Annotated in this window: 54 protein-coding genes, 1 pseudogene and 1 riboswitch (2 of these 56 only partly in view); of the genes and pseudogenes, 30 read left to right on the forward strand and 25 right to left on the reverse strand. The window is 66.0% G+C overall.

What is annotated here, in order from left to right:
- The 4 genes from lipB to AC51GR_RS06580 all read right to left on the reverse strand — a co-directional run.
- Nucleotides 1-116, reverse strand: partial view of a lipoyl(octanoyl) transferase LipB gene (gene lipB / locus AC51GR_RS06565; RefSeq protein WP_496323789.1) — the beginning only. Its footprint begins 634 nt before the window's first position; 116 of the gene's 750 nt are visible here — the first part of the coding sequence; it begins with the start codon at nucleotides 114-116; its stop codon lies beyond the left edge, outside the window.
- Nucleotides 116-1,015 carry a TIGR01777 family oxidoreductase gene (locus AC51GR_RS06570; RefSeq protein ID WP_496323790.1) on the reverse strand — a complete coding sequence of 300 codons (900 nt, stop codon included), beginning with the start codon at nucleotides 1,013-1,015 and terminating at the stop codon, nucleotides 116-118. The genes lipB and AC51GR_RS06570 overlap by 1 nt, the downstream gene beginning before the upstream one ends.
- 7 nt (nucleotides 1,016-1,022) lie before the next feature.
- Complete coding sequence (gene sucB, locus AC51GR_RS06575; RefSeq protein ID WP_496324105.1) at nucleotides 1,023-2,768, reverse strand: 2-oxoglutarate dehydrogenase, E2 component, dihydrolipoamide succinyltransferase; 1,746 nt, start codon at nucleotides 2,766-2,768, stop codon at nucleotides 1,023-1,025.
- 134 nt (nucleotides 2,769-2,902) lie between these two features.
- The gene (locus tag AC51GR_RS06580; RefSeq protein ID WP_496323791.1) at nucleotides 2,903-4,417 is read right to left on the reverse strand and encodes a leucyl aminopeptidase; all 1,515 of its coding nucleotides are present in this window, start codon (nucleotides 4,415-4,417) and stop codon (nucleotides 2,903-2,905) included.
- 91 nt (nucleotides 4,418-4,508) lie between these two features.
- Between AC51GR_RS06580 and gcvT the strand changes: the two genes are divergently transcribed.
- Entirely contained in the window at nucleotides 4,509-5,627 is a 1,119-nt protein-coding gene (gene gcvT / locus AC51GR_RS06585) for a glycine cleavage system aminomethyltransferase GcvT (protein ID WP_496323792.1), read from the forward strand.
- 112 nt (nucleotides 5,628-5,739) lie between these two features.
- Nucleotides 5,740-6,840 carry a branched-chain amino acid aminotransferase gene (locus tag AC51GR_RS06590; protein WP_496323793.1) on the forward strand — a complete coding sequence of 367 codons (1,101 nt, stop codon included), beginning with the start codon at nucleotides 5,740-5,742 and terminating at the stop codon, nucleotides 6,838-6,840.
- 69 nt (nucleotides 6,841-6,909) lie between these two features.
- On the opposite strand, the gene AC51GR_RS06595 is transcribed toward AC51GR_RS06590, so the two are convergent.
- From AC51GR_RS06595 to AC51GR_RS06605, 3 genes are read right to left on the reverse strand one after another with little or no spacing between them, the layout of a single operon-like run.
- Nucleotides 6,910-7,674: an adenosylcobinamide-GDP ribazoletransferase gene (locus AC51GR_RS06595; protein ID WP_496323794.1), complete on the reverse strand. Its 765-nt coding sequence runs from the start codon at nucleotides 7,672-7,674 to the stop codon at nucleotides 6,910-6,912.
- A 6-nt stretch (nucleotides 7,675-7,680) separates the two neighbouring features.
- Nucleotides 7,681-9,417: a nicotinate-nucleotide--dimethylbenzimidazole phosphoribosyltransferase gene (gene cobT, locus AC51GR_RS06600; RefSeq protein ID WP_496323795.1), complete on the reverse strand. Its 1,737-nt coding sequence runs from the start codon at nucleotides 9,415-9,417 to the stop codon at nucleotides 7,681-7,683.
- A 6-nt stretch (nucleotides 9,418-9,423) separates the two neighbouring features.
- Nucleotides 9,424-10,098: a DUF3043 domain-containing protein gene (locus tag AC51GR_RS06605; RefSeq protein ID WP_496323796.1), complete on the reverse strand. Its 675-nt coding sequence runs from the start codon at nucleotides 10,096-10,098 to the stop codon at nucleotides 9,424-9,426.
- A 135-nt stretch (nucleotides 10,099-10,233) separates the two neighbouring features.
- Between AC51GR_RS06605 and AC51GR_RS06610 the strand changes: the two genes are divergently transcribed.
- The 3 genes from AC51GR_RS06610 (at nucleotide 10,234) to AC51GR_RS06620 (ending at nucleotide 12,941) form a co-directional block, all read left to right on the forward strand.
- Nucleotides 10,234-11,289: a glycerate kinase family protein gene (locus tag AC51GR_RS06610; RefSeq protein ID WP_496323797.1), complete on the forward strand. Its 1,056-nt coding sequence runs from the start codon at nucleotides 10,234-10,236 to the stop codon at nucleotides 11,287-11,289.
- 136 nt (nucleotides 11,290-11,425) lie between these two features.
- The gene (locus AC51GR_RS06615; RefSeq protein ID WP_496323798.1) at nucleotides 11,426-11,800 is read left to right on the forward strand and encodes a HesB/IscA family protein; all 375 of its coding nucleotides are present in this window, start codon (nucleotides 11,426-11,428) and stop codon (nucleotides 11,798-11,800) included.
- Between the two features lie 163 nt (nucleotides 11,801-11,963).
- Nucleotides 11,964-12,941, forward strand: coding sequence for a carbohydrate kinase family protein (locus tag AC51GR_RS06620; protein WP_496323799.1), 978 nt, complete (start codon nucleotides 11,964-11,966; stop codon nucleotides 12,939-12,941).
- A gap of 85 nt (nucleotides 12,942-13,026) precedes the next feature.
- Here AC51GR_RS06620 and asnB read toward each other — a convergent pair whose 3' ends face one another.
- On the reverse strand, nucleotides 13,027-14,952 hold the full coding sequence (gene asnB, locus AC51GR_RS06625) for an asparagine synthase (glutamine-hydrolyzing) (RefSeq protein ID WP_496323800.1): 1,926 nt from the start codon (nucleotides 14,950-14,952) through the stop codon (nucleotides 13,027-13,029).
- 239 nt (nucleotides 14,953-15,191) lie between these two features.
- On the opposite strand from asnB, the gene ctaC reads away from it, so the two are divergent.
- Genes ctaC through AC51GR_RS06640 form a run of 3 tightly spaced genes read left to right on the forward strand, consistent with a single transcriptional unit; the run spans nucleotide 15,192 to nucleotide 17,246 of the window.
- Nucleotides 15,192-16,262, forward strand: a complete 1,071-nt coding sequence (ctaC, locus tag AC51GR_RS06630) for an aa3-type cytochrome oxidase subunit II (RefSeq protein ID WP_496324106.1) — start codon at nucleotides 15,192-15,194, stop codon at nucleotides 16,260-16,262.
- Between the two features lie 19 nt (nucleotides 16,263-16,281).
- Complete coding sequence (locus tag AC51GR_RS06635; protein WP_496323801.1) at nucleotides 16,282-16,698, forward strand: cytochrome c oxidase subunit 4; 417 nt, start codon at nucleotides 16,282-16,284, stop codon at nucleotides 16,696-16,698.
- A complete protein-coding gene (locus AC51GR_RS06640; protein ID WP_496323802.1) occupies nucleotides 16,653-17,246 on the forward strand; it encodes a GNAT family N-acetyltransferase in 594 nt (197 codons plus the stop codon). The genes AC51GR_RS06635 and AC51GR_RS06640 overlap by 46 nt, the downstream gene beginning before the upstream one ends.
- Nucleotides 17,247-17,668: 422 nt before the next feature.
- Here AC51GR_RS06640 and qcrB read toward each other — a convergent pair whose 3' ends face one another.
- Genes qcrB through ctaE form a run of 4 tightly spaced genes read right to left on the reverse strand, consistent with a single transcriptional unit; the run spans nucleotide 17,669 to nucleotide 22,043 of the window.
- On the reverse strand, nucleotides 17,669-19,285 hold the full coding sequence (gene qcrB, locus AC51GR_RS06645; protein ID WP_496323803.1) for a cytochrome bc1 complex cytochrome b subunit: 1,617 nt from the start codon (nucleotides 19,283-19,285) through the stop codon (nucleotides 17,669-17,671).
- Nucleotides 19,282-20,454 (reverse strand): cytochrome bc1 complex Rieske iron-sulfur subunit, encoded by a 1,173-nt coding sequence (gene qcrA, locus AC51GR_RS06650; RefSeq protein WP_496323804.1) that lies wholly within the window; start codon nucleotides 20,452-20,454, stop codon nucleotides 19,282-19,284. The genes qcrB and qcrA overlap by 4 nt, the downstream gene beginning before the upstream one ends.
- Nucleotides 20,451-21,374, reverse strand: coding sequence for a cytochrome bc1 complex diheme cytochrome c subunit (gene qcrC / locus AC51GR_RS06655; protein WP_496323805.1), 924 nt, complete (start codon nucleotides 21,372-21,374; stop codon nucleotides 20,451-20,453). The genes qcrA and qcrC overlap by 4 nt, the downstream gene beginning before the upstream one ends.
- Before the next feature lie 57 nt (nucleotides 21,375-21,431).
- Entirely contained in the window at nucleotides 21,432-22,043 is a 612-nt protein-coding gene (ctaE, locus tag AC51GR_RS06660) for an aa3-type cytochrome oxidase subunit III (protein ID WP_496323806.1), read from the reverse strand.
- Between the two features lie 148 nt (nucleotides 22,044-22,191).
- Here ctaE and AC51GR_RS06665 point away from each other — a divergent pair, with 148 nt between their 5' ends.
- Nucleotides 22,192-22,650: a hypothetical protein gene (locus AC51GR_RS06665; protein ID WP_496323807.1), complete on the forward strand. Its 459-nt coding sequence runs from the start codon at nucleotides 22,192-22,194 to the stop codon at nucleotides 22,648-22,650.
- Nucleotides 22,651-22,801: 151 nt separating this feature from the next.
- Nucleotides 22,802-23,851, forward strand: coding sequence for an anthranilate phosphoribosyltransferase (gene trpD, locus AC51GR_RS06670; RefSeq protein WP_496323808.1), 1,050 nt, complete (start codon nucleotides 22,802-22,804; stop codon nucleotides 23,849-23,851).
- 19 nt (nucleotides 23,852-23,870) lie between these two features.
- Here trpD and AC51GR_RS06675 read toward each other — a convergent pair whose 3' ends face one another.
- Together AC51GR_RS06675 and AC51GR_RS06680 are read right to left on the reverse strand one after the other, a co-directional pair.
- Nucleotides 23,871-24,146, reverse strand: a complete 276-nt coding sequence (locus AC51GR_RS06675) for an Lrp/AsnC family transcriptional regulator (RefSeq protein ID WP_482142033.1) — start codon at nucleotides 24,144-24,146, stop codon at nucleotides 23,871-23,873.
- 20 nt (nucleotides 24,147-24,166) lie between these two features.
- Nucleotides 24,167-25,885: a DEDD exonuclease domain-containing protein gene (locus AC51GR_RS06680; protein WP_496324107.1), complete on the reverse strand. Its 1,719-nt coding sequence runs from the start codon at nucleotides 25,883-25,885 to the stop codon at nucleotides 24,167-24,169.
- 643 nt (nucleotides 25,886-26,528) lie between these two features.
- Nucleotides 26,529-26,712: riboswitch (cyclic di-AMP (ydaO/yuaA leader) on the forward strand.
- Nucleotides 26,713-26,727: 15 nt separating this feature from the next.
- Here AC51GR_RS06680 and AC51GR_RS06685 point away from each other — a divergent pair.
- From AC51GR_RS06685 to AC51GR_RS06740, 12 genes and pseudogenes are all read left to right on the forward strand, one after another.
- The gene (locus AC51GR_RS06685; RefSeq protein ID WP_496323809.1) at nucleotides 26,728-27,312 is read left to right on the forward strand and encodes a C40 family peptidase; all 585 of its coding nucleotides are present in this window, start codon (nucleotides 26,728-26,730) and stop codon (nucleotides 27,310-27,312) included.
- 252 nt (nucleotides 27,313-27,564) lie between these two features.
- On the forward strand, nucleotides 27,565-28,581 hold the full coding sequence (locus AC51GR_RS06690) for a C40 family peptidase (protein ID WP_496324108.1): 1,017 nt from the start codon (nucleotides 27,565-27,567) through the stop codon (nucleotides 28,579-28,581).
- A gap of 8 nt (nucleotides 28,582-28,589) precedes the next feature.
- On the forward strand, nucleotides 28,590-29,993 hold the full coding sequence (locus AC51GR_RS06695) for a hypothetical protein (RefSeq protein ID WP_496323810.1): 1,404 nt from the start codon (nucleotides 28,590-28,592) through the stop codon (nucleotides 29,991-29,993).
- A 4-nt stretch (nucleotides 29,994-29,997) separates the two neighbouring features.
- Complete coding sequence (locus AC51GR_RS06700) at nucleotides 29,998-31,122, forward strand: glycosyltransferase family 4 protein (RefSeq protein ID WP_496323811.1); 1,125 nt, start codon at nucleotides 29,998-30,000, stop codon at nucleotides 31,120-31,122.
- 76 nt (nucleotides 31,123-31,198) lie between these two features.
- Nucleotides 31,199-31,594: pseudogene (locus tag AC51GR_RS06705) on the forward strand (hypothetical protein); the annotation flags it as partial.
- 113 nt (nucleotides 31,595-31,707) lie between these two features.
- On the forward strand, nucleotides 31,708-32,145 hold the full coding sequence (locus AC51GR_RS06710; RefSeq protein ID WP_496323812.1) for an SRPBCC family protein: 438 nt from the start codon (nucleotides 31,708-31,710) through the stop codon (nucleotides 32,143-32,145).
- 26 nt (nucleotides 32,146-32,171) lie between these two features.
- Complete coding sequence (locus tag AC51GR_RS06715; protein WP_496324109.1) at nucleotides 32,172-33,389, forward strand: ArsA family ATPase; 1,218 nt, start codon at nucleotides 32,172-32,174, stop codon at nucleotides 33,387-33,389.
- A 70-nt stretch (nucleotides 33,390-33,459) separates the two neighbouring features.
- Nucleotides 33,460-33,891 (forward strand): hypothetical protein, encoded by a 432-nt coding sequence (locus AC51GR_RS06720; protein ID WP_496323813.1) that lies wholly within the window; start codon nucleotides 33,460-33,462, stop codon nucleotides 33,889-33,891.
- A complete protein-coding gene (locus tag AC51GR_RS06725; protein WP_496323814.1) occupies nucleotides 33,888-34,907 on the forward strand; it encodes an ROK family protein in 1,020 nt (339 codons plus the stop codon). Before AC51GR_RS06720 ends, AC51GR_RS06725 begins: the two co-directional genes overlap by 4 nt.
- A gap of 140 nt (nucleotides 34,908-35,047) precedes the next feature.
- Nucleotides 35,048-35,755, forward strand: a complete 708-nt coding sequence (locus tag AC51GR_RS06730) for a lysophospholipid acyltransferase family protein (protein ID WP_496323815.1) — start codon at nucleotides 35,048-35,050, stop codon at nucleotides 35,753-35,755.
- A gap of 8 nt (nucleotides 35,756-35,763) precedes the next feature.
- The gene (locus AC51GR_RS06735; RefSeq protein WP_496323816.1) at nucleotides 35,764-36,258 is read left to right on the forward strand and encodes a polyadenylate-specific 3'-exoribonuclease AS; all 495 of its coding nucleotides are present in this window, start codon (nucleotides 35,764-35,766) and stop codon (nucleotides 36,256-36,258) included.
- A 43-nt stretch (nucleotides 36,259-36,301) separates the two neighbouring features.
- Nucleotides 36,302-37,702: a class II 3-deoxy-7-phosphoheptulonate synthase gene (locus AC51GR_RS06740; protein WP_496323817.1), complete on the forward strand. Its 1,401-nt coding sequence runs from the start codon at nucleotides 36,302-36,304 to the stop codon at nucleotides 37,700-37,702.
- A gap of 34 nt (nucleotides 37,703-37,736) precedes the next feature.
- Here AC51GR_RS06740 and pknB read toward each other — a convergent pair whose 3' ends face one another.
- Complete coding sequence (gene pknB, locus AC51GR_RS06745; protein WP_496323818.1) at nucleotides 37,737-39,950, reverse strand: Stk1 family PASTA domain-containing Ser/Thr kinase; 2,214 nt, start codon at nucleotides 39,948-39,950, stop codon at nucleotides 37,737-37,739.
- A gap of 160 nt (nucleotides 39,951-40,110) precedes the next feature.
- On the opposite strand from pknB, the gene AC51GR_RS06750 reads away from it, so the two are divergent.
- Entirely contained in the window at nucleotides 40,111-40,476 is a 366-nt protein-coding gene (locus AC51GR_RS06750; protein WP_496323819.1) for an Rv2175c family DNA-binding protein, read from the forward strand.
- Nucleotides 40,477-40,525: 49 nt separating this feature from the next.
- Here the strand turns inward: AC51GR_RS06750 and AC51GR_RS06755 are convergent, their stop codons facing one another.
- The 6 genes from AC51GR_RS06755 to AC51GR_RS06780 form a co-directional block, all read right to left on the reverse strand.
- Nucleotides 40,526-41,449 carry an alpha/beta hydrolase gene (locus tag AC51GR_RS06755; protein WP_496323820.1) on the reverse strand — a complete coding sequence of 308 codons (924 nt, stop codon included), beginning with the start codon at nucleotides 41,447-41,449 and terminating at the stop codon, nucleotides 40,526-40,528.
- Nucleotides 41,450-41,483: 34 nt separating this feature from the next.
- The gene (locus AC51GR_RS06760) at nucleotides 41,484-42,089 is read right to left on the reverse strand and encodes a class I SAM-dependent DNA methyltransferase (RefSeq protein ID WP_496323821.1); all 606 of its coding nucleotides are present in this window, start codon (nucleotides 42,087-42,089) and stop codon (nucleotides 41,484-41,486) included.
- Nucleotides 42,090-42,402: 313 nt separating this feature from the next.
- Nucleotides 42,403-42,897 (reverse strand): GNAT family N-acetyltransferase, encoded by a 495-nt coding sequence (locus AC51GR_RS06765; RefSeq protein ID WP_496323822.1) that lies wholly within the window; start codon nucleotides 42,895-42,897, stop codon nucleotides 42,403-42,405.
- Nucleotides 42,898-43,147: 250 nt separating this feature from the next.
- Complete coding sequence (locus tag AC51GR_RS06770; RefSeq protein ID WP_496323823.1) at nucleotides 43,148-44,038, reverse strand: phytoene/squalene synthase family protein; 891 nt, start codon at nucleotides 44,036-44,038, stop codon at nucleotides 43,148-43,150.
- The gene (locus tag AC51GR_RS06775; protein WP_496323824.1) at nucleotides 44,035-45,621 is read right to left on the reverse strand and encodes an alpha-(1->6)-mannopyranosyltransferase A; all 1,587 of its coding nucleotides are present in this window, start codon (nucleotides 45,619-45,621) and stop codon (nucleotides 44,035-44,037) included. The genes AC51GR_RS06770 and AC51GR_RS06775 overlap by 4 nt, the downstream gene beginning before the upstream one ends.
- Nucleotides 45,622-45,663: 42 nt before the next feature.
- Complete coding sequence (locus AC51GR_RS06780; protein WP_496323825.1) at nucleotides 45,664-46,749, reverse strand: polyprenyl synthetase family protein; 1,086 nt, start codon at nucleotides 46,747-46,749, stop codon at nucleotides 45,664-45,666.
- Between the two features lie 78 nt (nucleotides 46,750-46,827).
- Between AC51GR_RS06780 and AC51GR_RS06785 the strand changes: the two genes are divergently transcribed.
- On the forward strand, nucleotides 46,828-47,751 hold the full coding sequence (locus AC51GR_RS06785) for a methylenetetrahydrofolate reductase (RefSeq protein ID WP_496324110.1): 924 nt from the start codon (nucleotides 46,828-46,830) through the stop codon (nucleotides 47,749-47,751).
- Between the two features lie 133 nt (nucleotides 47,752-47,884).
- On the opposite strand, the gene AC51GR_RS06790 is transcribed toward AC51GR_RS06785, so the two are convergent.
- The 4 genes from AC51GR_RS06790 to AC51GR_RS06805 form a co-directional block, all read right to left on the reverse strand.
- Nucleotides 47,885-48,682, reverse strand: coding sequence for an LppM family (lipo)protein (locus AC51GR_RS06790; RefSeq protein ID WP_496323826.1), 798 nt, complete (start codon nucleotides 48,680-48,682; stop codon nucleotides 47,885-47,887).
- Nucleotides 48,683-48,763: 81 nt separating this feature from the next.
- Nucleotides 48,764-49,561: a carotenoid biosynthesis protein gene (locus AC51GR_RS06795; RefSeq protein WP_496323827.1), complete on the reverse strand. Its 798-nt coding sequence runs from the start codon at nucleotides 49,559-49,561 to the stop codon at nucleotides 48,764-48,766.
- Complete coding sequence (locus tag AC51GR_RS06800) at nucleotides 49,558-51,153, reverse strand: phytoene desaturase family protein (protein WP_496323828.1); 1,596 nt, start codon at nucleotides 51,151-51,153, stop codon at nucleotides 49,558-49,560. Before AC51GR_RS06800 ends, AC51GR_RS06795 begins: the two co-directional genes overlap by 4 nt.
- A 6-nt stretch (nucleotides 51,154-51,159) precedes the next feature.
- Nucleotides 51,160-51,735, reverse strand: a complete 576-nt coding sequence (locus AC51GR_RS06805; protein WP_496323829.1) for a GNAT family N-acetyltransferase — start codon at nucleotides 51,733-51,735, stop codon at nucleotides 51,160-51,162.
- Between the two features lie 230 nt (nucleotides 51,736-51,965).
- On the opposite strand from AC51GR_RS06805, the gene AC51GR_RS06810 reads away from it, so the two are divergent.
- From AC51GR_RS06810 to AC51GR_RS06835, 6 genes are all read left to right on the forward strand, one after another.
- Nucleotides 51,966-52,457, forward strand: a complete 492-nt coding sequence (locus tag AC51GR_RS06810; protein WP_496323830.1) for an SAV_6107 family HEPN domain-containing protein — start codon at nucleotides 51,966-51,968, stop codon at nucleotides 52,455-52,457.
- 174 nt (nucleotides 52,458-52,631) lie between these two features.
- A complete protein-coding gene (locus AC51GR_RS06815) occupies nucleotides 52,632-53,039 on the forward strand; it encodes an SCO2097 family morphological protein (protein ID WP_496323831.1) in 408 nt (135 codons plus the stop codon).
- A gap of 386 nt (nucleotides 53,040-53,425) precedes the next feature.
- A complete protein-coding gene (gene mraZ, locus AC51GR_RS06820; protein WP_495516068.1) occupies nucleotides 53,426-53,854 on the forward strand; it encodes a division/cell wall cluster transcriptional repressor MraZ in 429 nt (142 codons plus the stop codon).
- Nucleotides 53,855-54,053: 199 nt separating this feature from the next.
- Entirely contained in the window at nucleotides 54,054-55,037 is a 984-nt protein-coding gene (gene rsmH / locus AC51GR_RS06825) for a 16S rRNA (cytosine(1402)-N(4))-methyltransferase RsmH (protein ID WP_496323832.1), read from the forward strand.
- Nucleotides 55,034-55,861: a cell division protein FtsL gene (ftsL, locus tag AC51GR_RS06830; RefSeq protein WP_496323833.1), complete on the forward strand. Its 828-nt coding sequence runs from the start codon at nucleotides 55,034-55,036 to the stop codon at nucleotides 55,859-55,861. The genes rsmH and ftsL overlap by 4 nt, the downstream gene beginning before the upstream one ends.
- An 86-nt stretch (nucleotides 55,862-55,947) precedes the next feature.
- Nucleotides 55,948-57,671 carry the 5' portion of a peptidoglycan D,D-transpeptidase FtsI family protein gene (locus AC51GR_RS06835; protein ID WP_496324111.1) on the forward strand. 289 nt of this gene lie beyond the right edge of the window, so 1,724 of the gene's 2,013 nt are visible here — the first part of the coding sequence; its start codon is at nucleotides 55,948-55,950; the stop codon falls past the right edge of the window.

The raw sequence follows: 57,671 nt of genomic DNA on the forward strand, positions 1-57,671 counted from the left end.
ATCCCGTCGGCACGTTCGTTCGCGAGCCGATGTTGCAGGTCGAAGGTCTCCTGGTAGTCGACGCGGCCGAGCCAGCGGACCTCGAGAGGTGCGTTGGACGCACGAGCACCGGGCATCAGGCGCCCTTGCCCACCGCGTAGGCGAGGGCGGAATCGATGGTGGGATGACGGAATTCGAAGCCGTTGTCGGTCAGCACCTTCGGTACAACGTTCTGACCATGCAACAACATTTCCTCGGCCATCTCACCTGCTGTTTTGGACAACACGAACGCCGGCACCGCAAAGGGGGTCGGACGACGCAACGCGTGACCGAGGGCCTTGGTGAACTCGGCGTTCGTGACCGACCGGGGTGCGCACATGTTGACCGGACCGGCGATCGGCCGGGTCAGCAGGAACTCCAGCACCCGCACGGTGTCGACCAGACTGATCCAGGGCAGGTATTGCTCACCGCTACCCAACCGGCCACCCAGACCCAGACCGAACAAGCGCCGCAGTTTGCCGAGCATGCCGCCGGACGGGGACATCACCGGCGCCGTGCGGACCACTGTCACCCGGGTCGATGCCCCCGCCGACCGTGCCGAGAGAGCGGCGGCTTCCCAGTCGGTCGTCAGTTCGGCCAGGAACCCGGTACCGGCAGGATCGTCCTCGGTGACCGCCCGGGCCCCGGTGTTCCCGTAATAACCGGTTGCGCTCGAACTCACGAAGATGGGCACGCCGGCAATCCGGACTGCTTCGGCGAGCACCTGTGTCGGGATGATCCGACTGTCCCGGAGTTGCTGCTTGACGTGTCCGGACCATCGGCCGTCGGCGATACCGCGACCGCAGAGATTGACCACCGCATCGACGCCCGCCAAGGCGCCGGGATCGATGCCGAACGAATCAGGCTCCCAGTGAATCTGATCCGCGGCAGTGGCGGGACGCCGAACCAGGCGGACGACCTGGTGGCCGGCCCCGGTGAGACTGTCCACCAGGGCCGAGCCGATCAGGCCGGAAGATCCCGCTATGGCGATCCGCATCGACTTCTTACAGTCCCAGCTCCGCCTCGAACGCAGCCTCTTCGAGGCGATGCTTCACGGTGCTCAGGAAGCGGCCGGCGTCGGCGCCGTCGATGAGGCGGTGATCGTAGGTGAGCGGCAGGAACGACATCGACCGCACCGCGATCGATTCCGAGCCGTCGGCACCGGTCATGACCACCGGGCGCTTGACGATGGCACCGGTACCGAGCATGGCCGCCTGCGGCGGAACCAGGATCGGGGTGTCGAAGAGCGCACCCTGGCTACCGATGTTGGTGATGGTGAACGTGCCACCGGTCAGATCGTCGAGCTTGAGGTTGTTGCTCCGTGCCCGCGCAGCGATGTCGGCGATGGCCCGCGCCAGACCGGCGATCGACAGATCGTCGGCGTTGTGGATGACGGGGGAGAGCAGGCCCTGCTCGGTGTCGACCGCGATGCCGAGGTGGACCTTGGAGTGGTACGTGATCTCCTTGGCCTCTTCGTTGATCGAGGCGTTGACGTTCGGATGCGCCTTGAGCGCCTCCACGACGGCCTTGGCGATGAACGGCAGGTAGGTCAGGTTGACACCCTCGCTGGCCTTGAAGCCGGCCTTCGCCGCTGCCCGCAGGGTGGCGATCTTCGTCATGTCGACCTCGAAGACCTGGGTGAGCTGTGCGCTCTCCTGCAGGGATTCGCGGGTCTTCTTGGCGGTGATCTGACGGATCCGGTTGATCTTCTGCGTGGTGCCGACCAGTTTGGCCAATTCCGGGCGCGGTGCTGCCGGTGCCGACTTTTCGGGTGCCGGCTTCGCCTGTGCAGCAGCCGGTTCCGGAGCGGCAGGGGCTGCCGGTGCCTTCGCGGCCTCGGCGGCGGCCAAGACGTCCTGCTTGCGGATGCGGCCACCGACGCCGGTGCCCTTGATGGCGCTCAGGTCGACGTTGTTCTCCGCCGCGAGCTTGCGGACGAGCGGGGTGACGTACGGGGTCGACTCCTGCTCGGCGGCGGGCTTGGCATCTTCCTTCGGTTCGGGCTTCTTCTCCGCAACCGGCTCTGCCTTGGGCTCCTCCTTCGGCTCCGCCTTGGGCTCTTCCTCGGGCTCGGGCTCGGGTGCGGCCTCGGGCTCCGGTTCGGGCTCGGACGGTGCGACGGTGGGCTTGGAGTCGGCAGAACCGACCACGGCCAGACGTCCGCCGACCTCGACGACATCGTCCTCGGAGGCGATGATCTCGAGCAACGTGCCGGCGACGGGAGACGGGATCTCGGTGTCGACCTTGTCGGTGGAGACCTCCAGCAGCGGTTCGTCGGCCGCGACGGAGTCACCGACTTCTTTGAGCCAGCGGGTGACGGTGCCCTCGGTCACGGACTCGCCCAATTCGGGCATCGTGACGTCGGTGCCGTCGGCGGATCCGGATCCGGATGCCGGTGCCGATGCGGCCGGGGTCGCCGGTTCCTCGGGTTCGGGCTGCGCCTCGGGCTCAGGCTCGGCTTCGGGCTCCGGTGCGGACTCCTGCGCGGGGGCGCTGTCACCGGCGGATTCGCCGGCGTCGCCGATCTGGGCGAGCTCGCCACCGACCTCGACGACGTCATCTTCTTGCGCGACGATCTTGATCAGGACGCCGGATGTCGGTGCGGGGATCTCGGTGTCGACCTTGTCGGTCGACACCTCCAGCAACGGTTCGTCGGCCTCGACCGTGTCACCCTCCTGCTTGAGCCACCTGGTGACGGTGCCTTCGGTGACGCTTTCACCCAGGGCTGGCATTTGGACGGAGAAGGCCATCGTTGTCGACTCCTTGATTTCGAGAACCGGTGTGCGGTCTACGGTCTGGGCCAAACCACCAGTATTGGTGGCAGGCATGGAGGTGGTGATCAACCGGATGAGGCGAACCACCGTTCTAAACCCTACCTTTTGCCTCATCCTTCGGCAGCGATGTCCTCCAGTACGGCGAAGATGGTCCGCACTGGTACGCCGGTTCCGCCCTTACCGGTGTAACCCCACGGGCCGCCGGTGTTGAAGGCCGGTCCGGCGATGTCGATGTGGACCCACTGCACGTCCTTCGCCACGAACTCCCGCAGATAGATGCCCGCCGAGAGCATGCCGCCCCACCGATGGTTGGTGACGTTGGCCAGATCGGCCACCCGGGAATCGAGATCCGGACGAAGCTCTTCTGGAAACGGCATCGGCCAACCGGACTCGCCTTCGGCCTGCGAGATCGATGCGACGCGGTCGCGGAACTCGTCGGTGCCCATGACCCCGGGGGTCCGGGTGCCCAGGGCGACCATCTGTGCGCCGGTCAGGGTGGCGGTGTCGATCAGGTAATCGGGCTCGTCCTCGCAGGCGCGGACGATGGCGTCGGCCAGGATCAACCGGCCCTCGGCGTCGGTGTTGATGACTTCCACGGTCTTGCCGCCGTACTGGGTCAGGACGTCACCGGGACGCTGTGCGGTGCTCGACGGCATGTTCTCGGCCATCGGGACCGTGGCGATGACGTTGACGCCGACATTGAGGTCGGCCGCCAGGATCATGGTCGCGATCACCGCTGCGGCGCCGCCCATGTCGGAGGTCATGTTCTCCATGCCCGCGGCGGGCTTGATCGAGATGCCGCCGGTGTCGAAGGTGATGCCCTTGCCGACAAGGGCCACGGTCTTGGCCTTCTTGCCGGCGCTGTGGCTCAGGCGGACCAGGCGCGGCGGGCGGGAGCTGCCCTTGCCGACGCCGATGATGCCGCCGTAACCGGCCTTGTCCAGCGCGGACTCGTCGAGGATCTCGACCTTGAGGCCGGCGGCCGAACCGAGGGCCTTGGCGCGGTCGGCGAACTCCTCGGGGAACAGGTGACTCGGCGGGGTGTTCACGAAGTCGCGGGCGATGGCAACCGCGCGGGCGATGGCCTCCGCGCGATCCAATTCGGCCTGGGTGCTCTTGTCCGCGGCGGGTACCAGCAGGCGAACCGCTGAGAGCGGGGCCTTCTCAGGTGGCGTCGAACGGAACTCGTCGAACCGGTAGGCGCCGAGGAAGAAGCCTTCGGCGGTGGCCGCGAGGTCGGCGGCAGGCAGACTGGTGACCGCGGTCCCCACCCCCTGCAGACTCCGGGCGGCCACACCCGCCTGGCGGCGAATGTGTTCGGCATCATCGAGCTTGTCGGGCGCGCCGAGTCCGACGGCCAGCACTGATGTGACGCCCAGGCCGGTCGGGGCGGGGAGCTTGGTCAGCTCACCGGCCGAACCCTTCGCGCCCACTGCGGCCAGTGCATCGTCGATCGTGGAGGCGGTGGCGTCGTCGAGCAGGCCCTCACCGATGACCAGACTCGGTGCCCCACCGTCTTCGTCGGCGGTGGTCAGTCCGATCACCAGGACGTCGTCGTCCTTGCCGATCCCGGTGGCCAGTGACAGTTGGGGACCCAGCTGACGTTTTGCGCTTGACTTGCTCACACTTCACTCCCACTCGTAGCCGTACCTGGTACTGGTGACCAAGCTTAGTGGTCGCATGCTGCTCGCTCATGCGGCGCGATAGCGTGGCCGCATGAGCGAAGGTGAATTGCTGGCCGGCCCCATCGAAGAATTGCATCGCGGACTCGGAGCGAGTTTTGCCGAGTTCGGTGGGTGGAACATGCCGGTGTCCTATGCGGGAACGGTTGCCGAACACACCGCGGTCCGCGAGGCGGTGGGCATGTTCGATGTGAGTCACCTGGGCAAGGCGTCGGTGACCGGGCCGGGTGCGGCCGAGTTCGTAAACCGTTGCCTGACCAACGACCTGACGAAGATCCATCCGGGCAAGGCGCAGTACACCCTGTGCGCCAACGACTCCGGTGGGGTGATCGACGACCTCATCGTCTACTGGGTCTCTGACGAGGACGTGTTCCTCGTTCCCAACGCCGCCAACACCTCGGCCGTGGTGGCAGCCCTGAAGGCCGTGGCCCCCGAGGGCATCGAGGTCCTCGACCGGCACCGCGACTTCGGCGTCTTCGCGGTTCAGGGTCCGCAGTCGACCTCGGTGCTGTCGGGCCTGGGACTGCCGACCGACCTGGAGTACATGTCGTTCACCGACACCGAAATGGTTGTGGGGCAACAGCGTTATCCGGTCCGGGTCTGCCGGACCGGATACACCGGCGAGATCGGCTACGAGTTGTTGCCGGCGTGGGAAGACAGCGCGCCGGTGTTCACCGCGCTGTCCGCCGCGGTCATCGCCGCCGGGGGAGCGCCGGCCGGGCTCGGTGCACGTGACACGTTGCGCACCGAGATGGGCTACCCCCTGCACGGGCACGAGCTCTCCGTCGACATCAGCCCCGTCCAGGCCCGCTGCGGTTGGGCGGTCGGCTGGAACAAGCCCGAGTTCTTCGGTCGCGACGCCCTGCTCGCAGAGAAGGAAGCCGGTCCGGAGCGTCGGCTCTGGGGCCTGCGGGCGACCGGACGCGGGGTACCCAGGGCGGACCTCGCAGTCCTCGACGGCCCGGGTGGAAGCAAGATCGGCGTCACCACCTCCGGGACCTTTTCGCCGACCTTGAAGGTGGGAATCGCGCTGGCACTCATCGATTCGGCCGCGGGTGTGGCCAAGGGCGACACCGTGGTGATCGACGTCCGCGGCCGGGCGTTGGAATGCGAGGTCGTCCTGCCGCCCTTCGTGACGGCGGGCACCGGCTAGCCGCCATGTCGGGTGGGCCGGGATTGTCCGGTCCGCCGATTCGGGCAGTGTTCGAAACGGGTGCGGTCCCACCGGGGAAAATTGGCGCGGGGTCAGGCGATACGATTGGCGCATGACTTTGGAGTTCGCCCGGACCGAACACCCGCAGCCGCTCTCGGCGCAGCGCCGCGCGGAAATCCTGGCTGCACCGGGCTTCGGTAAGTACTTCACCGATCACATGGTGACCATCGACCACAGCGCCGAGCAGGGCTGGCACGATGCCAAGGTCGTTCCATACGGCCCTATCCAGCTCGATCCCTCGGCGATGGTGCTGCACTATGCGCAGGAGATCTTCGAAGGTCTCAAGGCCTACCGCCAGGCCGACGGCAGCATCTCCTCGTTCCGGCCGGACGCCAACGCTCTGCGCATGCAGCGGTCGGCGCGCCGACTGGCGATGCCGGAACTGCCCGTCGAGGACTTCATGGGTTCGCTACGTGCGCTCGTCGACGCCGACAACCTGTGGGTCCCGGAGGCCGGTGGGGAAGCGGCGCTTTATCTGCGTCCCTTCATGATTGCCACCGAGGCCGGTCTCGGCGTGCGGCCGGCGAGTGAATACCGGTACCTGCTCATCGCCTCGCCCGCCGGCGCATACTTCACGCGCGGAGTCCATCCGGTGAGCGTCTGGCTCTCGACCGAGTACGTGCGCGCCGCCCCCGGCGGCACCGGCGCGGCCAAGTTCGGTGGCAACTACGCCGCCTCGCTGCTCGCGCAGGCACAGGCCGCCGAAAAGGGTTGCGATCAGGTGGTCTGGCTCGACGCCATCGAGCGCCGATTCGTCGAAGAAATGGGTGGTATGAACCTGTTCTTCGTCTTCGGCTCCGGTGCCGACGCCAAACTCGTCACCCCGGAACTGTCCGGATCGCTGCTGCCGGGTATCACCCGTGAATCGCTCCTCCAACTCGCCGCGGACGCCGGTTTCGACGTCGTCGAACGCAAGATCAGCGTCGAAGAACTCCGTAAGGGTGTCGCCTCGGGCGAGATCACTGAGGTCTTTGCCTGCGGCACGGCCGCCGTCATCACCCCGGTGGGCCACGTCAAGGGCGAGGTCGACGACTACACCATCGGCGACGGTCAGCCCGGTGAGGTCACGATGGCGCTGCGCGACACGCTCACCGGTATCCAGCGCGGCACCTTCGCCGACATCCATGGGTGGATGGCCAAGCTCCACGGCTGAAGTATCGCCCGGTCGTCCCAGGAAAGCCCCGTCACACAGAAAGCCCCGTCACTCGGAAAGCTCCGGAACTCAGGTGACCAGCAGTCCGCAGATGGCGATCAGTGCGCTCAGTTCGACGAGCGCGCCGAGTACGTCCCCATTGATGCCGGCGAACCTGCGGGAGCAGTGAAAGCTGAACCACCAGGCGAATACGACCACCGCCATCGCGGTGAACACACCTGGCAGCGGTAGCCCGGTGTCGACCGCATACCCGGCGGCAATCGCCCCGAGCGCCCAGAAGACGACCGTCAGCCGTTGTGTTCCCGCGGTCAGTGCGCCGAACTTGGATTCCTCGGTGGCGGACAGATTCACCCGGCAACCGATGACCGGGGCCACCCGACTGACAAACAGCACGAAAATGATTGCAGCCCAGTCATTCTGTTGAATCAGGGCACCGTAACCGGCCGCCTGCGCGCCCAGCACGACAACCAGTGTGGCCGCGCCGAAGGGGCCCGCGCTGCCACTGTGCATCACCTTGTGCACGCGCTCGGGAGAGCCGAAACAACCCAATCCGTCTGCGGTGTCCGACAATCCGTCGAGGTGCATGCCGCGGGTCAGGATTGCGATCGCACCGACGACGAGCAGACCCGCGAGCAACGGCGGCAACTCGGTCGCACCGAGGCCGACAGCGACCGCCGCGGTGATGACGCCGAGGACCGCGCCCACCAGCGGTGTCGAACCGATGACGGCACCGCCCAACGCGCGGTCGAAAGGACCCTTCGGTGTGGGCACCGGCAGGATCGTCAACCAGGACAGTGCCGTCTGCGGACCGCGGATTGCTGCTCGTAGATTCATCTGTGGTCAGGACGCCGCGTCCGGCGCACCACTGACCTGGGCCTCGGCGAACGTGGCCATGGACGCGAGCGTGTTCACGGCCGCCTGGACCAGCGGGAGCGCGGTGAGGGCGCCGGTGCCTTCACCCAGACGCATCGAAAGGTCCAGGAGCGGATCGAGATCGAGGTGCCGCAACGCGATCCGGTGAGCGGGCTCGGCCGATCGGTGTCCGGCCACCCACCACTCCCGGGCGCCGGGCGCCAGATCGTTGGCGACCAGTGCGGCCGCGGTGACCACCAGGCCGTCGAGGATGACCGGTGTCTTGCGCAGGGCGGCCTGCGCCAGGAACCCGGCCATCGCAGTGATTTCCGCACCGGAGACGGTGCGCAGCAACTCGAGTGGGATCCGCGCATGGGGGCGTCCGCGTCGCATACCGTCCCGAACGGCCGCGGTCTTGCGGATCCAGCCGTCATCGTCGATACCCGTACCCCGTCCGACGACCACGACCGGCTCGGAATCGGTGAGCAGCCCGACCAGGACGGTGGCCGGGGTGGTGTTCCCGATCCCCATCTCTCCGGCGATGAGAAGGTCTGCGCCGGAATCGATCTCCTGATCCGCGATGGCGCGGCCTGCCGCAAGTGCGGTACGGGTCTGTTCGGTGGTCAGCGCATCTTCACGGGTGAGATCACCGCTGCTGCGACGCACCTTGAAACGGCTCATCGTTTCCGGTGTCTCCGCATTGACGGCCAGGTCCTCGACCCGGACACGGGCACCGTTCTGTCGTGCCAGCACATTGACGGCAGCCCCACCGGCACTGATGTTCGCAACCATCTGCGCCGTGACCTCGGGCGGGTAGGCCGAGACACCGGCCTGGGCGACGCCGTGGTCGCCCGCGAAGACCACCACCCTGGGTTCGGTGATCGGTCGAGGTGGGCACAGGCCTTGGCAGGACGCCACCCAGACGCCGAGTTCTTCGAGACGTCCGAGCGATCCGGCAGGCTTGGTCAGCTCGGCGTGACGTTCACGCGCGGCAATGGCGGCATTGCGGTCCGGCGCGGCGACGAAGTCGAATTGTTCCGGCTTCTCGAACTCGGTCACCGGTGCCGGATCGGCAACAGCCGCCGGATCGTCCACCGGCGTCGGATCTTCCACCTCGGTCGGGCCCGGTACCGCAAGCGGTGCCAGGACCGATGCGGCGAGTGGGGATGAAACCGATTCCGAGACGGCATCGTCGGTGGCCGCGCCACCGCGAAGTTCAAGGGTCTGGCCGGCAACGACCAGCACGACCCGGTCACAGACGGCGGCCACGGCCGTGTTGATGATGCCCAGCTGATCCTGGAAGAGTCGCCCGGCCGGAACCGGTGCCACCAGCGAGAGGCCGACCTCGGGGCTGATGATCACCAGGTCGCCGGTGAAATCGGCGACTGCCGCGGACAATTCGGCCGCCGTCGCCGACATGTCGAAGTTGTCGTCGTCCCAGCCGCCGACCGAGTCGATGTAGCGGCTCAGCCAACCACCGAGGTCGTCGACCAGGGTGGGCGTGGCTGTGTCGCGGCGCAGTTCGCCTGCCACGTCGCCGGATTCGACCGTGGTCCATCCGCTAGGGCGGCGGGTGCGGTGTGCTCCGATCCGGCGGGCCCAGTCCGGGTCTCCGGTCGCCGGATCCGCGGCGGTCGCCAAGTACCTGACACCGTCACGGGGCAGCAGGCTCTCACCGAAAGCTGATTTGCCCGAGCGTATTCCACCAAGAACCAGGGTGCGCATCACCGATCAGACCGGGTCGCCCGGCTTGACCACGGGCCGCGGTGCGCGCATGAATCGCATCTGCATCGCACGGCTGAATCCGTACCAGGCGAGCTTGAAGCCGCCGTCGGTGGTGTTCGGGAAGCGTTCGCGCACGCGGTTGTTGATGATCCGTCCGAGCATCACGCCGTCGATCACCAGGAAGATGACGAAGATGAGCATGAACAAAGTGGCGTAGACCGCCAGGGACGGGATGAACATCACGAGGATCAGCAGGATCGCGAACGGCATGAACAGTCCGGCGAAGTTGCGTCGCGAGTCGACGATGTTGCGGGCGTACCGACGTACCTCGCCCTTGTCGCGGGGCATCAGGTAACGCTCGTCACCGTCCATCATCTTCTCGCGCTGGTCGGTGCGAGCCTTACGGCGTGCCTCGGACTGCGCGCGCTTCTCTTCTTTGGTCAGACTGGCCGTCGAACCCTTGAGCTCTTTCTTGCGGGCCCGGGCCTCGGCGCGGGTCGTCGGGGCCGGAGCAACCGGGCCACGTCGCTTGCCCTCGGCGTCGCGGCGCTTGGGGGTGGGACGGCCCTTGCCCTCGGTGTATCGGCGATCGGCCGCAGCTTCTTCTGCCGTCTGCTCGACGGTCGCCGTCGTTGCGGTCGCGACCTCGGCGTCGTCGTCTTTTTTCCAGGGCAATTTCACCCCTCCAGATTATCCCGACGGCGCGTGCAGTGACTGCCGGGTCTCCGGACCACGTCCATCAACCGGGGCTCAGAGCCTCTCGCGGATGTACTTCTGCGCGCTGCCGCGGGGCGGCCGCCTTCCTATACTTCGTCCATGAAGGCTCTGATCGCCCCGGATTCGTTCGGCGACACCTTGACCGCTGTTGCCGCCGCGGAGACGATCGCGGCGGGATGGGCGCAGGCCCGGCCGGACGACGAATTGATATTGGCGCCGCAGTCCGACGGCGGACCAGGATTTGTGTCGGTGCTGGCCGGCCGGTTCGGTGAGGTTCGGGAGGAGACCGTCGCCGGGCCGCTCGGCGCGCTGGTCTCGGCACACTGGCTGTTGCATCGTGAGACCGAGCACGTGACCGCCTACATCGAATGCGCACAGGCCTGCGGTCTGCATCAACTCGGTGGTCGACCCTCGCCGCGCACCGCGATCGCCGCCGATACCTTCGGTGTGGGCCAACTCGTCGCCGCCGCGGTGGCCGCAGGCGCGGACAGAATCGTGGTGGGGCTGGGCGGCAGCGCCGGCACTGATGGCGGTCAGGGCCTGGTCGACGCACTCGGTGGGCTCGACGAGGCGGCGCACCTGCTGCGATCGGTGACCCTCGTGGCCGCCTCCGATGTGGAGAACCCGCTGCTCGGGCCGGATGGTGCGGCCACGGTTTTCGGTCCGCAGAAGGGCGCGGACCAGGACACCGTTGCCCTGCTGGAGTCGCGCATGACCGAATGGGCGCGCCGGCTCGGTGACCTTGCCGGTCGCGACATCAGCGCGCTGGCCGGGGCCGGCGCGGCTGGGGGATTGGGTGCGGCACTGTTGGCATTGGGGGCCACCCGGGTCTCCGGCGCGACGGTGATCGCGGATGCGACCGGACAAGCCGAACTGATCAGCACCGTCGACCTGGTGATCACCGGTGAGGGCAAATGTGATGAACAGACACTCAAGGGCAAGGTCGTCGCGGCGCTGACCAGCGCGGCCCGCGAACACGGGATCCCGACGATCGTGCTGGCCGGACAGCTCGCCCTGACCCCGGCACAGATCGCCGAGGCCGGCATCGCCCGAGGCCACGCGATCGTCGAGGTCGCCGGATCGGTGCAGCGGGCGATGGATGACGCCCAGAACCAATTGGCCGAACTCGCTCGTCAGGTGGCCGCTTCGTGGTGACCGCCCCGGCGGTCACCTGGTGTGATAGGCAGGAATAGACCGGGCAGGAGTACGGTTGTAGCCGACGGAAGTTCGCATCCGAAACCCGGACCATTGTGGGTTCGCAGGCCGACGCCCCGCACACTGAGGAGATTTCATGACCGCATCGAACGAGACTGCTGTGCAGACCGAGACCGAGGCACCCGCGCACGGTGTGATTATGACGGAAGCTGCGTCGTCCAAGGCGAAGGCACTGCGTGAGCAAGAAGGCCGCGAAGACCTGATGCTGCGCATCGCCGTCCAGCCCGGTGGCTGCGCAGGCCTGCGCTACCAGCTGTACTTCGATGACCGCAACCTCGACGGAGACCTCGTTGTCGAGTTCGACGGCGTCGGACTGGCCGTCGATCGCATGAGTGCCCCGTACGTCATGGGTGCCAGCATCGACTTCGTCGACACCATCGAGAAGCAGGGCTTCACGATCGACAACCCGAATGCGACGGGCAGCTGTGCCTGTGGCGATTCGTTCAACTGACGCCTGACCCTCTCACCAGGCCGCCAGATCCCGCAGTAAGCAAACGGCCGCATCCGAGTTCACCTCGGGTGCGGCCATTTTGTTGTTCCCGGGCCCCGGCTGTGTTCACCTGGAGAGAAGGTAGCGTTAAGCCATCATTCGTGAGTAAGAAAGGCACTCCTTCGTGGCCATTGCCATTTGTGGATCGATTGCGACCGACCATCTGATGCGCTTTCAGGGCAAGTTCTCTGAACAGCTGCTGCCAGAACACCTCAGTCACATCTCTCTGAGCTTCCTCGTCGAGGAGTTGGTGATCCGGCGCGGTGGTGTTGCCGGCAACATCGCCTACGCGATGGGTGTGCTCGGCGGTTCGCCGCTGCTGGTCGGCTCGGTCGGAAGCGACTTCGACGATTACCGGAAGTGGCTGGAGGGCAACGGCGTCGACACGCGTGGCGTCCGGGTGTCGGAGACTGCGCACACCGCGCGCTTCATGTGCACCACCGACGACGAGATGGCGCAGCTCGCAAGCTTTTACGCCGGTGCCATGAGCGAATCACGGGAGATCTCGCTGACCGCACTGGCATCCGAGCTGGGCACACCGGAGCTGGTCCTGATCGGCGCCGACGATCCCGAGGGCATGATCGTCCACAGCCGGCAATGCCGCGAACTTGGAATCCCGTTCGCCGCCGATCCGTCGCAGCAGCTGGCCCGGCTGGACGGCGAGCAGATCCGGGATCTGATCGAAGGTGCCACCTATCTGTTCACCAACGAATACGAGTGGGGCCTGCTCCGGCAGAAGTCGGGCCTGAGTGAGGCCCAGGTCGCCGACATGGTCGGCGTGCGGGTCACCACGCTCGGTGGTGGGGGAGCGGAGATCATCGACGCCGACGGATCACGCGTCCACGTTCCGGTTGTCGCGGAAACCGCCAAGGTCGATCCGACCGGCGTCGGCGACGCGTTCCGCGCCGGGTTCCTGGTCGGCAACGCAGCCGGTCTGAGCCACGAACGCAGTGCGCAGCTGGGATCGATGGTCGCCGTGCTGGTGCTGGAGACCGTGGGCACCCAGGAATGGGTGTGGGACCGCGAGAGCGCGCTCGAGCGTTTGTCCGGTGCCTACGGGGCCGAGGCTGCTGCCGAGATCGGCGCGATCCTTCCCGCCTGATCAGCCCCAGACAACAAACACCCCGGGTAAACAAATCCGCCCGCCCCTTCTGCAGGGGCGGGCGGATTTGTTCTCACGATGTTCGCTAGAGCCGGACCGGGTACTGGTGATCTTCGATCTGGGGCACGATGGTGCCTTCGACGAAGATCCCGTGCCACACCATGAAGATGAGAACGGTCCACAGCCGACGACTGTTGTCGACCGCACCGGTGCGGTGCTCGGCCAACATCGCACGGATCGCGTCCTTGTTGAGGATGTGATCGGTCTGCGAGTTCTCGATCGTCTCCTGCGCCCAGTCGTACAGTTCCGTGCCGCGCATCCAATGTCGCACGGGCACCGGGAAACCCAGCTTCTTACGATGCAGGACGTGCGCCGGGACGATCTGCTCCAGAGCCTTGCGGAGTGCGTATTTGGTGGTGCCGTGCGAGATCTTCTCCTCGAAGGGCAGCGCCTCGGCGACCCGCATCACCTCGGGGTCGAGGAACGGCACCCGCAGTTCGAGTGAGTTCGCCATCGTCACCTTGTCGGCCTTGACGAGGATGTCGCCGCGCAGCCAGGTGAACAGATCCAGGTGCTGCATCCGGGCCACCGGATCCCAGCCGCGTGAGGTCGCGTAGATCGGGGCCGTCACGTCGGTGTGGGTCCACTCGGGACGGAAGTCCTTGAGCACGGCCCGGAGTCGGGCATCGTCGAAGCTGCGGGCGTTGCCGTAGTACCGCTCCTCGAGGGTCATCGACCCGCGATGCAGAAGACTCTTCCCGCGCTTGCCCTCGGGGATCCGATCCGACAAGCGGCCGGCAGCGGCCCGCAAACCGCGGGGCAGACGCTCGAACGGCTTGAGCGACAACGGCTCTTTGTAGATCGTGTAACCACCGAACAGTTCGTCGGCGCCTTCGCCGGACAGCACGACCTTGACGTGCTTGCGTGCTTCCTTCGCCACGAAGTACAGCGGGATGAGTGATGGGTCGGCCACCGGATCGTCCAGGTACCAGACGATTTCGGGTATCGCGGCGACGAACTCGGCCGGACTGACGACCTTCACGATGTGCTTTGCCCCGATGGCCGCGGCGGACTCCGCGGCCACGTCGACCTCCGAATAGCCTTCCCGCTCGAATCCGGTGGTGAAAGTGATCAGATCGGGGTTGTGCCGGATGGCCAGGGCGGCGATCGCCGTCGAGTCGATACCCCCGGACAGGAACGATCCGACGGTGACATCGGCACGCATGTGCTTGGCCACGGAATCGGAGAGCACCTCGGCGATCTCGTCGTAGCGGGCCTGTTCGTTGCCCTTGGTGAACGGGCGCACCGAGAATTGCGGCGTGAAGTAGCGGTAGACCTTGGGCATCTGGCCGGGCCGCAGGGTGGCGTAGCTGCCCGACTCGAGCCGCCGGATCCCGGCGTGCAGCGTCTCGGGCTCCGGGACGTACTGCAGGACGGTGTAGTGCTCGATCGCGCGGCTGTCGAGCGCATCAGAGACTCCGATCCGGTCGATCAACTCGAGCAGGCTCTTCTTCTCGCTGCCGAAGATGGTTCCGCCCGAACCGGTCGCGATGAACAACGGCTTGATGCCGAACGGATCCCGAGCCAGGAACAGCGACTGAGTCTCGGTGTCCCAGATGGCAAAAGCGAACATTCCGCGCAAACGGGACACCGAATCGGGGCCCCAGTGGTGGAAGGCAGCGACAATCGCCTCGCTGTCGCCCTCGGTGCGGAACTCGACACCCTCGTCCTTGGCCAGCTGCGCCCGGATCTCGAGGTAGTTGTAGATCTCGCCGTTGAAGACGAGTGCATAACGTTCGGGGTTCTCGGGCGGACCCCATCGCAAGGGCTGGTGCGAATGCTCGATGTCGATGATCGAGAGCCGGTTGAAACCGAAGACCAGGTCGGAATCGTGCCAGGTGCCTGGTTCGTCAGGGCCTCGATGTCGCATGCAGTGCAACGCAGAGGCGACGAGATCAGCTGACTCGGCGGCCGATGCGTCGCTAGACAGCAGACCTAACAGACCACACACTAAATTGCCTCAATTCGTCCAGGGACGGCGTACAGATCACGCCCGAGTATGCCGCAATCGGCCGCACCGCCGCGTGCGCGGCCCGGGTTCGGCGTTCCGCTGACGGGACCCGGTGACACGAACCCAAACCCCGATACGAATGTGAGTCAGGGTTGGTCTACGCTGCGTAGTACACGAGTTACCAGTCGTGGTTAGCGTTGTGACTGTTTCCAGTCAGGGCAGGGTAGGAAGGCGTGAAATTGGCACACGGTGGGCAACCTCCGGCATCGACCAAGCGTCAGCACCGCGGACGTCGAATCAAGCAGATAAGCGCAGCCTTGTTCCTGGGCGTTGGCGCACTGATGCTGTCGAGCTGCAGCGCTGAAGAAGCGTTGCGATTCGGTTGGCCTAAGGGCATTACGCCCGAGGCCGAGGATATGCGGCATCTGTGGACGTGGTCGGTGATCGCGGCCCTCATCATGGGTATTTTGGTGTGGGGCCTGACGTTTTGGACCATTACGTTCCATCGTCGTAAGGCAGGACAAGACGAGTTCCCGCGGCAGACCGCGTACAACGTTCCTTTGGAGCTGACGTACACGGCGATCCCATTTGTGATCATCGCGGTCCTCTTTTACTTCACGATCATCGTGCAGAACAAGGTCGAGGCCAAGCAGCCCGATCCTGCAGTGGTGGTCGACGTGACCGCATTCCAGTGGAACTGGAAGTTCGGTTACCGGACCGTTCGTTTCGAGGACGGTCAGATCTACGACGGTGCCGAAACCGACGGGAATCCGTACGACCGTCAGGTCCCAGAGGGCGAGCACGAGGAAGAGTCGGGCGATCATCACGAGGTGCCGCTTCAGGCCCTCGAGAACGATGTCCGTTCCTACCTGAAGTACGACAAGATCGAGACGATCGGCACCTCGGACGAGATCCCGGTGCTGGTGCTCCCGACCGATCGCCGGATCGAGTTCGAGATCGCGGCAACCGATGTCGTCCACTCGTTCTGGGTCCCGGAGTTCCTCTTCAAGCGGGACGTCATGCCGTTCCCGAAGGAAAACCACTCGGACAACCGGTTCCAGGTCAGCGAGATCGACCGTGAGGGCGCATTCGTGGGTCGTTGTGCAGAAATGTGCGGCACCTATCACTCGATGATGAACTTCGAGGTTCGTGCGGTGAGCCCGGCGAAGTTCGACGAATACATCAAGTTCCGCGAAGCCAACCCCAGCGCGACCAATGCCGAGGCACTCGAAGCGATCGGTGAGGATCCATTGGCGATCAGCACCAAGCCCTTCGACACCAAGCGCGGCACGCAGACCGCGCCGAACTAAGTCACGGAGAAGCTACGAGATGCATATTGAAGCGCGGATCTTCGAGATCCTCACCGGGTTCTTTTTTGCGGTGGCAGTGGCATACGGTTTGGCCACCGGTTTGACCAGTAAGAACGTGGAATGGGTTGGCGTCACCGGGTTGGTCATGACCGGCGGCCTGACACTGTTGGTGGGCACTTACTTCCGCTTCGTCGCTCGCCGGGTGGACATCCGCCCGGAGGACTACGAAGATGCCGAGGTATCGGACGGCGCAGGCGAGCTGGGCTTCTTCAGCGCCGGCAGCTGGTGGCCGATCATGATCGCCGCGGGCGCTGCACTGTTCGCCGTGGCACTGGCTTTCGGCCAGTTCTGGTTGGTTGCCTTCGCCGCCGTCTGCATCATCGGTGCAGTGTGCGGTCTGGTGCTCGAATACCACGTCGGGCCCGAAAAGCACTGACAACAACAAACAACACTCAGCTCCCGGGTTCGCAGCTTCAACTGCTGCACACCTGGGAGCTGAGTGCTTTCTGGCGTACGGCGATCCGCCAACTCCTCGACCGGGCCTTCGACGGCGACTTCAACGACACCGACTTCGATCACGCACTCGGGGGAGTCCACGCGATGATCACCGACGGCGACATGCTGATCGGTCACGCTGCGGTGGTCGCCCGCTCGATCGCCCACGACGGACGCGCATACCGCGTTGGATACGTCGAGGCGGTCGCAACTGACCCTGAGCGACAGCGGCAGGGCATCGGTGACCGCGTGATGAGCGCTGTGGAAGCGGTGATCGACGGTGCCTACGACTTCGGTGTCCTGGGTGCCAGCGACGCCGGTTTACGGCTGTACCGCGCACACGGTTGGCGTCCGTGGACGGGCGACCTGTCCGCGATGACGCCGGCCGGTCTGATCAAGACCCCGGAGAGTTCCGTCCACGTCTACGGACGTTCTGCTCCCGTGTCCGGTGAGCTGACCTGTGATTGGCGCTCAGGCGAGCTCTGGTAACCCATCCGCCGAATTCGCGCCACCTACACGCATCTGCGCCGGTTGCAACCGGCGCGAACGCAGGCAACTGGCGCGAATTTAGGTGTGGGACGCTCGACGGGGGGCGCCAGGGTAGGGCGCGGGGTTGCCGCACATGTCTACACATCCAAGGCCCCCGTGGAGCTTCTGCTTCTGTGTCGGTGAGTGGCCTCTGGTTCGGGCGTCCACCCAGTAAATCCGGTCCACCTACACGCATCGGCGCCGGTTGCAACCGGCGCGAACGCAGGCAACCGGCGCGAATTCAGCGGCTGGACATCGACAGGGTCACCGAGGAGCGGGGTAGGGGAGCGGGTCGAGGAAGTCGCCCACGCGATGACCACCGTCTGCACATACAAGAAGAGCCGGACCGCAAATTGCGGTCCGGCTCTTCTTGTATGGCGATATCAGTCGACGAAGGGATCTCCGCCGCGCTCTTGCAGCGCGCGCAGGGCGTCCTTCTCGTCGTGATGGGCCTTCTTCTCCAGCTCGACGTTGCGAACCTGCTCTTCGGCGGGGTCGGCGACCAGCAGAGAACCGGTACCCGGTTCGCCGGCGGAGCCGAGCTTGTTCATCCGCTTCGGAAGTGCAGCACCCTCGTACGGCAACGGAATCGGATGTCCGTGCTCGTCGACAGGTCCCAGCGGCTGGTGCAGCTCGATGAACTCACCGTGCGGCAGTCGCATGATGATGCCCGTCTCGATGCCGTGCTCGAGCACCTCCCGGTCGCTGCGCTGCAGAGCCAGAGCCCAGCGGTACGCGATGTAGTAGGCGAGCGGCGGGACAACGATCAACCCGATCCGGCCCATCCACGTCGTCGCGTTCAGCGAGATGTCGAACTTGTAGGCGATGATGTCGTTCATACAAGAGACCGTGAGGATGATGTAGAACGAGAGCGCCATCGCACCGACCGCGGTCCGCACCGGCACGTCACGCGGCCGCTGCAGCAGGTTGTGGTGAGCGGTATCGCCGGTCAGCCTCTTCTCGATGAACGGGTACGTGAACATGAGCCCGAACACGATCGTCAGTACAACGACGACCCAGAAGATGGCCGGGATCGTGTAGGCGTTCCCGAAGTAGATCTCCCACGCCGGCATCAGTCGGGCCAGACCATCGGTCCACATCATGTAGATGTCGGGCTGAGAACCTGCCGAGACGTGCGCCGGGTTGTACGGGCCGATCGCCCATACCGGGTTGATCTGGAACAGACCCGCGATGATCGCCAGGATGCCGAAGGTGACCGCGAAGAACGCGCCCGACTTGACTGCGAACACCGGCAGGATCCGGACACCGACGACGTTGGTCTCGGTGCGGCCGGGGCCGGGGAACTGCGTGTGCTTCTGGTACCAGACCAGCGCCAGGTGAGCACCGATGAGCGCCAGGATGATTCCCGGGAACAACAGGATGTGCAGGACATACAGGCGCGGGATGATGATGTCGCCCGGGAACTGTCCACCGAACAGTGCCCAGTGGATCCAGGTGCCGACCACCGGGATGCCCAGGACGATGCCTGACATGGCGGCACGAACACCGGTACCCGAGAGCAGGTCGTCGGGGAGTGAGTATCCGAAGAAACCTTCGAACATCGCCAGCACGAGCAGGAAGCAACCGATGACCCAGTTCGCCTCACGTGGACGCCGGAAAGCGCCGGTGAAGAAGATGCGGGCCATGTGGATGATGATCGACGCCGCGAAGAGCAGCGCTGCCCAGTGGTGGATCTGCCGGACGAAGAGCCCGCCGCGGACCTCGAACGAGATGTCGAGGGTGGTGGCGTAGGCCTGAGTCATCATCACGCCGTTGAGCGGCTCGTAGGAACCGTTGTAAATGACCTCGGACATCGACGGATCGAAGAAGAACGTCAGGTAGACGCCCGAGATCAGCAGGATGATGAAGCTGTACAGCGCGATCTCACCGAGAAGGAACGACCAATGGGTGGGGAACACCTTGTTGATCTGGCGGCGTATGCCGGCCGCCATGTGATACCGGGAATCTGCTTCCTCGGCCTGCTGCACGATCTTGCTCATGGCTTGTCCTTCCCCTGGCCGCGTTCCCAGAACGCCGGGCCGACGGGCTCGATGAAGTCACCGGCAGCCACCATGAAGCCCTGCTCGTTGACCGAGATCGGCAGCTGCGCGAGAGCACGGGCGGCAGGACCGAAGATCGGTTTGGCGTATTCGAGAGCGTTGAACTGTGACTGGTGGCACGGGCACAAAATGCGGTTTGTTTGCTGCTCGAACAGTGAGGTCGGGCAGCCGAGATGCGAGCAGACCTTCGTGTAGGCGTAGTAGTCGCCGTAGTTGAAGCTCTCCTGGCCCTGACGCTTGATCGCTTTTTTGGCGTCGTTGGGACGCAAACGGATCAGCATGACCGGGTTGCTGACGCCACGCAGACCTTCGATCAGCTTGTGCCGCGACTCCTCGGTCTCTCCGGTTCCGTCGGAGACTCGCCACGGGAACACGGTTTCCATGCCGCCGGCGTCGAGATCCTCGGGACGAACCAGGACCACAGACATCGGGTTGCCGTTGTCGCGTCGCAGGAAGACCGTCTCGTTGGGGTCCTCAGGCGAGTTGTAGATCGGCGACCAGCCGGTGTTCCACAGCGGGGCATCCTTGCCGAGCGCCCACGGGTTCTTGATGAAGCCACCCAGCGTTGCGACCACGCCGGTCAGGGCGAACGCGCCCAGGCCGAACAGGCCGGCACGCTTGATCGCCTTGCGGCGGGGGAGGGTCGAGGTGGTCAGCGAATCGACGAACTCTGCGCCGATTGTGCGCTTGTCGACCTCGGAAGAACCACCGTCGTGGCGATCCTGAACCGAGATCTCCTCCGGGATGAACCGCTTGGTGAACTGCACCGCGCCGATACCGAGAGAGAGGATCGACAGACCGAAGGTGAAACCGATGAGCGGGGTGTTGAGGATGTACGCCCAGTAGTTGTCACCATCGGGCATCACGAATTCCCACTGGTTGAACAGGAAGATGATCAAACACGCGAGGGCCGATACCCCGGCGAGTGCGAACCAGAATGCGACAGTGCGCTCGGCCCGCTTCTCTGCCTTGGTACCCGGCACCGGGAAACGCTCGCGGCGGTGGATGATCTCCACGCCGTCGAGGTTGGTGCCGAGTTTGACCAACTCGTCCTTGCTCATTGCATCCAGCTCATCCGGGGTCGGATCTGGTTTGTGCTGGTCGGTCATCTACGTGATCCAATCCACATCGTGCCGGCGACAACTGCAACCGTGCCGACGAACCACATGAACATGCCTTCGGACACCGGGCCGAAGCCGCCGAGTCCGTAGCCGCCCGGGTCCTTCGACGTGGTGGCGTACTTGACGTAGCCGATGATGTCGCGCTTTTCGGTGTCCGTCAGCTGCCGGTCCGAGAACTTGGGCATGTTCTGAGGTCCGGTGAGCATGGCGGTATAGATTTCCTGCTCGTTCGGCGCGTCGAGGGCGGGCGCGAACTTGCCCGACGACAGCGCACCTCCACGGCCGGTGAAGTTATGGCATGAGGCGCAGTTCAAGCGGAAGAGCTCACTGCCGCGGCCGATGTTCTCGCCACGCAGTGCGCCCTGCTCGATGACCGGGTAGCCGTTTTCGAAGATGACGTTGCCGTCGGCGTCCTTGGCGTAGACGACCTGCGGGCCGCCACCGATGGACTGGATGTAGGCACCGAGCTGGTCGATCTGGGACTGGGTGAACTTGGCCGGCTTGCGGAGGATCTGGGCTTCGCCGCGGACCGCGGGCATACGGCCGGACGAGACCTGGAAGTACACCGACGCATCGCCGACGCCCACCAGCGACGGACCACGCTCGGCAACGCCTTCGAGGTTCGCGCCGTGGCAGGTGATGCAGGAGGTCTCGTAGAGCTTCCTGCCGTCCTGGACCAATGCGGCAGTGGAATCGCTGTCGGCCTTGGCGACCTGGGCTTCAGGCGTGATGGCTGCGGCCAGTCCGCCGGCGACAACCAGACCTGCCAACAGAAGAAGAGCTCCGGAAGCGCGACGACGCAACTTGCGGCGCGACTTGGATTTCTTTGCGTCTGTGCGGCCGGTGCCCTCGCTGAGGGCACCTGTTTCCGAATCCCCGGGTGAGGTGGGTGGGGGAGATGAACTCATCTGTATCTCTCTGCTTAGCGGACTGACTTTGCCTGTACCAAAAGACTGTTTCGGCCGTTACCGAATGAAGTAGATGGTCGCGAAGAGTGCGATCCAGACGATGTCGACGAAGTGCCAGTAATACGAGACGACGATCGCGGCGGTGGCCTGTGCCGGCGTGAACTTGCTGAGCCGCGTACGGATCAACAAGATGACGAAGGCAACGAGGCCGCCGATCACGTGCAGGCCATGGAAGCCCGTCGTGATGTAGAAGACGGAACCATAGGCACTTGACGAGAGCGTCGTGCCCTCGTGGACCATGTGGTAGTACTCGTAGCCCTGTCCGGCGACGAAGAACGCGCCCATGATCAGGGTGATGGTGTACCACCGTCGGAGACCGAAGACGTCGCCCCGCTCGGCGGCGAAGACGCCGAGCTGACATGTCACCGAGGAGAGAATCAGAACGGCGGTCACGGGGATCGCCAGTGTCAGATTGAGCTCGGTGGGCTCCATCGGCCAATTGCCGTAGTTTCCGGCCCTTGCCACGAAATACATCGCGAACAATCCGGCAAAGAACATCAGCTCGCTCGAAAGCCACACAATGGTGCCAACGCTGACCATGTTCGGTCGGTTCAGCGAGTGCACGCGCTGGGTGATAGCTGATCCTGTGGGTGCTGCAGCGCTAGTCACCAGAGAAGTATGACGGTTCGTAGTAAGCCCTGACCACCCGGGTCCGCATTTTTTTCCACCTTGATGCGGCGGTGCTGGTAGTAGGGCTGAAACGGTTCCCCACGGCGTGTCCGTGGTGTGGTTTCAGGCCACCTGAGAGGCTGATGGGGTGGCACGTGATGTGAACGGCAATCCGATCGAGGTTTCCCGGTGGCGGCGCTTGACCGAGCGGTTGGGAGTCGGTCGAAAGACCAACGGGGAGTTGTCGGTCGAAGAATCTTCTCTGGCGGTCACCGCCGAGAGTTTCGACGATGCGGAGGCGGCGTCGACCACCTTGTCGGCTTCTCTGTGGCGGGCCGAGGAGCAAGCCGTGCTGCGGCACCTCCTGGTGGTACCGCAGGACTCGGTCGGAGCGGTCATCGGACTCGCCGCACAGGACCACTATCAACGGGTGGTGGTCGACGTTCCGGAGACGGTCGACGTCGTCGCGGGTCAGGTCCTCCTGGCGTTGGCCCGGGTGCAGTTGATCGATGCGCTCCATGTGTCGCAGGAGCGCTCTCGCATGGCGGGACTCGCGCAGCGTCACGGGGGCACCGTCATTGCCTGGCAGGTGCTGCAGGCGCGTTAGGGCGGTTGTGATGCAGTGCCGGGAAGCAGCCTGCCTCTTTGTTGTGACTGGCAGGTGCTGCAGGCGCGTTAGAGCGGGCATCCGCCGGGTGTCGTCGCGGTCGCGGACGCCTAGGTGGTCGCCCCGGTCGGGCAATGGATAGTCTTTTCGCGTGACCCACTCCGATGCGCAGGCCCGCAGCTGGCCTCAGGTACTTGGAGTCCTGGCCGACGGCCGGGACCTGACCACCGAGGGCGCCGGGTGGGCGATGAACGAGATCATGTCGGACAATGCGACACCCGCCCAGATTGCGGCATTCGGTGTGGCACTGAAGATCAAAGGACCGGTTGCCGCCGAGTTGCGTGGGCTCGCCGACGCGATGTTGAATCACTCGACAGTCGTGTCGACGTCCGTTCCCTGTGTCGACATCGTCGGTACCGGAGGCGACCGCTCGAACACGGTCAACATCTCGACGATGGCCGCGGTGGTGGTCGCGGCGGCCGGGGTTCCGGTGGTCAAGCACGGCAACCGGGCGGCCACCTCGAAGAGCGGCGGCGCCGATGTCCTGGAGGCGCTGGGCGTGAACATCGCGCTGACCGCCGACGGTGTGAGCCGTTGTGTTGCCGAGGCCGGCATCGGCTTCTGCTTCGCTCCGGTCTTCCATCCGGCGCTGCGCTTTGCTGCCGCACCCCGCAAGGAGATCGGTATCCCCACGGTCTTCAACGTGCTGGGGCCGCTGACCAATCCGGCGCGTCCGACGAGCGGGCTGGTCGGTTGTGCGTTCGTCGACCTGGCACCGGTGCTGGCGCAGACCTTCGTGGAGCGCGGCGATTCGGTTCTCGTCGTCCGCGGCGACGATGGTCTCGATGAGTTGACCACCACATCGACCTCCACGGTGTGGCAGGCGTTCGGCGGTTCGGTGCGCACGCAGACGGTGGATCCGACAACCCTCGGGCTGGCCCGGGTGGAGTTGTCGGCGCTGCAGGGTGGCGACGCCGAACACAACGCGACCGTCGCCCGGGAGACCTTCGCCGGTCGGCCGGGTCCGGTCCGGGATGCGGTGCTGCTCAACGCCGCCGGTGCGCTGACCGCCTACCGCCCGCAACCGGACCTCGATCTGCACGAGCAGTTGCGTGCCCACCTGGCGGTGGCTGCGGCAGCGATCGATTCGGGCGCTGCCGCAGCAGTTCTGGCCGAGTGGGTCCGGGTCAGCAACGCCTGACCCGAGCTGTCGGCCTCGATCACTCGCCGATGGAGAAGCCTGCGTCGACGTCGGCGCTGGAGTAGCTCTTGAACGCGATGTGGGTTGCGGTGTGCTTGACCCCGGGGAGTCGGCTGATCGACTCGGTCACCACGTCGGCGATCTTTTCATGGTCGCGGACCCGTAGCTTTGCGATCAGATCGACGTCGCCTGCGCACGAATAGACCTCGGTGACACCGGGGATGTCGGCGACGGCCTGGGCGGTTTCGGGGATCTGGTGGACGTCGGTCTGGATCAGGACGATCGCGGTAATCATGGTCTCAGAGTAGTGCCGGTTCAGTCGTGATCGATGTCGATGGTCCGATGTGCCGATCCGACGAGTTCGCGCCACTGGGCCCAGCGTCCGGCGCCGTGTCTGGGTAGGCTGAATCCGCTTGTGGCGCAGACGATTCGAACACCCGGACTGGTGAGCCACCGGAAGACCAGGGCGGTTTCTTCCGGCGGGGCACCGCAGAGCGGTCCGGTTTCGGGAATCACGGTCTCGGCGGATGCGGCGAGCAACTCGACGACCGGCATCGGGGGGACGCCGCGGGTCGCGACACCGGCGCTGGCCAGGCGTCCATGCCGGATGACGGCAAGGTCCCAGCCACCGCGCCCGTCGGGTGCGGCTGCGACGAGCTCGGAGATCCGGGCGAGCGCGGCCAGGCGCTGACAGCGTTCGAGGTGGGCGATGAGTTGATCGAGGCGGTCGCGCAGCCGGGCCGCGTTCTCGAACAATTCCGCCTCGGACAGGGCGGTCAGTCGATCGAGTGCGACCAGGATGGGTGCATCGCTGCGGCCCGAGAACAGGTCGGCCACCGCCTGGGCCCGCGGGCGGTAGACGCCGGCATCGAGCGCTTCGGCGCTCGCACCGTGGCAGCCGCCGACGATCCGTCTGCCGTCCGGACCGACCTCGCAGCGGTGCACACCGGTGGCACGTAGCGGTGTGCGGCAGGTGCGCAGTTCACAGAGTTCGGCGATGAGGTCGGCGATGTCATATGCAACGGATCGGGACCGGACCGGGCCCAGGGCAGTCGTGGTGGGCGTGCGGCTCACCTTCAGCCGTGGGAACGGCTCGTCGGTGAGGCAGAGCCACCAACCACGATGGGGGAACTTGGACCGACGGTTGTATGGCGGGGCATGGGCGCCGAGCAGGCGCAGTTCCCGGACCCCGGCCTCGATGCGGTGTGCGCATTGCACGTGATCGACGCGGGTGGCCAGATCCACCATCTCCCGGATGCGGGTACGGGTCTCCGATCCGGTGAAATAACTGCGAACCCGACGCCGTAGATCGACCGCCGTCCCGATATACAGGACTTCGTCCGACGGTCCGCGGAACAGATAGACGCCGGGTTCGGACGGCAGGTGGTCCGACAGTGCTCTCTTGCTGCGGGTGGCCGCAGAAATTCCGGGGAGATAGTCGCGCAGTTCCCTATATGTATGGACACCCTGGTTGCCCACCCGCTCGAACAGGCGATGCAGTACCTCCACCGTCGCACGGGCATCGTCGAGCGCCCGGTGCGTCGGCTGCGTCTGCACGGCGAACAGGGCGGCGAGGGCGGAGAGTTTCACCGTGGGCGCCTCGTCACGGGTCAGCACCCGTCTCGCGAGTTTCACGGTGCACAGAACCCGATGGAAGTCCCACGGGTGGCCGAGGTCGTTGGCGGCGGCGCGCAGGAAGCCGACATCGAAGCGCGCGTTGTGCGCGACGATCACCGCATCCTGGGCGAACTCCAGGAATGCCGGCAATACCTGATCGATGGTCGGCGCCCGGTAGACCATCGCCTCGGTGATCCCGGTCAACCGGACGATGTGCGGGGGAATGCCGCGACGGGGGTCGACGAGTGTCGCGAAATCACCGAGCACTTCGCCACCACAGATCTTGACCGCCCCGATCTCGGTGATGCGATCGTCGGTCGGGCTGCCGCCGGTGGTCTCGAGGTCGACCACGACAAACGTCGTCTCGCGGAGTGGCCGGTCGTCCGGATGCGCCAGGGTCGGGTCATCAAACGACATCTGGGCCCCAATGACCTCACTGACACCACTCACACCACTCACGCGACGAACACTAGTTCGAGCCTCCGACAGCACTACGTTGTCGGGCTCGGATGTTTGGGCCGCGGAGGGCCGGGTACAACATCCGAGATGTCTTGTCGGAGGGTGCCGCTAGCGTCTCGAGCGATGTAACAAAAGTCGGCCTCATCTCGCCTCCGGGTAAACCCTGAGGGCCCCGAGATCGAGATGAGAGACCCAATGAGACGGAGATCACATTGCTCATCGAATGCAGCACCTGCCCGGGCCGTCCTGTCGAGTGTGACGGCTGCATGATGACCGTCTTCATGGGCCCCGTAGGGGTCCGGAGCAGCGAGGATGCGGAAGTTCGCTGTGATGAATTCGTTATTGATCACGAGGCCCGCATAGACGAGGCGGTCGCGACGTTCCGTGCCGCGGGCATGCTGGGCAAGTCTGAGACTCACGATCACCGCAGGCGTACTCCTGCAGCTCAAGGGTACTTTTCGGACCAAAATCAGCCCCGTTTGTGGGCTGTGTGACGCAACACGCCGGACGGACCCTGTCGTCCTTCCGGTGGACATTCGCCACCACGGTTTCGTAACCTTTCTGAGACCTAACGAAAGTGTTCACTCCATCCGGAGGAATCGTCAGGTCGCCGCTTAATCACCAACACGGTGAACCGGGGAACCATCTGATGCAGACCACAAGTCCGCATTCGGGGTGAATCCCATCGAACCCTGAGGTCTCAACGACTTTGCGGGTTCACCGGGTAGGGCCATCTTCCGGCCCGAATCCGACAGCTAACTCGGTCAGCGGATAGGGAAGAAACAAGGAGATCTCGCTTCGTGGCGAAACATCGTTTGAACAAAGAAAGCCGTGGCGCCAAGAGTGCCCGCGGTGCACTCATTGCCGGTTCGATCACTCTCGGCACCCTGGGTATCGCCGCAGCGCCTGCCTTCGCCGCACCGGTGACCGTCCCCGGTGTCGGAACTTTCGACATCCCCGGTCTCACCCCGGAAATGATTCCGAATGAGCTGAAGCCGGAAAACCTCCTCCCCGGCGTCGCCGCTGCGCCCGCACCTGTCAAGGCTGCCGGTCAGATCGCTGCGGACGCCGCAGTCAGCAAGATCGGTTCGCCGTACGTCTACGGCGCAGCCGGCCCCAGTGCTTTCGATTGCTCGGGTCTCGTCTACTGGTCGCACCAGCAGGCCGGTCAGACCATTCCCCGGGACAGCTACGGCCAGCTCGGCGGAGGCACCAGCGTCAGCGCTGCGAACGCCCTGCCCGGCGACGTCGTGATCTACAACGGTGGCGGCCATGCCGGCATCTACGTCGGCGGCGGTGAAGTCGTGCACTCCTCGACCGAGGGTGTGCCCGTCGCCCGGATGGCTCTCGACGGCATGTCGATCGTGGACATCCGCCGCTACTGAGCAACCAGAACTGAACAGCCATTGGGCGGGTCCGCAGAGTCTTGCGGTCCCGCCCGACGGCATCCGGCAGCCTTTACGGCGCTGGTGTCCGGCGATTCACATCGCCCGCCCATGCGCGCTGTGTAGCCTGGCCGGGTTGGTCAAATGCAGTGCAGGGGATAGGTCGTCGGGTGACCGCCGTCGACCGGAATTGTGAACGTCGGTCAACAAGGAGTTGTCAGAGTCGTGGTGCGTGAGGGATATGCCGCCGTGATGCGGACTGTGGTCGCCGGTGTGGTCGTGGCGTTGGCCGTCGCCCTGGGGGCCGGTACGCCGGCGGGTGCCGAACCCGCTCCACAGAGCCCCGACGTGATGCTGGCCGACTACACCAAACTCGGGCGTGAAGCCGAACAGGCCACCGAGGCGATCCACACGGCGACCATCGAACTCGGCAAACAACGCGAGGCCGTCGCCGCTGCGACCAAGGATTCCGAGGCGGCCGTGGCCAATGTCGCCGCACTCGACAAGCAGGCCGCGGATCTGCAGGGCGCGGTCGATGCGCTCGTCACCGCGAGTTACAAAGGGGCCCGGGTCAATCGCCTCTACGCGGTGCTGGTGAGTGATTCGCCGCAGTCGCTTCTCGACCAGATGGCCGGCCTGGAGATGATCTCGCGCCAGACGGTAGCGGACGTCAAGAAGTTCACCGCCGCGAAGTCGAACGCGGAGAAGGCGCAGAAGACCGCGGCCGACGCCAAACTCAAGGCCGAAGCCGCTGTTGCCACCGCCGAGAAGACCAGTGCCGACCTGCAGGCCCAGCAAAGTGAGCGCGTCTTCAAGGCGACCGAGATCCGGGCCATGTACCAGGCACTGACCGGCAAGCAACTCGCCGAACTCGCCGGTGCCAGTGTCGACTTCGACCCGAAGCTGCTGCCCGCCGGTACCGCTCCGGAGGTGGTCGCGGTTCGTGCGGCGATGACCCGGGTGGGGGATCCGTACGTCTGGGGCGCCACCGGTCCCGACCAATTCGACTGTTCCGGACTGATGGTCTGGGCCTACAAGCAGGCCGGAAAGACGTTGCCGCGGTCGAGCCAGGCCCAACTCGCCGGTGGAACCGAGGTCTCCCGCGACGACATGCGACCCGGTGACCTGATCATCTATTACCCCGACGCCACCCACGTAGGTATGTACGTCGGCAACGGGTACGTGATCCACGCGTCCACCTTTGGTGTGCCCGTGGCGGTTGTCCCGGTGGACAAGGGTGGCCCGTTCAACTCGGCCCGACGGTACTGATCATCTCGGTGCGCAAGGGGCTCGACGCCCTCGCCCCCCGGACCCGGCGCGCAGTCTGGGCAGTACTCGCGGTGGTGCTCGTCGCCGTGGTCGCCATCGCGGCCATCGTCATAGCCCGTGACCCGTCCCAGGATTCGGCATCGGAGTCCGCCGCGCCCGCCGCGCGGCCTGCGAATCCGTATGAACAGGCGCGGACACTCGGCGTCACCCTCACCCTGCAGGCCTATACCGACGCGTTGCGGGCCGATGACCCCGACAAGGCGCTGGCGCAACTGGACCCGTCCGCTGATGCCGCTCTACGCAGTCGGACCGAGCTCAGTGCTGCCGGCGTCCCGGATCTGCCGTTGACGACCTTCGAGTACCGGCTCGCGGACAGCCGCGACTTCGAACGCCGGGTGCCGAGTCAGATCCAGGACACCCTCGACGCTGCCGGCAGCGTCGATTCCTGGGTGGCACCGGTACAGCTGCGCTATGCGTACGCGGGTATCGACCCGAAAGTCGTGGTGGTCGACATCCCGATGGTCATGGCCCAGTACCCGGACGGCTGGCGCATCGTCGCCGAAGCAGCGCCACTGTTCGGAGAGGCACCGGCTCCCGGCCAGGTCTGGCAGTTCCCGACTCCGGGTGCGCAGAAGGTCGCGACGAGTCCTGGTGAGTCGCTGGTGCTCACCAATGGCGGTGACCGCCGATTCGCCGACGCGATTGCCGGTGAGCTTCCGGCCGCGGTGACCTCGGTGAGTCGGTTCTGGGGCACGAAATGGCCACAGAGCGTCGGCGTGATCGCCGCGGACACCGACGACGAGTTCCGTTCGATCACCGGAGCCGGTGGATCCGACGCGGAAGCCGCCGCCGCGGTGACCGTCTTCACCGAGATCGAGAGACCGGACGGGGCGGCGCCGACCGCCATCGGTCAGCGAGTGGTGTTCACTCCCCAAGCGGCACAACTCGATTCCGGTGAGCTGGGCGTGGTCCTGCGCCACGAGGTGTTCCATGTGGCGGCCCGGGCGGTCACCGCGGAGAATGCCGCCACGTGGGTCACCGAGGGGGTCGCGGAGTACGTCGGCCGTAGCGGCACCTATACGGAGCTCTCGCAGGCGGCACCGGCCCTGGCGCAGGAGATCACGACCTCGGGGCCACCGGCAGACTTGCCGAGCGATGCCGACTTCTCGCCGAGCAATCCCGACGCGGCCGTGTCGTATCAGTCGGCGTGGTCGGTGGCCGCCTTCGTCGCCGAGAGGTTCGGACCGGACGAGCTCCGGAACTTCTACGTCGCCCTGGCCGGTGCGGATCAACCCGTCGACCCCGCGCTGGTGGTGGCCGCTCAGGACACCGCATCCACAGTGGTGCTGGGGATCTCCCGCGAAGAACTGGTGCGGCAATGGCGCGATTGGCTCTGGGCGCAGATACGGTGAGCTGATGCACCGGACCCTGTTGGTCACCAACGACTTTCCACCCCGGCAAGGGGGGATCCAGTCGTACCTGCAGAATCTGGTCGATCGGCTTCCGGCCGACGACATCATCGTCTACGCGCCGCGCTGGCGCGGGGACAGCCACGTCCGTTTCGATGCCCAGCAGCCGTATGAGGTGGTGCGGCACGGGACGACATTGATGTTGCCGACGCCCTTGGTCGCTCATCGGGCGGCCGAGTTGGTGCGTGCGCATCAGGTGGACACGGTGTGGTTCGGTGCGGCCGCGCCGTTGGCGACACTGGCAGGCGCGGTCCGGCGGGCCGGTGCCGACCGGGTGGTCGCCAGCACCCACGGCCATGAGGTGGGCTGGTCGATGCTGCCGGTGGCCCGCCAGACACTCGGCATGATCGGCCGCAACACCGACGTGATCACCTATGTGAGCAAGTACACCCGCGGCCGCTTCGCCGCCGCGTTCGGAGCGCACGCGGCGCTCGAACACCTACCGCCCGGCGTCGACGTCGACCGATTCGCCCCCGATCCCGTTGCCCGCCAGGTCTTTCGGGAGCGGCTGGGGCTGGGCGATGCGCCGACCATCCTGTGTCTGTCGCGGCTCGTGCCGCGCAAGGGGCAGGACATGCTGATCCAGGCGCTGCCACAGGTCCGGGGGTCGATCGCGGGGGCAACCCTGGTGATCGTCGGTGGTGGACCCGACGCGAAACGCCTGCGCGAGCTCGCGGCCGACACGGGGATGACCGACCACGTCCTGTTCACCGGGTCGGTCCCGGCGGACGAGTTGGCGAGCTATCACAACATCGCCGATGTGTTCGCGATGCCGGCGCGCACGCGTGGTCGCGGATTGGACGTCGAAGGATTGGGCATCGTGTACCTGGAGGCGTCGGCGACCGGAGTGCCGGTGATCGCAGGTGATTCGGGTGGTGCACCCGAGACGGTGCTGCAGGGCGAGACCGGGCTCGTGGTCGACGGGCGGTCGGTGTCCCAGATCGCCGAGGCACTGACAACTGTTCTGGGCAACCCGGAGCTGCGCGACTCGATGGGCCGTGCGGGTCGTGAATGGGTGTGTTCCCGCTGGCGGTGGGAACACATGGCCGGTCGTCTGCGGCATCTGCTGTGACCGCACGATCACCGCGCACACGGGTCAAGGCAGGGTTTGTCGTCGGGTCTGTAAGCCGATATGTGAAGCTAATGCGGTGACCAGTATTCAGGTTGCCGATCAGACATTCATCGCGGCGCCACCCGAAGCAGCAACAGCGGTGATAGCCGACCGCGCGAACTGGCGTCGCTGGTGGCCGGACCTGCGATTGACGGTTGTCGAGGATCGGGCACAGCAGGGTGTGCGGTTCAGTGTTGCGGGCCCGTTGGCCGGTACCAGCGAACTCTGGCTCGAACCGGTGCTCGATGGCTTTGTGATGCACTACTTCCTGCATGCCGAACCGGTCGGTGAACTTCCCGCAGCGCCGCGGGCCCGCATGGACGCGGTGGCCGAGTTGAATCACCGGCGACGCGTTGCCGGGCGGGCGATGGCTTTCGAGGTCAAGGACCGGCTCGAGCGGGAGCGTCATGTCGGTGGCCCGGCCGCGGCTGCGACGGTCGGAGCCGGCCCCATCGGGTCTGGACGCGCAGCCGAAGGCGGAGCCGGCCCCAGCGGGTCTGGACGCGCAGCCGAAGGCGGAGCCGGCCCCGACGGAAAGGCCGGCAGATGACCGACCGCACCGAGCAATCGATTGTCATCAATGCCGACGCCGGCGTCATCATGGCGGTGATCGCGGACTTCGAGAAGTACCCGCAGTGGGTGTCGGCGGCCCGTGAGGTCGAGGTCGTGAAGTCGGGAGCCGATGGTCGCGCCGAGCACGTACGGTTCGTTCTCGACGCCGGGGTCCTCAAGGACAGGTACGAGCTGAGTTACGACTGGTCCGCCAATGGGAACACGGTGACCTGGGATTTGATCACCAGCGAGCTGCAGACAGCCCAGCACGGGCGGTACTCGCTCGTTCAGCAGGCACCGGGGTCGACGAAGGTGACGTACGAGTTGACGGTGGACCTGGCGATCCCGATGATCGGGGCACTCAAGCGTCGTGCCGAGAAGGCGATCACCGACGCCGCGCTCAAGGAACTCAAGAAGAGGGTCGAAGGCTGATCGATCTAGCGCCCATCCACCTCGTCCTGGGACCGGGTGGTACCGGAACCTCCACCGTCGCCGCCGCCGGTGCGGTCGGTGAGCGGGGATCAGCCGGTGGCCGGTCCGAGGCGGGCCGGCGCGGCAAGACCCTGGTGGTGTCGCTGGACCGGTTTCATGTCGTCGCCGGCATCTTCGGGGTGTTTTCGGTTCCGGGACAAGTGATCCCGGCCTCTCGGCACGTCGACCTCCTGGAGCTCGACACCCTCGCGATGCTGGCCGATACGTGGGGCAAGATCCGGGATGCCCTGACCACCGGCGCGCTCACGGGCGCCGCGGTCCCCGGGTCGGGTGAGGTTCTGGCGGGCCTGGACCCCGAAGAGATCCTCGGCATGCCGGGGGTCGAATCCCTTCTCGCGTTGCGGCGTATCCGCGACGAGGCTGCCTCCGGGCAGTGGTCACGTGTGGTTGTCGACACCTCGGGTGCGACCGACCCGTTCGAACTGTTCCGGGTCCCGCAGATGGTGGCCGACACCATCGAGCGACTCTGGCCCCGCCATCGTCGGCTGGGTGCGGCCACCGACAGCACCCGGATCGCGCGTGTGGTCGCGATACTCGATGCCCTGATCCGGGATTGTTCCGACATCGATGACCTGTTGTTCGATTCCGCCGGTGTCAGCGCCCATCTGGTGGTCGGGGCCGACACCCACGGGGTGCTCGCCGCGCGACGCTACCAGGCCGTCTTACAGGTGATGGGTCTGCCACTGACCTCTGTTCTGGTCAACCGCCTGATGCCGGACACCGGCGACGCACAAACGTCATCGGATTGGTTCGCTCGTAAATCCGCCGAACAGCGTTCCTGCGTGGAACAGTTGCAAGAGATCGGTGGCGAGGCCGAATTGATGTGTCTGCCTTGGCTTTCCGAACCCATCGATTCGGTGGTCAGGATGCGTGAGCTCGGGGCGCAGCTGGAGTACCGGCCGATGAATCCGGTCGGCCCCCGTGCCGCCGATGTGGCGCGCGAGTCGGGGACCGGTCTGGATTCGGTGTATCGGATGCGGTGGCGGCAGTCTCTGCCCGACCCCTCCGGACTCCGGTTGGGCCGGAGCGGGGACGACCTGATGGTCACCGTCAGTGGCGTTCGGCAACGCGTCCGATTGCCCTCGGTGCTGCGCCGGTGCGTGGTTCTCGATGCCCATTGGGATGATGGGTTCATGACGGTGCGGTTCCGGCCCGATCCTGATCTGTGGCCGAGCCAGTCGTAGATACGTAAGAATGGCGGGCACCGCACAACTGTCGTGACCGATGCGTCGGTTCCAACCGAGAGAGGGCCGAGTGGACGAACAGCACGACGGCTCGTCAGGCGGGTCTCGATCCGGGGGCGACCCGGACGAGTGGCGGGTACTGCTTGTCGGGCTCCTCGAGAAAGTCGACGTCCTTGCCGCAGGTCTGCTCGGCGGCGACTCCGGTCCCCGTGCGCGTGGTGCGGCCGATGACGGTCAGGGCGCGCCGAGCGACTTTTCGGCGCAGATCCGGACCACGCTGGAGGTCGTCATCGAGGAGGCCGGTGAGCTGATCTGGGAGATGCTCGGTCAGTTGATCGCGATCCTGGAGGCCATTCAGCAGGCGCTCGAACAGGTGATGGGGTCGACGCCCGGTTCCGCGGCGGCCACGCCCACCGCTGAAGGCGGGTGGCGCGAGCATTCCTACGAACCGATCACGGTGCACTTCGACGCGCCGGACGATCCACCGACGGGCGGCGGGTGAGCGGCGGGGCGTCCGGTCCGATCCGCCACGGGGGCGCCGGCGGCGGTGAGTTGGCAATCGGGATCGACATCGGCGGCACGAGTATCAGGGCCGCGGTGGTCGATGAGCTCGGTCGGGTTCACGACACGGTCCGCGCACCGACCCCGGGCACCGAAGTGGCGCTGCAGTCGGCACTCGATCGAGCGGTCGCGGAACTGACGAGCCGCTGGAGCGTGACCGCGGTGGGCCTGGCGGTGGCGGGATTCCTGACCGCCGATCGCCAGACCATTCGGTTCTCGCCCCACCTGCCGTGGCGGGAGGCCAGGGTGGCCGAGGACATGAGCAAACGGGTCGGGTTGCCGGTCTTTCTCGAACACGACGCCAACTCGGCGGCGGTGGCCGAGTATCACTTCGGTGCGGGGCGGGGACGCAACACCGTGGTGGTCACGATCGGTACCGGCATCGGCGCAGGGTTCCTGATCGACGGTGAGATCTATCGGGGCAGCTTCGGCGTGGCACCCGAGTTGGGGCATCTGCGGGTGATGCCCGATGGCCGGCCGTGTTCGTGTGGCAAGTACGGGTGCTGGGAGAGGTATTGCAGCGGTACGGCCCTGGTCGACACCGTGGTCGAGATGATCGCCGACGCCGGTGACTGGAACAGTCAACTCGCCCGCGAGATCATGGAAGACCCGGGCTCATTGACCGGGCGCCGGATCGCGGCCGCAGCGCACGACGGCGACGCGCTGGCACTGGCGGCGTTCGCCGATTTCGCGCGCTGGCTGGGGCTGGGCCTGGCCATGGTCTGCGATGTATTCGATCCGGACCTGGTGGTGATCGCCGGCGGTGTGGGGTCCTCGGCCGGGTTGTATCTCGACGAGGCACGCGAGCACTATTCGGCGTTGCTCACCGGCGCCGGACATCGCCGGATGGCACGGATCCGTGGCACGCAGCTGGGGGAGGCCGCCGGAATGATCGGCGCCGCCCAGGTGGCGCGCACCGAGACGGCCGCCATGACGCGTCCCACGTCGGGGTCTTGACGCGTCCCGCATCGGGGTCTTGACGCGTCCCGCATCGGGGCGGTGACGCTGCCCCGGCCGGGTGGGTAAAGTCTCCAGTCGTATTGGGTTTTCGGCAAACAGCGGCGGGGCGTTCGTGGCTCGTCAGAGAGTGGGAAGACATGTGGTACTGGGTCTTCAAATACATCCTGATGGGACCGTTCCTCCGGGTCATCGGGCGGCCGAAAGTCGAAGGCCTGGAAAATATTCCGACCAAGGGGCCGGCGATCCTGGCCAGCAATCATCTGGCCGTCGTCGACAGTTTCTACCTTCCGCTGATGGTTCCGCGCCGGATGTACTTCCTGGCCAAGAGCGAATACTTCACCGGCACGGGCGCCAAGGGCGCGTTCCAGCGCTGGTTCTTCAGCGCGTCGAGCCAGATCCCCATCGATCGCACCGGGGCCGACGCCGCTGCAGGCGCACTGTCGGCGGCCAAGCGCAAGCTCGACGCCGGTGACCTGATGGCGATGTACCCGGAGGGGACCCGGTCGCCCGACGGTCGCCTCTACAAGGGCAAGACGGGCCTGGCGCGGGTCGCGATGGCCTGTGGCGTGCCGGTGATCCCGGTGGCGATGATCGGTACCAGCGACCTCAATCCGCCCGGGACGACGGTCCCGCGTCCGGCGAGGATCACCGTGAAGATCGGCAAGCCGCTCGATTTCAGTCGTTACGAGGGCATGGAGGGCAACCGCTTCATCGAACGTGCCGTCACCGACGAGATCATGTACGAACTCATGCGTCTGGGCGGTCAGCAGTACGTCGATGTGTACGCCGCGTCCCTCAAGGACAAGCCGGCCGGTCCGCCCGCGTCCACCTTGCCGGCCGCCTGAGCCCGGCGGTGCGTTACTTCTACGACTGCGAGTTCATCGAGGACGGGCACACCATCGACCTCGTGTCGATCGGCATGGTGGCCGAAGACGGCCGTGAGTTCTACGCGGTGTCAACCGAATTCAACCCAGACAAGGCGGGCCCGTGGGTTCGGGCAAATGTGCTTCCCAAACTGCCGTCACCGGCGTCGAAGGCCTGGCGTGGACGGTCGCGGATCCGCAGCGACATCTTCGACTTCCTGACCGAGGGCGCGGGCACGATCGAGCTGTGGGCCTGGGTCGGTGCCTATGACCACGTGGCTCTCTGTCAGCTCTGGGGTCCGATGACCGCGTTGCCGCGGGAGATGCCGCGCTACACCCGCGAGTTGCGGCAGCACTGGGAGCTCAACGGCCGGCCGGAGATACCCGCTGCGCCCAAGGATGCGCACGACGCGCTCGCGGACGCGCGGCACAACCTCAACAAGTGGCTGGCCATCGAGGCATCGCTGGGTACACCGCGCGCGTGACCTCGCCGTCTGTGTCCTGAGCGCAGGGCATTAGGCTGTTGGGGTGGTGAATTGGACCGTAGATGTTCCGCTGAACGAACTTCCCGAGCTACCGCCGTTGCCCGGCGACCTGGCCGAGCGCTTTGCCGATGCGATCAGCAGACCGGCGTTGCAGCAGCCGAGCTGGCCCGAGGACAAGGCCCGCGCGATGCGGACCGTCCTGGAGAGCGTGCCCCCGATCTGCCTGCCGAACGAGGTCGAAGAGCTCAAGGCCCAGCTGGCCGAGGTGGCGCTGGGACGTGCGTTCCTGCTGCAGGGCGGTGACTGCGCCGAGACGTTCGCCGACAACACCGAACCGCACATCAAGGGCAACATCCGCACGCTGCTCCAGATGGCCGTGGTGCTGACGTACGGTGCCAGTCTGCCGGTGGTCAAGGTCGCGCGGATCGCCGGCCAATACGCCAAACCCCGTTCGTCCGACACCGATGCCCTGGGCCTGCTCTCGTACCGCGGCGACATGATCAACGGCTTCCCGCCCGATGAGGCGGTGCGTGAACACGACGCCTCCCGACTGGTCCGTGCGTACGCCAATGCCAGCGCCGCGATGAACCTGGTCCGGGCGCTGTCCGGTGCCGGACATGCCGATCTGCATCGGGTGCACGACTGGAACCAGGAGTTCGTCCGGACCTCGCCTGCCGGTGCCCGCTATGAGGCACTGGCCTCCGAGATCGACCGTGGCCTCAAGTTCATGGATGCCTGCGGCGTGCGCGATTCGAATCTCGAATCGGCGAACATCTACGCCTCACACGAGGCTCTGGTGCTCGACTACGAGCGCGCTCTGCTGCGTCTGGCCGACGATCCGGCGGATCCCGAGGGCGGCAAACTGCTCTACGACCTCTCGGCACACTTCCTCTGGATCGGGGAGCGCACCCGTCAGCTCGACGGCGCGCACATCGCCTTTGCCGAGTTGCTGTCGAATCCGATCGGACTGAAGATCGGTCCGGGCACCACCCCCGAGCAGGCGGTCGAATACGTCGAGCGTCTCGACCCGCACAACGTGCCGGGCCGTCTGACCCTGGTTGCGCGGATGGGCAACTCCAAGGTCCGTGAGGTGCTGCCGGGAATCGTCGCCGCCGTCGAGGCCACCGGCCACAAGGTCATCTGGCAGTGCGATCCGATGCACGGCAACACCCATGAGGCGAGCACCGGATACAAGACCCGGCACTTCGACCGCATCGTCGACGAGGTCCAGGGATTCTTCGAGGTCCACCACGCGCTGGGCACGCACCCGGGTGGCATCCACATCGAACTGACCGGTGAAGACGTCACCGAATGCCTCGGTGGCGCGCAGGACATCTCCGATCTGGACCTGTCCGGACGTTACGAAACAGCCTGCGACCCAAGGCTCAACACCCAGCAGTCGCTGGAGCTGGCCTTCCTGGTCGCGGAGATGCTGCGCGGCTGAGCGGGCGGGGACGGGCTCCGGGATTCGACGTCGGTCAGGGGATCGATGTGATGTCGACGGTGGAGCCCGTCTTGACCCGGTTGCCGGCACCCGGGCTCTGATTCACCACAATCGATATGTTCGAACCGGTCAGCCCCCGGCTGTTCACGTCGAGTCCGGCTTCGGACAGTTTCTTCTTTGCCGTTCCGACGGTGTCCCCGGTGACGTCGGGTACCGACACCGCGTCGGAGATGAAGATCTTCACGACCGGGTTGCGGGGGTCCACGCGCGCACCGAACGAGGGGCTGGCCGTGGTGATGGTGCCCGCCTTCGCTGTTCCGTCGGTGGAGGTTCCGCCGTCCGCGGCGATCAGACCGGCGTCCTGCAGGGTCCGGCGGGCATCGGCCGGGGTCTGCCCGGACACGTCGGGCACCTTGATCGCGTCGGAGACCACGAGTGTCACCGTGCTACCGGGTTCTGCCATCGTTCCGGCCGCCGGTTCGGTGCCGATCACGTCGCGGCCGTCGACGTCCGGACTGAACCGGGTGGTGACCGAGCCGGGTTTGAGCTTGGCCCCCTTGATGAGCCGGGTCGCCTCGGCCTGATCCCGCCCGGATACGTCCGGAATCGAAACGGGTTCGGGGCCACGGCTTGTCGTGATCTGCACCGTACTGCCCACCGGGACGGTTGTTCCCGAGTTGGGGCTCAGCGACACCAGAGAACCCTTCGGGGCGCTCGCGCTGTACTGCTGCCGGGTCACCTCGGGCACCAGCGTGTGTTCGCGAAGCATCTTCTCGGCCTCGGGGAGCGAGGTGCCGGAACCGAGCTCCGGAACCTTCGGCTGTCCGACCGAATAGGCAAGTGTCACATCGGAGAACCGGCTGACCCGGGTTCCGGGTGCGGGCTCGACCGACATCACCTCGTCCACCGGGACCTCGTTGTGGAATATCGGGTCGTCCACCACGTCGAGGCCGGCGTCCTCGATGGCCTCGGTCGCGGCGACCCGGTCCATGCCGTTGGTATCCGGCACCGTGGTGAATCGTCCCGAACCGAGCCACCAGCCGCCGACACCGAGCAGTGCGGCGATCAGCACGACGATGAGCACCCAGATCAACGTGGTGCGACGGGATTTGCGGCGACGTTCGGCGTAGTCGGCGGCGTGTGGGGCAAGCACCGCCGAGGTCGGATGGTTCTGCACCGGCTGACCCGGATCGGGCGGGGACTGCGCCGCAGCGGGCGCTCGGGTGTCGGGCGGCAACGTCTGCACGCGGGTCGGATTGCGGCCGGCCGGCGGTGCCGCGGCCGCCGACCGGATCGGGTCGGTTCGGTCGGGATCGGCGGGTGGGGCCATCTTGCGGTCGCGGAAGGCGACCATCGTGTCGCGTTCGGCGGATCGGGTCGGCGCAGGCACGGTGAACGGCGGCAGTTCCAGGTCGGCCGCGATCCCGTCGAGGACCTCACGCATGTGGATGCCGTCGCGGTACCGGTCCTGCGGGTCGCGAGCGGTCGCGGTGAGAACGAACTCGTCGAACTCGGCCGGGACACCGGCGATGAGTGAACTCGGCGGCGGAACGTCGTTGTTGAGTCGCTGGTAGGCCAGGCCGAGCGCGGTATCGCCGCTGAACGGGGTTTTGCCCGTGAGCATTTCGAAGACGAGGATGCCGGTCGAGTAGACATCCGATCGGGCATCGGCGGAGGCCGTCTCGACCTGTTCCGGGGACAGGTAGGCCGCCGTGCCGAGGATCACGCTGTTGGATGTGATGCCCGCCGCGGCGATCGCCCGGACCAGGCCGAAGTCGACGACCTTGACCTCGCCCTCGTCGGAGATCAAGACGTTCTCCGGCTTGACGTCGCGGTGGACGAGTCCGGCCCGGTGGGCCACGCCCAGCGCGCCGAGTACGGGTGCCGTCACGGCGTTGACGGCGTGCGGTGGCATCGGCCCACGCTCGCGCAGCAGTTCGCGGAGTGTGCCGCCTTCGACGAGTTCCATCACGAGAAAGGCGTAGTCACCGTCGGCGCCCTGGTCGTACACCGGGACCAGGCCGGGGTCTTTCAACCGGGCGACCGACCGGGCCTCGAACTCGAGTCGGGCGAGGAACTGCGGGTCGGCCGAGAACCGCGGGTCCATCACCTTGACGGCCACCGGCCGGTCCAGTCGCAGGTCCATGCCGAGATAGACGCTGGACATGCCACCGCGGGCGATGAGCGCATCGATTCGGTATCTGCGCTCCAGGAGCGCACCCAAAAGCACGTCGGAGGGAGCGTTCACCGTGTCGAAGCCTTTCGTGATGGTGGTGGAAAGTCGGTGGAGAGGTCGAACCGAGTCCACATTAGCGATGTGGGATCGAGAATCGGTCACGGCGCGGTCGAGCCGAGCGGCCAGGTCTGTGATTCGACGGTTCGACCTCTTGCTCGGTACCCTCGTGACCGTGGGTTCCGTACCGCTTTCTCCTGACACTCTTCCTGATGACGTCGACGTCCTGTCCGTCTCCCAGGTTTCCTCCCGAATGGGCTTTTCCAACAGCAAAGTCCTCAACATGATCACCGCTCATGAGCTGCTCGCGGTTCGCCGCGACGGACAGGTCGCGGTCCCGGAGTTGTTCTTCGATGGCTCCGACATCGTCAAGCATCTGCCCGGACTGATCGAGGTCCTGCTCGATGGCGGCTTCAGCCGTGACGAGATCATGCGGTGGCTGTTCACCGTCCAAGAAGACCTGGGGATCACGCCGGCCCAGGCACTGCACGGGCACTCGGCCCGCGAGATGATCCGCCGCGCGCAGGCTGCAGCCTTCTGACGTAGTCACGTTCGTGCCTGCCGCCGAAAGCTGCGGGCGTGCGGGCGCGTCACCCCGGGGCCGCGAAGAGTGCGCTGACCCATGCCTCGATGCCGCCGCGTGCGGCGGCAGCCATCGCGGTCGGGTGTGCGGTGAAGCCGTGTGGCGATTGTGGGTAGATCCGGAGGTCGACGTCGTTGCCCGCGGCCGACAGTCGGGCTCCCATCGCCAGGTTGTCCTCGAGCAGGATGTCTTGGTCGCCGACGACCAGCAGGGTCGGCGGAAGCCCGGTCAGGTCGGCGAAAATCGGGGAGATGTCCGGGATGGTCCGATCCGCGACATGGCCGACATATGCCTCGAGGAAGTACTCGTCCGCGATGAGCCGGCCGGCCGGTGTGGTTGCGCTCAGATCGTAGGTTCCGAATTGGAGTACGGCGCCGCATAATTCATCGCTGATGCCGCGGTCCCGCAGGCGTAGCACTGTTGTGGCGGTGAGTGTCGCGCCGGCGGACGCGCCCCCGATGACCAGTCTCGTCGTCCCGAATCGATCCTTGGCCCGGTCGAGCAACCACAGCGCTGCGGTTTCGCAGTCGTCCGGGGCCGCCGGCCACGGACATTCGGGAGCCAGTCGGTAGTCCACACTCACGACGACGGCACCGATCGAATCGGCGAGCTGACGGTTGCGGCCATCTGAGCGATCAGCCGAATCCATGTAGAACCCGCCCCCGTGGATATCGAGGTAGATGCCATTCGCCGCGGTGCCATGAGGGACGAAGACCCGGACCGGCACCTGCCGCCCGTCCGTTTCGGCCACGACGGTGACAGCGGCCGAGTCGGTCGCCGGGGGGTGCTCGCCGCGCCTTGCCCGGGTTTCGCGGAGTTCAACGACGCTTTGCGGTCCACTCATGGGACCTTTCGCGGCATTGAACGCCCGGGCCTCCTCGACGTGCATTACCAACGCGGTGTCGGTCAAACTCTCCAGATCGAAGCGCAAGGCCGAACCCTTCCCGTGCTGCCGGGAGCTGTCATCAGAACAAGGATTGGGATCGGGCGATCACGTACATCCAGGGCTCGTCGGCATCGACGTGATCGAGCAGTGCCGGTGTCCATCCGGTCCGCGCCAGAACGTCACGCAATTCCGATTCGCGCCAACAGGTGAGTTGTTGGGGCAGGCCGGATTTTGCCGTGCTCCGATCGGATCCGGTGCCCTTCTTGATCGTGAAGGCGAGCACTCCGTCCGGTGCAACCGCGGCGTTCGCCCGCCGCAGGACGTCTTCGAACTCGTCGGGACTCAGGTGCAGCAGGACGGAGGTGGCCAGGATTGCGTCGTAGGGGCCTCCGAACGCGTCCGTACGAATGTCGAGAACGTCGGCGTGGTGCCCGTCGGCGCGCATCATGTCGATGAAGATCGCCGCGGCGTCAGTGCGCCGCACCCGGAGGTACTTGTCCTCGAGATACATGGCGGCCCGGCCCGGCCCGCTGCCGAGTTCCAACAAGAAGCCGCCAGAGCCCACGGCAATGGCGACTTGGTCGAGAAACGCGGTCAGATGCTCGCCGAGCGGCGGTGTCTGTTCCACATACAGCTTGGTCGCTGCTTGGTAACTGGTCAACGTCACGTGGCCCTCTGACTTCATGTACACCTTCGTGTTTGCTGTGGTCACTTGATTGTTGCCCTTCGCGCCATTTGGGTGGGCTTGCCGTGTCGATCCGAGAGGCGTTGCATGACCGCCTCGGAGCGGGCATTGTCGGGCGATGTATACGTGAGGGGTTTTCGGCACTACTCGCACCTGAGGTACGTGATGCACTGCTGTGCGGGAACTTTCGGACGTGTGGCCGTGGCCCCATGCTACCGGAAGGAATCGCCGGTCGGCTCGAAGTGCGGACTCGGCGGGCGATCGGTTTCCGGGTGCGGCGCCACGCCCGCAGTGGCCGCCGTGGATGTTCATCTCACCGCGCACCGCTGCCGAAGTCCTTGCGGCCGAGTGACATTGTCATGAAGGTACTGTTCGGGTCGTTGGTCGGATAGGTGCCGAAGGAGCCGCACTCGCTGAATCCGGCTCGCAGGTACAGCGCCCGTGCGGGTGCGAAGAACTCCATGCTGCCGGTTTCGAGTGAGACCCGGCTGATTCCGCGGGCGGTCGCGTCGGCGAGCGCGTGATCGAGCAGCGCCCTGCCGATGCCGGAACCCCGGCGGCCCGGCGAGGTTCGCATACTCTTGAGCTCCTCATGTCCCACCGAAACAGGGCCCAGCCCAACCGTTCCGACCAATTCTTCGTCGAGGTACGCGACCCAGAGCCGGAAACCCGGTGACGTCCTCATGGAAGCGATCGTCAGCGCGTGCTGGCTCTGCTCAGGTGCGGTGGGGGCGATGTCATCGAGATGTGCCCGAAGGAAAGCCTGCACGGCCGGATCGTCGAGGTCCGCCGGTTCGATTCTCACCATCTATCGCCCGGTCCGGCCGTCGATCTGTTCGTGAATGATGTCGAGGTGCCACGGGGTTTCGACGCCGCGGACGCCCTCAGATGGTCCAGAAAGCCCACCGGTACTTCCTTTTCGGATGAACCGGGTACGCGGGGGTGGGGTGTCTGTGGCCACATGGTCCTCTCCGTCGGCGAATGGGGTTGGACAACATTGTGCCCGGCCGGTCTGACATGTTCCGGCTGTTCTCAAACGCGCTGGTCGCGGAGTGGGGTCAGTGCCGCCGGGTGAGGGCTGCAGCGATGTGGGTCAGACGTTTGCGTCGGGGGACGGTGGCGCGCCGGGTGAGTACCCGATAGTCGTCGGCCTCGACCTCGTCGAGAATCGCCCGGTACATGGTGAGCGCCGCACGGATTCCCGGGCGGCTGGCCGGGGTCAGGTGACCGATGCCCGGCTCGGCACGGCGGTATTCGGCGCGGGTCACCGCGATCAGATGTGCCAGGGCCCGGCGTAGTTCGGGTGGGACCTGGCCGGTCCGGCGGCAACGGCGGAGCATCGATTCATCGACGCCGAACGCGGCGAGATCGTCGGTGGGGAGGTAGATCCGGCCCCGGTCGAGATCCTCGCCGAGATCACGGATGAAGTTCGTCAGCTGAAATGCATCTCCCAGCGAACGCGCCGATTCGGTGGCCTGCGACACCGGCCCCACCGTCCCCAGGATCGGCAGCATCTCGAGGCCGATCACACTGGCGGACCCGAACATGTAGTCCCGGAGTTGCTCCATGGTGCGGTAGCGGCTGACGTGAAGAGGACTCTCGGGCAGGTCCATTCGCATCGACCGCAGGAAGGCCTCGAAGTATCGGTGGTCGATCGAGTAGGTGGCCACGGTGTGTGCGACCGCGAGCACCTCGGGCCGCTGCGGCCGGTATGCCGGGTCGTTCAGGGCCGCGGAGAGGTCGGCGTCGATCTCATCGAGGCGGGTCAGCCGATCCGGCCCGGTGTCGTTGTCGACGATGTCGTCGACCATCCGGGCAAACCCGTACAACGCGTAGACGCCACTGCGCTTGTCTTTCGAAAGAAGTTGGGTGCCGGCGTAATACGTGCGGCCGTGCACTTTGGTCAATTCTCGGCAGTGTTCGTAAGCGGCTCTGAGATCGTCGGTCATGACAGGTCTTCGGCGGCGCCGCCGGCCGGGACGGGTGCCGGTTTCCCACGGATCACCCGGCGCAATCGGAGCGGATCGACCCGCACAAATGACCACCCGGCCAATCCCGCCAAGACCAGCGCCAGCAGGACATCGGTGAGTTCGTACATGTAGATCTCGTCGGTGGGCCCGAAGACCTGCAACAGGAACACCGAGAACACGATGATCGCCACGATGGCCCGCCGGTCGATCGCGAAGGCAGCGGCCAGCACCAGCGCCCACGTGTAATACCAGGGCAGGGTCGACGGCTCGAGTAGCAGGACGGCGAACATCGCCCACGCGATGCCCTTGACCGCATCCCGTTCGGATCTGCGGAACCACAGCCACACGCCGACCAGCGTCAGCGCCAGGATCACCGACCCGACGGTGCGGACGACCTCGAGCACCGGCAGCAACGGCAACGCGGTGAACGGAGAAGCGGTCAGGGTGATCAGATGGGCCACCGCGGTGGGGATCGTCAGCCAGTTGATGATCTTGTCGGCCCAGGTCAATCCGAGCAGCCAACCGAATCCATGCCCGACGATCAGGGTCAGGCCGCCGAAAATCACGGCACTCAGGCCGATGATCCAGGCCAACACCCGGACCACATCGCCCACTCGCACCGGACGCTCGGCGCGGATGTGCGCCAGCCAGATCCACAGGACGAACGGGATCGCCACACCGGCGGTGATCTTGATCGCGGTGGCCACCGCCAGCACGCTCATCCCGGCGACGTGGCGCCCCTCGACCACCAGCGTGACCCCGGCGACCAGGACGCCGATCATCAACAGTTCGACGTGTGGGCCGCCGACCAGATGGATCAGGACCATCGGATTGAGGAGCACGATCCAGATGGCCATCGACGGATCGGTGCCGAACCGACGGGCGAGGCGGGGCAGTGCCCACAACGTCAGCAGCAGGCCGGGCAGCAGGACCAGTCGCATCACCAGGACACCGGCGACCGGACTGTCACCGGTCGCCTCCGTCACGGCGCGGGCGATGGCCATGAAGCCGGGACCGTAGGGCGCGGTGGTGGTCGCCCAGACCTGGGCCATCGAATCGACCAGCGGCCCCGGGTTGACGGCGGGACCGTCGGAGTAGGGATTGAAGCCGTCGCGCAGCAGCGCGCCCTGGGCGAGATAGGCGTAGACGTCACGGCTGTAGAGCGGGATGGCGATCAGCAGGGGAGCAGACCAGGCCATCGATGCCCAGCCGATGACCGCTGCGGGTGTGGCCCCGGTCTTCTGGGTGTGCAGGGTGCGGCCGATCCGGACCCAGGCGATCACCATCAACGCAACACCGAGCCAGAAGGCGATGGTGCTCAGGGTTCGTCCGTGGCCGTAGTACATCCACGACAAGTTCAGGGTCTGCAGCGAGGTGTTGTTGCGGGGGATGTCCCCGACACCGAAGCTGCCGACGGTGATCAGCACCGAACCGATGAATCCGAGGACCACGTGGTGCCCGACCTCGGTGGCGCAGAATGCGCGCAGCGCTCGGACCGAGAACCCTTGCCGCCACCGGCCGGTGGCGGTGACCGGCTCAGGGGTGGTGGCGGGTACGGACATCTCGATGATCCTAGTCACCGGTGATGGGGGCGGCGGCCGGCATCAGTACTGCCGGCGGGTCATCGCGGTCGCCAGGTCGATCAGGTCGGCCTTGGCAGCCGGGGTTGCGGTACTCGCGGTCAGGGTGGCCAGCGCACTGCTCACCAGATCCTTGATCTGCTGTTCCACCTCGGTGACGGCGCCACTCGCGGTGATGATGTCGAGCGTCTGTGCCAGTTCGTCGGCGGTCAGAGCACGCCCGACCCGTTCGCGGAGTACGTCCGCGGCCGCGTGGTCATGGGCGTCGAGGTGGCCCAGCGCGGCCGACAACAGTGCGGTCCGTTTGCCGGCGATGATGTCGTCGCCTGCCGGCTTGCCGGTGATCGAGGGATCGCCGAACACCCCGAGCAGATCATCGCGAAGCTGGAAGGCGATACCGATGTCGGTGCCGAACGACCGCAACGATGTGATCAGTCCGGGGTCGGCGCCACCGATCGCGGCGCCGAGATGCAACGGTCGTTCGACGGTATAGGCGGCGGTCTTGAACCGCATCACGCGATAGGCGGCCCCGGGGGTCTCGTCTCCGGAGGCCTCCGTGGCGATGTCGAGGAACTGACCGCCGAGGACCTCGGTGCGCATGCCGCGCCAGATCGTCGACACCGACCGGTGGGTCTCGGGGTCGAACCCGGCCTCGGCGATGAGGTCGTCGGCCCAGGCCAGTGCCAGGTCGCCGAGGAGGATCGCCACGCCTTCGCCGTAGTCGGCCGCGTCGCCGCGCCAGCCTGCCTCACGATGGCGGGCCTCGAACTCACGGTGGATCGTCGGGAACCCGCGGCGGGTGTCGGAGCGGTCGATGATGTCGTCGTGGATCAGCGCGCAGGCCTGCATCAACTCGAGGGCGGCGCAGACCGACAGCAACCGGTCGGGATCGGTGCGGGCCGGTCCGGCGGCCAGGTAGCCGGCCCAGGCAAATGTCGGTCGGACGCGTTTGCCGCCGCGGAGGACAAAAGCAGACATCGCATCCACCGCATCGCAGAACCCCGGACCGATGTCGGCTGCCGTGGATGCGCGGTCTGCAAAGACCCGCTGCAAGAGGTCGGTGGTCGCGGCGGGAACGTCGGTCACAGACTGGATTGCCACGTCAACCACCCTACGGTGGGATGTGGCGGCGGCAGGCAGGCGGTCATCCCCGGCCGTCACCTCTATACTTGCCGGGTGAGTTCGCAGATGACGCAATCGTCGATCGTGAAGCGGCTGGCCGAACCCCACTCGGGTCCGGTGCCGTTCTCGGTCGAGTTCATGCCGCCCCGAGACGAGCAGGCCGAGGCGCGCCTGTGGCGCACCGTGCGGGTTTTCGAGCGAATGAACCCGGCTTTTGTCTCGATGACCTACGGTGCCGGCGGCTCCACCCGTGATCGGACTCTGCGGATCACCGGGGAGATCGCGCGCGAGACCACGTTGCTCCCCGTCGCTCACCTGACTGCGGTGGGGCACAGCATCGAAGAGCTGCGGGCGATGGCCGGTGGCTACGCCGACCAGGGCATCACCAATATCCTTGCGCTCCGCGGCGACCCCCCGGGCGATCCGCTGGGCGAATGGGTCAAGCATCCCGACGGGCTGGAGTACGCCGAACAGCTCGTGCGTCTGTTGCAGGATCTCGGCGACTTCAACATCGGTGTGGCGTCGTTCCCGGAAGGGCACCACCGGGCTCCCGATCTCGATCACGACACCAAGTACCTGGTGTCGAAATTGCGTGCCGGAGCCCAGTATTCGATCACGCAGATGTTCTTCGACGTCGACCACTACCTGCGACTGCGGGACCGCGTCAACGCCGCCGATCCGGAGCAGGGTGCCAAGCCGCTGATCCCGGGGATCATGCCGATCACCTCACTCGCCTCGGTGCGCCGCATGGTCGAACTCTCGGGTTCGGTGCTACCGCCGGCCGTCGAGAAGCGCTTGGCCGAGGCCGCCGGTGACGGACCCGAGGAGAACCGGGAATCGGTGCGTGCCGTGGGTATCGACCTGGCCACCGAAATGGCACAGCGCCTGATCGACGAGGGTGCGCCGTGCCTGCACTTCTGCAGTCTCAACTTCGCCAAGGCCACCAGCGAGGTGCTCGAGCGACTCGGGATGATCTCGATCGCCGCCTGAGACGTCCGTCGAGCGTGCCGAAATCACCGCCGAACGTGCCGAAACTGCATGTGCGCGGGCAACATTGGCACGGTCAACGGTGATTTCGGCACGGTCGACGGTCGGATGGGCACGCTCGGCGGAGGGTTGCCGATCAGTGTGAGGTGGGACTGCTGTCGGTTCCGCTGTGGCCCGAACCGCCGGCGTTCTGGCTTCCCACGGTCTGGCTTCCCACAGGCTGGTGGGTGGCGTCGCCGGGACGCTTCTGCGGTGCGCCCGGCCGTGGTGACTGGTCACGACTGACCCAGGCGAGCGCCACCACAACGACGGCAACGGCCAGCGCGATTCCGGCCATCAGGCCCGTCCAGCCGGCGAAGGCCGCGGTCCCGGGTTCGTCGTAGCGGGCTTCGGCGGTCATCGGGGTCGCCTTGCCGATCTCCGGCTTCCAGGAGACGGCGTCGTCACCGTCCTGCTGGCCGTTGGTGGCACTGATGGGTCCGGCGAACTGGACCGAGAACTCGACGTAGTCGCGCTCGGGCGTGAGCCCCTGCAAATCGGCCGTGCCGCGGAAGGTGACCGCGTCGCCGCGGCGCTGGGCCTGCAGGTCCAACGTCACCGGGGCATCGGGGTAGGCGTCGTCGACGAGTTCGCCGAGCTGGGCGAACTGGCCGAGGGTCGCCTCGGTGAACGTGGCGCGGGTACCGATGAGTCCGTCGCGCTTGAACTCGGTCGCGGTGACGACCGTCTCGAGTGACTGCGGCACCGTGATCTGCGGGCCCTTTTCCTGCCCGATGTCCTTCTCGGCGAGGACGATGGCGCCCCACAACCGGTCACCGTATTGGGCGGGCTCGTCAGAACAGGCGGCAAGTGTCGGACCCAAGAGCAGGGCCAGCACGAGCAACACCGCACTCAGGGGACCGCGACGGCGGCGGGGGCGGGTGATCTCAGGCACGCAGCTATCGTGCCATTAGCCGGACCAGTCCGTGAGGAGGGCCGCTGATCGCGTCCGGTTGATACCCGGGCGACCGATACCTCAAGGACGTCGGCGCGACAATGCCACAGCTGCCGGCACGCCCAGGATGCCCATCCCGATCAGGCCGTACGGAACCGCCGCGGGAAGCGTCGGATCGTCGAGGAACACCAGAAACGCCAGGGCCGAGCCGAGCCAGGTCCAGGTGAACCAACCCACCGGGGCGAGCGAGATCAGCGGTGTCACCGTCTCCGATTGCCGGTCGACGAGTGAGAGCAGCACGAACATGACACACGCCACGCCCGCCCAGCCGGCGAAGTTGGTGATCGGGATCTGATCGATGCCGGGGAGCCCGGCGTCGTCGGTGGACCAGGTCCACAATCCGGCCCCGACCATCTGCGGGTCGAGATAGAGATCCCAACCGACCATCCCGATGGTCGCCAGCGCGATCCGGATCGGACGGCGGCGACTGACCAGCGCGCTGATCCACCACATGCTGTAACCGCCTGCGGTCCAGGCCAAACCGATGATCACCGGTACCTCGGCCACGGATGGCCCGATCCGATCGGTGGCGTAGGAGTAGGCGCCGAACGGAAAGCCGGTCGCGACACCGACGATTTCGGCGGTCCAACCGACACCGGCCGTGGCCGCGAAGACCGCGACCGCCCGTAGCGGTCCGAGCCGGAAGGTGGCGTGCGCGATCATCGCCGCGGCCGCGGCCACGACCACGACCACGGTGGCCCGGTCGCGCGCCACGCCGTCGACCAGGGGATAGATGATCTGTGCGGCGATGGAGCCGACGAGCAGGATCGCCGAGGTCCACAGCAGTGGCGAACGCTGCGCGGTGAGTGTGGTCGTCATCCCCATCGACCGCGGGTGATCCGGGCCAACGGGGATCGCCGGTCGGACAGAACCGCGGTTGCCGCGATCCGGCCGCTGGCGCCGCTGACCCCACCGCCCGGATGGGTCGAGGCCCCGGCGAGCACCAGACCGGGCGCACCGGGAACCCGGTGCCGCGCCAGTTCGGGATGCGGACGCCAGATCAGCATCTGATCCAGCGACATCTCCACGTGCATGATGTTGCCGCCGGTCATCCCGATCTCGGATTCCAGGTCCGCGGGTGTCTGGACGTAGGTGTGTTCGATGGAGTCGGAGAAACCCGGTGCATGCCGGTCGAGCTCATCGATGATCTCCTGGCCCGCGGTGGCCGCGAGGTCGGACCAGCTGCGTCCACCGGAGAGCGTGTAGGGATGCCACTGGGCCCACAGACTGGTCTGGTGCCGATCGGGCGGTGCCAGGGTCGGGTCGATCGCGGAGAAACTCATCGCGATCAGCGCGGGGCGCCGCGGCAGGTCACCGGCGGTGGCGTCGGCGTGCGCCCGGGCCAGGTGTCCGCGGTCGGTCACCAGCAGACCGAGCCCGCCGTGGACCGAGGTGTCTGCGGGTAGCCCGGGATACTGCGGCAGCGCGGTGCCGCCGAGGCGGACCGCCATGCCGATGCCGCCACCGATGCGGATCTGTGAGCGCCACCGGTCGGTGGCGGTGCGGTCGAACCCACCGGCCTGCAACAGGTCCAGTGTGGTGAGGATGTGGCAGGCGCTGATCACCGAACGTGCACGATGTGAGCGGCCGTCGGCGGTACGGACCAGCCAGTGGTCGCCCTGTTTCTCGAGGGCGGTCGCGGCGGACGACAGTTCGAGTTCGCCGCCGTCGGCATGGAGTTTGCGGATGAGGGCCTCGGAGAGGGCCCCGCTGCCACCGACGGCCCGGCCCGGGGGAATGGTGTGCATCGCCGCGGCGAAGCCGACCATGGGTGCGGTCCCGGGTTCGTTCATGGGCGGACCCGACTGTGCCCCGAACCAGGCCAGCGCGGCCTTGAGGTGCTCGGATCCGAACCAGTTGTCCAGGAGCGCATTCCCGGACATCAAGAATTCCTGCGAGAGACCGAGTCCGGCCGCGGAGCCGTTGCCGGGGATGCGGGCGGGCAGGCCCCAGAACGCCTTGCCGAGCGCGAGCGGTGAGGGAGACGACGTGAACGCCGACATCATCGCGGCCGACCGCGGCGCCCAGACGGCGACGAATCGACGGTAGGCCTCGGCATCGGCGGCACCGCAGGCCGTCTCGATCGACGCGATGGTCTTCTCGAGATCGCGATGGAAGACGATCGGGGGAGCATCGTCGGTCGCGGGGCAGAAGGCCCACGGGTCGCAGTCGATGTACTGCAGCCCGTGATCGGCCAGCGACAGCTCGTCGAGGATGGGGGTGTGCCGGATCATCAGGTGGGCCGAGGACCCCCGGTCGACGCGATAGCCCGGAAACCGCTCGACGGTGGAGACGGCACCGCCGGCGACACTGTCGCGTTCGAGCACCTTGACCCGTTGGCCGGTGGCGGCCAGATAGGCGGCCGCCACGAGGCCGTTGTGTCCGGAGCCGATGACTAGCGTGTCGATCATGTGGTCCTATCGCATTGGTAGGGCGCGGCCGAGGACAGCAAACGGCCTGGGATCACCGGCGAAGGTGAAACCGCGCAGCACGTCGGCAAAACCCAACCGGCGGTACAGACGCCACGCCCGGTTGTTCTCCTCGTCTACCTCGGGTGTCGAGAGCAGCACCTGTGGTTCGGAGCGATCGGCAACCAGGCGTTGTAGCAATTGCTCGCCGATCCGCCTGCCCTGCGCAGACGGATGGACGTGCAGTTCGGTCAGCTCGAAGTAGTTGTCGGTGAGGGCGCTCACGCGCTCCCGGCTGCATCCGGCGCGGACCAGCCCGCTGCGTACCTGCTGATTCCACCACTGGTCGTGGGCGCCGCTGTATCCGTACGCGATACCGACCAGGGCTTCCCGTCCGGCCGGACCGGGGGAGTCGATCGCGGCGACGGCCTTCCACCCGGGCCGCCGGATGTGGTCGTGCCACAGGGGCGCCCGTTGCACTTCGGTGCCCGGTGGGTAGTTCATCGCGGTGACGTACACGTTCAAGGCCTCGGGCAGCCAGATCTGTGCATCGTGGGCCGAGAGTTCGGCGATCCGGATGGGCACAGAAGTTTCCGCCTTTTTTGCTTGAGGGTTGTCGGTGTCGTTAGGTATATTGAATCTGTCGAACGGGTGTTCGAGGCTTCAACCTCCGCAAAGGCGCAAGCCGCATCGTTACCCGCTTTACGACATGAGGGCGACTCGGTGGCAGACGAGGGAAGCGTAGGCCACCGGGCCGACCCCGTATAGACACCGGCAGTCGGCCGGATAAGAGGCAGCGGAGAAGGAGGACCGGGATGTCGACGATGGCACGGAATCCCGCGCGGGACTCTCGGCACCGTGGGGCGGCTTCGGCCACGCGGGTCACCAGGCTGCCCGAACCGACCCAGATCATCGCCTCCCGCGAGATGTTGGAGCGAGCCGAGTCGCGTCTGCGCGAATCGGATGTCGTCACCGACGCCGCCGAGGCGTTCAGTGCCCTGTATCAATCGGCATTGCGTGCGGCCGGTGCGGTCTTGGCCGTCTCGGAGCATCCCACCCGCCGCCGCGGGTCGCGCAGTGCCTGGGCCCGGCTGCCGCAGGCGATGCCCGAGCTCTCCGGGTGGGCCACCTACTTCGCCGGACACTCTCGCCTGCGGGCCGATACGGAAGCCGGCATCCGGTCGGTCACCGAAGAGCAGATCGCGGAGTTACGGCCGAAGGTGGATGAGTTCTTACACGTGGTCGAGAGGGAAATCCTGCGACTCGAGCGGGGCAAACCGTCGAATATGCCCGCCGGTGCTGCGTGAAGGCTCCGAAATTACTGCTAACGGACCAAATTTGACCAACTTGTGGCGGGGAATGGTGGTTGGAACTTCCAACACCTCGTATCATCAGAGTTGGGTCCACCCGAGTGGGTCCGGGCAACCGGAATTGTCTCCTCTGGAAGCTCTACCGAAACCATGTGCTGAAGGAGGGGGCGGGTGCCACTCTCAGAGCACGAGCAGCGCATGCTCGAACAGATCGAAAACGCTCTGTACGCCGAAGACCCCAAGTTTGCGTCGAACGTGCGGTCGCGTCGCTTTCGCGGGTCCACTGCGCGCCGTCGACTGCAAGCTGCCGTGTTGTTCCTCGTCGGACTCGTTCTCCTCGTCGGGGGAGTTGTCATCGAGGTTCAAATCGGTGGTTTCCCCATTGTCAGCCTCATCGGCTTCCTCGTGATGTTCGGTGCGGGGCTGATGGCGTTGTGGGGATCACGTAGCGGACCGGCTCCCGGAGGCTCTTCGGGATCGTCGCCGCGCGGTGGCTCGTCGGGCCGCGAGCAGCGACAGGGACGCAAATTTTCTGAGCGGATGGAAGAGCGGTTCAACCGCCGCTTCGAGCAGGAGTAGACGCCGCCAGGCGCCGTTGATCGTAGAAGGCCGTGCATCGCATCGCGATGCACGGCCTTTTCGTCTGTTTTGAGGGCAGCTCGCCCACTTTCCACCCAGGCCCCCACTTTCTCCCACCTCCGGCATTTCTGTGGTCGAAGCAGGCTGAAGCGGCCCTTTTGGCTCCAAAAGGCCTCCGAGACGGCCTGTGGACACCCTGACTCAGGATTTTTCCCCCACCTGTCTACACCACCTCTACCTGCGGTCTTGGTGGCCGAATGCCGAACTCCGGGCAACTTGGGGTGGAAAGTGGTGGATTGTGGGGTACAGTGGTGCTCGTTGGTGGAAGAGAACCGGATTTTTCCTACCAACCTTGGGGTTGGAGGTGACGACACATGGCCAGCGCTATGTTCTTCGGCACTTACACACCCAAGTTGGACGACAAAGGGCGGCTCACGCTGCCCGCGAAGTTCCGAGACGCACTTGCAGGAGGGGTGATGATCACAAAAGGTCAGGACCGCAGCCTCGCAGTGCACATGCGGGATGACTTCTACGAGCTGGCTCAACGAGTGATGAGCTCGCCCAAGAATGATCCTGCTGCCCGGGCTTTTCAACGTCAACTGAGCTCGGGAACCGATGAACAACGGCCAGACGGTCAGGGGCGGATAACCCTGTCCCCGGATCACCGTCGTTATGCGGGCCTGGCCAAAGAGTGTGTGGTCATCGGAAACATGAGCCACTTGGAGATCTGGGACGCGCAGACATGGCGCGATTACCAGGATGAGCACGAGGAGAACTTCTCGAGCGTGGGCTTCGACGTCCTGGACACGGCCTGAGGCCAGGGACCAGAAGAACACGTGGGTGAATCGAGGCCTTTGCCCGATCCGACCCTGACGCACTTCCCCAGCGCCAGGTTCGACAACCCGCCCCTGACGCACTTCCCCAGCGCCAGGTGCGGAGATCGGGCAGGGACCAGGATCCACCCACACACCTGCCGGCCAATTGGCGCACCCGGACCGCACGAGAGGTAGCACAGTGGATCTCGCCGATGGCCCCTTCGGGCACGTCCCGGTCATGGCCGAGCGGATGATCGAACTGCTTGCACCCGCGATCACGCGACAGAATCCAGATGGCTCCGGCGCGATCTACGTCGACGGCACTCTCGGTGCCGGTGGCCATACCGAGCTCATTGCGCAGCGATTTCCGGGTGTGTCGATCATCGGGATCGACCGCGACATCAATGCTCTGAACCTGGCCCGCGAGCGACTGGCGCCGTTCGGCGACCGGATCACGTTTGTCCACAAGCGGTACGACGAGGTCGATGACGCACTCGAACAGGCCGGTGTCAAGAAATTCGATGCCGCTCTCTATGACCTCGGCGTCTCGTCGATGCAACTCGATCAGCCCGACCGTGGGTTCGCCTATGCGGTTGATGCTCCGCTGGATATGCGGATGAACCCCGACGACCCGCTGACCGCGGCCGATGTTCTCAACACCTACGGGCACGGCGAATTGGCCCGTGTCCTATCGGAATACGGCGACGAGAGATTCGCGGGCAAGATCGCCTCTGCTGTGCTGCGTGAACGTGAGATCGAACCGTTCACCACCAGTGGCCGGCTCGTGGAACTGCTGTACCGGACCATCCCCGCGGCCACGCGACGTACCGGTGGACATCCGGCCAAACGTACATTCCAGGCCTTGCGGATCGAGGTCAACGGCGAGCTGACCTCCCTGAAGGCGGCTCTGCCCGCTGCGCTCTCTGCATTGAATGTGGGTGGGCGCCTGGCGATCATGTCGTACCAATCACTGGAGGACCGGATCGTCAAACGCGAGTTCGTCGAGCGGACCAAGTCGAAGACGCCTCCGGGACTCCCGGTCGACCTTCCTGGAACCGCACCGGATTTCGCGATGGTGACCAGGGGAGCGGAACAGGCTTCGGACGAAGAGATCGAACACAATCCGAGATCGGCATCCGTGCGGGTTCGGGTCATCGAGCGGATAGCGGGGGGTAAGAAGTGACGGTCACCGACGACAATCTCGCCACCGGGCGTCGCCGCGATGCCGACGCTTCGCGAGCCAGGGCGTCGGGTGCGAACAGGCAGCGCTCGGCCGCGGCCGAGAAGGCGCTGGAACGTCGACGCAAACGCCTTGGCACCGAGGGGCTCTCGTCGACATCACGGCATTGGCAACGTCCAGAAAGTTCGGCCGTGCCGGTGCAGAAACCGGCCTTGTGGGGACGCATGCGGAATGCGCCGGTCCAGGCGATGCGCCGGGTCCCGTTCGCGGTGGTGGTCGTCGGGATGCTGTTGGCCGGATTGGCACTGACGCTGTGGCTTTCGACCAAGTCGGCGCAGGATTCGTATCAACTCGGTGTCGAACGCGCGTACAACGAGCAGTTGTCCGACCGTCGTGACGCCCTCAAGAAGTCATACGAGTCTGGTGATTCGGCCCCCGAATTGTCGGAAAAGGCAACTGATCTGGGCATGATCCCGGCCACGGACGTGCCGCGGATGGTCGTCGGTCCCGACGGCCGGGAGTGGGTCGTAGGGGAGATCAAGCCCGCTGAGGGTGACAAGGCGCCGTCGATGAACAACGGTCCGAAGGCGACTGCGCCGAGGCCGACGGAGCGGGCCGCACCTGCCCCGACGCCACCTGGAGCCCAGGGTATTCCGATCCAGGGAACGCCGGTCACCCCGGGCGCCGACGCCGCCAACCCGTTGCCGACCGCGCCCGATGTGCCGGCCGTGGCCACTCCGGTCGAGCCACCGACGGCACCGGCCTACTCGAATGTTCTTCCATCCAATGGCGGCGCGCCGGGCGCAAATTCGCGCGAAGTCGGTTAGCGCAGCAGACAATTGACAACCATGAAGGTCTCATTTGCGATGACGGTCAGGGCGAATGGATCTGCTGACGCTCGGTGCCGCCGGTGATGCGGCCGAGGAATGCGGGCAACCCCCGCACCCGGCAGCGTCCGGTGGGCCGGGAGCGGGTCGGCCCCTCCCGGCGTCCACGGGGACGTCAGGGAACGGGGCCTGCCGGATATCGCGACGGCGACCACCCGGACAACGCACCCCGTGCCACCGCTGGACGCACCAGTTTTCCCGCCGGTGGTTCACACCACGGGAGCGACGACATGATCCGCACCGGTCGGCAGTTCCTGCGCCGGCACCGGGTGGCCACGGTGCTCATCTTCCTCGTGGTGGGAGCGGTCACGGTGAAGATGGCGATGCTGCAGATCGTCGACGGGCCGTCGTTGTCGGCCGAAGCGGCGAGTCAGCGTGCGGTCACCGAGGTGCTGCCCGCGAAACGTGGTGCCATCGAAGACCGTAACGGCAAGGCGATCGCATACACCGACGATGCGCGCGCACTGACCTTCCAGCCGGTCAAGGTGCGCAAGGAGATCGAAGAGGCGCATCAGAAGAATCCGGCACTGCCGGACCTCGACACCCGGATCGGCGAGATCGCGCGCGGGATCCGTGAGGAGCTCGGCAACGAGTTCGACGAGTCGTCGCTGCGTGAACTCCTGCGCGGTGACGAGACTTTCGTCTACCTGGCGCGCGCGGTCAGCCCGGAGTCCGCGAACAAGATCATCGACGAATTCCCTGAGGTCGGTTCGGAGCGGCAGGACGTTCGGCTGTACCCCGGTGGGGAGTTGGCCGCGAACATCGTCGGCGACGTCGACTTCGACGGAAACGGTCTGATCGGACTGGAATCGTCGATGGATTCAGTGCTTTCGGGTGCTGACGGGTCGCGCACCTATGACCGCGGCTCGGACGGAGCGGTCATCCCGGGTAGCTCTCGCAACCTGCATCCGGCCGTGGACGGCGCCACGGTGGAGCTGACCATCGACTCGGACATCCAGTGGTACGTCCAGAACCAGGTCCAGCTCGCCAAGGACCGCTCGGGAGCGGTGAACGCCTCGGCCGTGGTCATGGACGTCAAGACCGGCGAAGTTCTGGCAATGGCCAATGACAGCACCTTCAATCCTGCCAAACCCCTTGACGAGCAGGGTGATGCGCAGCTCGGTGATCTCCCGGTCACCTCGCCGTTCGAGCCCGGATCGGTCAACAAACTCGTCACCGCCGCGGCCGCGATCGAATACGGCGTCACCACCCCGGACGAAGTCCACCAGGTGCCGGGAACGATCACCATGTCCGATGCCACCGTGAAAGATGCCTGGGCGCATGACGTCGCGCCGTACACGACCACGGGCATCTTCGGTAAGTCCTCCAACGTCGGGACCCTGATGCTGGCCGAGAAGGTCGGCGAGGACCGATTCGCGGACATGCTCGCGCGTTTCGGCCTCGGACAGAGCACCGATGTCGGACTGCCCGGTGAGAGCGGTGGCGTCGTGCCCGACCGCACCCAGTGGTCCGGTGGCACCTTTGCCAACCTCCCGATCGGTCAGGGCCTGACGATGACCCTGCTGCAGATGACCGCCATGTACCAGGCGGTGGCCAACGACGGGGTGCGGATCCCGCCGCGGATCATCAGGGCGATCAACGGGGAGGGCCAGCCGGGTACGACCGAGCCACCTCCCGGGATCCGCGTGGTCAGTCCCGAGACCGCCAAGTCGGTGCGCGACATGTTCCGGTCGGTCGTGCAGAACGACCCGATGGGCGTCCAGAACGGCACCGGCGTGAAGGCCGACGT

The organism is Williamsia sp. z71 (assembly GCF_059553375.1).

Bases quoted from the DNA above. Each gene is read 5' to 3' on its own strand.
- sucB (WP_496324105.1), bottom strand. From the start codon at position 2,768: ATGGCCTTCTCCGTCCAAATGCCAGCCCTGGGTGAAAGCGTCACCGAA.
- AC51GR_RS06680 (WP_496324107.1), bottom strand. From the start codon at position 25,885: ATGTCGTTTGATGACCCGACCCTGGCGCATCCGGACGACCGGCCACTC.
- AC51GR_RS06595 (WP_496323794.1), bottom strand. From the start codon at position 7,674: ATGAATCTACGAGCAGCAATCCGCGGTCCGCAGACGGCACTGTCCTGG.
- AC51GR_RS06800 (WP_496323828.1), bottom strand. From the start codon at position 51,153: ATGATCGACACGCTAGTCATCGGCTCCGGACACAACGGCCTCGTGGCG.
- cobT (WP_496323795.1), bottom strand. From the start codon at position 9,417: ATGCGCACCCTGGTTCTTGGTGGAATACGCTCGGGCAAATCAGCTTTC.
- qcrA (WP_496323804.1), bottom strand. From the start codon at position 20,454: ATGACCGACCAGCACAAACCAGATCCGACCCCGGATGAGCTGGATGCA.
- AC51GR_RS06635 (WP_496323801.1), top strand. From the start codon at position 16,282: ATGCATATTGAAGCGCGGATCTTCGAGATCCTCACCGGGTTCTTTTTT.
- AC51GR_RS06795 (WP_496323827.1), bottom strand. From the start codon at position 49,561: ATGACGACCACACTCACCGCGCAGCGTTCGCCACTGCTGTGGACCTCG.
- qcrB (WP_496323803.1), bottom strand. From the start codon at position 19,285: ATGAGCAAGATCGTGCAGCAGGCCGAGGAAGCAGATTCCCGGTATCAC.
- gcvT (WP_496323792.1), top strand. From the start codon at position 4,509: ATGAGCGAAGGTGAATTGCTGGCCGGCCCCATCGAAGAATTGCATCGC.
- AC51GR_RS06770 (WP_496323823.1), bottom strand. From the start codon at position 44,038: ATGACCGACGATCTCAGAGCCGCTTACGAACACTGCCGAGAATTGACC.
- AC51GR_RS06760 (WP_496323821.1), bottom strand. From the start codon at position 42,089: ATGAAGTCAGAGGGCCACGTGACGTTGACCAGTTACCAAGCAGCGACC.
- AC51GR_RS06730 (WP_496323815.1), top strand. From the start codon at position 35,048: ATGTGGTACTGGGTCTTCAAATACATCCTGATGGGACCGTTCCTCCGG.
- AC51GR_RS06765 (WP_496323822.1), bottom strand. From the start codon at position 42,897: ATGGTGAGAATCGAACCGGCGGACCTCGACGATCCGGCCGTGCAGGCT.
- AC51GR_RS06775 (WP_496323824.1), bottom strand. From the start codon at position 45,621: ATGTCCGTACCCGCCACCACCCCTGAGCCGGTCACCGCCACCGGCCGG.
- AC51GR_RS06700 (WP_496323811.1), top strand. From the start codon at position 29,998: ATGCACCGGACCCTGTTGGTCACCAACGACTTTCCACCCCGGCAAGGG.
- AC51GR_RS06615 (WP_496323798.1), top strand. From the start codon at position 11,426: ATGACCGCATCGAACGAGACTGCTGTGCAGACCGAGACCGAGGCACCC.
- AC51GR_RS06590 (WP_496323793.1), top strand. From the start codon at position 5,740: ATGACTTTGGAGTTCGCCCGGACCGAACACCCGCAGCCGCTCTCGGCG.
- AC51GR_RS06610 (WP_496323797.1), top strand. From the start codon at position 10,234: ATGAAGGCTCTGATCGCCCCGGATTCGTTCGGCGACACCTTGACCGCT.
- mraZ (WP_495516068.1), top strand. From the start codon at position 53,426: ATGTTCTTCGGCACTTACACACCCAAGTTGGACGACAAAGGGCGGCTC.
- AC51GR_RS06785 (WP_496324110.1), top strand. From the start codon at position 46,828: ATGACGCAATCGTCGATCGTGAAGCGGCTGGCCGAACCCCACTCGGGT.
- AC51GR_RS06675 (WP_482142033.1), bottom strand. From the start codon at position 24,146: ATGATTACCGCGATCGTCCTGATCCAGACCGACGTCCACCAGATCCCC.
- qcrC (WP_496323805.1), bottom strand. From the start codon at position 21,374: ATGAGTTCATCTCCCCCACCCACCTCACCCGGGGATTCGGAAACAGGT.
- AC51GR_RS06690 (WP_496324108.1), top strand. From the start codon at position 27,565: ATGCGGACTGTGGTCGCCGGTGTGGTCGTGGCGTTGGCCGTCGCCCTG.
- AC51GR_RS06570 (WP_496323790.1), bottom strand. From the start codon at position 1,015: ATGCGGATCGCCATAGCGGGATCTTCCGGCCTGATCGGCTCGGCCCTG.
- AC51GR_RS06810 (WP_496323830.1), top strand. From the start codon at position 51,966: ATGTCGACGATGGCACGGAATCCCGCGCGGGACTCTCGGCACCGTGGG.
- AC51GR_RS06710 (WP_496323812.1), top strand. From the start codon at position 31,708: ATGACCGACCGCACCGAGCAATCGATTGTCATCAATGCCGACGCCGGC.